This is a genomic window from Streptomyces sp. NPDC037013 (assembly GCF_055607265.1).
Genome location: NZ_JBVJRV010000005.1, coordinates 339,739 through 395,374, shown reverse-complemented (window position 1 = coordinate 395,374; position 55,636 = coordinate 339,739). Strand labels below are relative to the sequence as shown.

The following is a 55,636-nucleotide window of genomic DNA, read 5'->3' as shown; positions in this document are numbered from 1 at the left end:
GCTGGGCGACACCTCCTGGGACGTCGTCTCCGCCGAGATCAAGAAGACCGGCGGCAAGGCCGTCGCCGACGACCCGAAGCAGGTCCTCGGCGACCTGCAGAAGAAGGCGGAGTCGGCGGCGGCCGAGGCCAAGTAGCGCCCGGTCAGGCCCTCTTCACCACGCCACCTTCGTCCGCAAGGAGTCCTTGTGTCCCTGAAGGCCCCTCCGCCCCCGGCCGCCCCCGGCCGGGAGCGGGGCGGGCGCGCACCCAGGCCGGTGAGCCGCCGCAGCGGTCTGGCCCGGCTCGGCCCGCTGCCCTGGATAGCGCCCGTCATCCTGCTGATCCTCGCCGTGGTCGTCTGGCCCGTCGTCGAGCTGGTCCGCACCTCGTTCCTCAACATCTCCATCGCCGGCAAGGTGCGCGGCAGCGCCGGGACCGACAAGTTCAAGAAGCTCTTCGAGGAGAGCGACTTCGGGTCCGTCCTCCTGTGGACGGTGGTGTGGACGGTCGTCGTCGTCACCGCGACGATGCTGCTCTCGCTGGCCCTGGCCCAGCTGTTCAACCAGAAGTTCCCCGGCCGCCGCATCACCCGCTGGGCGCTCATCGCCCCCTGGGCCGCATCCGTCCTGATGACCGCGATCGGCTTCAAGTGGATGCTCAACCAGACCGCGGGCGTGCTCAACACGCTCATGCTCGACCTCGGTCTGATCGACCGCTCCAAGGACTGGCTCGGCAGGCCGGAGACCGCCTGGCCGTGGATGATGGCGGTCGCCGTCTTCGTCTCCCTGCCCTTCACCACGTACACGCTGCTCGCCGGCCTCCAGACCATCCCGCAGGACGTCTACGAGGCCTCCCGCATCGACGGGGCGGGCCACTGGCAGACCTACCGGCACATCACGCTCCCGATGCTGCGGCCCGCCTTCCTCGTCGGCGTGGTCATCAACCTCATCAACGTCTTCAACTCCTTCCCGATCATCTGGGCCATGACCCAGGGCGGACCGGGCTACGACACCTCCACGTCGATGGTGTTCATGTACAAGCTGAAGGAGACCGACATCGGTGAGTCCGCCGCCATGTCGGTCGTCAACTTCCTGATGGTCGTGGTGCTCGTGCTGATCTTCCTGAAGGTCAGCCGGTGGAACGAGGAGGACTGATGGCCACCGCGACGGCGACCCGCCCCGCGCCCCGGAAGGACGCCGGGCCGAAGAAGCCCGGCCGGCGCGCCTTCCGCCCCCGCACCCTGGTCATCACGGCCTGCGCCTGGCTGCTCGCCGCGGTCTTCCTCGCGCCGTACCTGGAGATGGTTGTCACCGCGCTCCGGCCCAAGGAGGAGCTGCGGGACCGCACGTACCTGCCCCAGAACCTGGACTGGGCCAACTTCGTGGACGTCTGGAAGGAGTCCGAGCTCGGCCAGAACCTCCAGGTGACGCTGCTCGTCGCGGGCGGCGCCACGCTCCTGGTCCTGCTCGTCTCGCTCCCGGCCGCCTACTACACGGCCCGCATGCGCTACCGCGGCCGCAAGCTGTTCCTGCTCCTGGTCCTGGTCACCCAGATGTTCCAGCCCACGGCCCTGCTGGTCGGTCTCTACCGGGAGTTCCACCAGCTGGACATGCTGAACTCGGTCTGGACCCTGATCCTCACCAACGCGGCGTTCAACCTCGCCTTCGCGGTGTGGATCCTGACCGCCTACATCAGCTCCATCCCGCCGGAGCTGGAGGAGGCCGCCATGGTGGACGGCACCAGCCGCTTCGGCGCCATGATCAAGGTGACCCTGCCGCTGGCGCTGCCCGGCGTGGTGACGGCGGTGATCTTCACCTTCATCACCTCGTGGAACGAGTTCGTGATGGGGCTGACCCTCACCACGGAGCCGGCCAAGCAGCCGCTGACGGTCGGCATCAACAACTTCATCGGCAACTACACCGTGCAGTGGAACTACCTCTTCGCCGCGTCGGTGGTCGCGATCGTGCCGGTCATCGTGCTCTTCGCCTTCATCGAACGGCATGTGGTGTCGGGGCTCACCGCGGGGTCGGTGAAGTAGCCGGACCACTCCGCGGAAGACGGCCGCCCCGGTGCCGGGGCGGCCGTTTCGCGCTGCCGGTCGAGGTGAGGTCGAGAGCGGTACCGATTTCCCTCAACGACTTGACTGCGGCATCTCCTTCAGCGGAGTTTGGAGTTCACAACTTGTACATGGCCCGGAGCGGTTTCCGAGGCCGGTGTCGCGGGTGGCCCTCGGGCGGCCCGAAAGAGGACAAAGGGTGAGAGTCAATGGAGACTCCGGGGTCGCAGTCGTCTCTGCACCGGGCCAATCTCGAACGGGTCGTCCGCGCCGTGCGGCTCGCCGGATCGCTCACGCAGGCGGAGATCGCGAGGACGACGGGTCTGTCGGCCGCGACGGTCTCCAACATCGTCCGGGAGCTGAAGGACGGCGGCACGGTCGAGGTCACGCCCACCTCCGCGGGCGGCAGGCGGGCCCGCAGCGTCTCCCTCAGCGGTGACGCGGGCATCGTCATCGGCGTCGACTTCGGCCACACCCACCTGCGCGTGGCGGTCGGCAACCTCGCCCATCAGGTGCTCGCCGAGGAGTCCGAGCCGCTGGACGTCGACGCGTCCGCCGCGCAGGGCTTCGACCGGGCCGAGCAGCTGGTCAGCCGGCTCATCGCGGCCACCGGAGTGGACCGTACGAAGATCGCCGGAGTGGGGCTCGGCGTGCCTGGCCCCATCGACGTGGAGTCCGGGACGCTCGGCTCGACCTCGATCCTGCCGGGCTGGACCGGCACCAAGCCCGCCGAGGAGCTCAGGGGCCGCCTCGACGTGCCCGTCCACGTCGACAACGACGCCAACCTCGGCGCGCTCGGCGAGCTGGTCTGGGGGAGCGGCCGGGGGGTCAAGGACCTCGCGTACATCAAGGTCGCCAGCGGTGTGGGTGCCGGGCTCGTGATCAGCGGGCGGATCTACCGGGGGCCGGGCGGCACCGCGGGCGAGATCGGGCACATCACGCTGGACGAGTCGGGCCCGGTCTGCCGCTGCGGCAACCGCGGCTGCCTGGAGACCTTCACCGCCGCCCGGTACGTCCTGCCGCTGCTGCAGTCCAGCCACGGCACCGATCTGACCATGGAGCGGGTCGTCGGCCTCGCGCGCGACGGCGACCCGGGGTGCCGGCGGGTGATCGCCGACGTCGGGCGGCACATCGGCAGCGGCGTCGCCAACCTGTGCAACCTCCTCAACCCCTCCCGGGTGGTGCTTGGCGGCGACCTCGCGGAGGCGGGTGAGCTGGTGCTCGGGCCGATCAGGGAGTCGGTCGGGCGGTACGCCATCCCGAGCGCCGCCCGCCGGCTGTCCGTGCTCCCCGGGGCGCTCGGCGGCCGCGCCGAGGTGCTCGGCGCGCTGGCCCTCGCGCTCAGCGAGATGGGGGATTCGACCCTTTTGGACGGAACCCTCCCTGCGGGCACACCTGCCTTCACTTAGATAACGCATGGCACCGTTGTCATCTCGTTAAGGATTTACTCCTTGACGCTGGTGTGGCGGCCGAGTTGACTTCGAGCCACCTCGGCCGCAACGACGCGGCCTCGTCAGGGAGGCACCCCACCATGAACGCAATGACGCGTCGCGTCGTCATAGGCACGGCCGCGGTTTCGATGGCACTCGCCATGACCGCGTGCGGCAAGGCCGGCGACGACGACAAGGGCAGCGGCGGCGACAACAAGACCATCGGTCTGCTGCTCCCCGAGAACAAGACCACGCGCTACGAGACCTTCGACCGCCCCATCATGGAGGCGAAGATCAAGGAACTCTGCTCGGACTGCAAGGTCAAGTACAACAACGCCGCACAGGACATCGAGACCCAGAAGAAGCAGTTCGACGCCCTCGTCACCCAGGGCATCAAGGTCATCATCCTGGACGCGGTCGACTACAAGTCGACCAAGTCGTGGGTGAAGCAGGCCGACAAGCAGGGCGTGAAGGTCGTCGCGTACGACCGCCTCGCCGAGGGCCCGCTCTCCGCGTACGTCAGCTACGACAACGAGAAGATCGGCCGCCTGCAGGGCGGGGCCATGGTCAAGGCCCTCGGCTCGAAGGCCAAGGACGCCAACGTCGTCATGATCAACGGCTCGCCGACCGACCCGAACGCGCCGTTCTTCAAGAAGGGCGCCCACTCGGTGCTCGACAAGAAGGTCAAGAAGATCGCGTACGAGCAGGACATCCCGGACTGGTCGCCGGACGAGGCGAGCCGCAAGATGTCCTCCGCGATCGACAAGCTCGGCAAGGACGGCATCCAGGGCGTCTACGCCGCCAACGACGGCATGGCGGGCGCCGCGATCACCGCCCTCAAGGGCCGTGGCATCAAGGTCCCGGTCGGCGGTCAGGACGCCGAACTGGCGGGCGTGCAGCGCCTGTTGAACGGCACCCAGGCCTACACGATCTACAAGCAGATCCGGCCGGAGGCGGAGACCACCGGCGAGATCGCGGTGCGCCTGCTCCAGGGCAAGGACATCGACGCGATCACCGACCGCAAGGTCGACTCGCTCAGCGGCGACTTCAAGGGCATCCCCGCCAAGCTGTACGACGCGCAGGCGATCACCAAGGATGAGGTCGCCGACACGATCGTCAAGGACAAGGTCTACAAGGTCAGCGAGATCTGCACGGCCGAGTACAAGAAGGCCTGCGACGCCGCGGGTATCAAGTAACTCCCGTATGCGGTAAGCCCGTTCGTACGAGATGAGCCCCGGGGGCGCGAGAGAGCGCTCCCGGGCGGACGTACGGCACGGGTTCCGGTACCGGTCCGGTGCCCCGCCCCGACAAACCGCCCCGCAAACGGGGGGCGGGCACCGGACTCGCCTTACGGAGCATTGCTCTCCTCAGTGAGTACTGCACTCCCTGGTGAGCAGCGCTCTCCTCAGAGAGCCCAGCTCGCTCTGGAGAGCACCGTTCACCTCGGTGAGCGTCGCTCTCGCGGCACTGTCCTTCTGCACCACCATCCCCGCCGGTCAGGCGGCGAAGGAGATGATTCACGTGTCCGCTACGCCCGTGCTGGCGTTGCGCGGGGTCTCCAAGCGGTTCGGCGCCGTCCAGGCGCTCACGGACGTAGACCTCGAAATCAACACCGGTGAGGTGGTCGCCCTCGTCGGCGACAACGGCGCCGGCAAGTCCACCCTCGTCAAGACGATCTCGGGTGTCCACCCGATCGACGACGGCACCATCGAGTGGGAGGGCAGGCCGGTCCGCATCGGCCGCCCGCACGACGCCCAGAACCTCGGCGTCGCCACCGTCTACCAGGACCTCGCCCTCTGCGACAACCTCGACGTCGTCGCCAACCTGTTCCTCGGCAGCGAGCTGCGGACCGCGACCGTCCTCGACGAGATCAAGATGGAGAAGCGGGCCAAGGAGCTGCTCGACACCCTCTCCATCCGCATCCCCAGCGTCCGCATCCCGGTCGCCGCCCTCTCCGGTGGCCAGCGCCAGGTCGTCGCCATCGCCCGCGCCCTGGTCGGCGACCCCAAGGTCGTCATCCTCGACGAGCCCACCGCGGCCCTCGGCGTCGAGCAGACCGCCCAGGTCCTCGACCTGGTGGAGCGGCTGCGCGAACGCGGCCACGGCGTGATCCTCATCAGCCACAACATGGCCGACGTGAAGGCCGTCGCGGACCGCGTCGCGGTGCTGCGGCTCGGCCGCAACAACGGCACCTTCTCCGTCGCCGACACCAGCAACGAAGAGATCATCGCCGCCATCACCGGCGCCACGGACAACGCCGTGACCCGCCGCAAGGCGCGCTCGGCCACGGTCACGAAGGAGGACGCGAAGTGAGCGACCTCACCAAGAACACGAAGCCCGCCGCCGACCCGGCCGATGCCCCCGGCACCGCGCCCGACACGTCCGCCGCGCCGGTCCCCGCCGTCGACCCGCGCCTGCTCGTCCGCGAGGAGGGCCTGGCCGGCTACTGGACCGAGTTCAAGCGGAAGATGCGCGGCGGCGAGCTCGGCTCGCTGCCCGTCGTCGTCGGCCTGATCCTCATCGCGATCATCTTCCAGCTGAAGAACGAGCACTTCCTGGACGCGAGCAGCCTCGCCAACATCGCGGTCTTCACCTCCGGCCTCGGCATCATGGCCGTCGGCATCGTCTTCGTCCTGCTGCTCGGCGAGATCGACCTCTCGGTCGGCTCGGTGGCGGGCATGGGAGCGGCCGTCTGGGCCGTGCTGAGCGTCACCCATGAGATGAACGACTGGCTCTCGGTCCTCATCGCCGTCCTGACCGGCCTGGTCATCGGCGCCCTGCACGGCTTCTTCTTCGCCAAGATCGGCGTGCCGGCCTTCGTGGTCACCCTCGCGGGCTTCCTCGGCTGGAGCGGCGTCCAGATCTGGCTGATGGGCGGCGAGGGCAGCATCAACACGCCCGAGGGCAGCGTCGTCGAGGACCTCACCGGGCACTTCTTCGCGGAGAAGGGCGCGGCCTACGGTCTCGCGGCCGTCGCGATCATCGGATACGCGGCCTCCCTGCTCCTCGACAGCCGCCGCCGCAAGAGCGCGGGCCTGCCCTCCCGGCCGGTCAGCGAGATCGTGCTGCGCACCGTCGTCGTCGCCGTCCTCGCCGGCGGCGCCGCCTACGAGCTGAACGAGCCGGTCGGCGCCCGCGGCCTGCCGCTGGCCCTGGTGCTCTTCCTCGCCGTCCTGGTGATCGCGGACTTCGTGGCGCGGCGCACCACCTTCGGCCGCCAGGTCTTCGCGGTCGGCGGCAACGCCGAGGCCGCCCGCCGCGCGGGCATCAACGTCGACCGGATCCGGATCACCGTCTTCGCGATCTCCGGCATGCTCGCCGCCTTCGGCGGCCTCTTCATCGCCAGCCTCTCGGGCGGCGCCACGAAGAGCCTCGGCGGCGGCAACACGCTGATGATGGTGATCGCCGCGGCGGTCATCGGCGGCACGAGCCTCTTCGGCGGCCGCGGCAAGGTGTGGTCCGCGCTGCTCGGCATGCTGGTCATCCAGTCCATCCAGCAGGGCCTGAACATGCTCGGCATGGCGAGCGAGATCCAGTTCATGATCACGGGTGCGGTGCTGCTCGCCGCGGTGGTCATCGACTCCGTCTCGCGGCGTACGCAGAAGTCCGCGGGCCGCGCCTAGACACTGCGCTGGTCGGGCGGTTTTCGGCCGCGCGCCCGGCGTGGCCGGTCGCGCAGTTCCCCGCGCCCCCTCAGGGGTGCGGGGCTTCTGCGTGTGACCGGTAAAACGGCTCCCGGACGCATACGTCAGTAGCGGAACATTAGACTCGGCAGACCCGGCAAAGCTCGAACCGCACATCTCAGCTCTACTGCAAGGAGGCACGGGTGCCGCTGCTGACCCGCATCACGGGACCGCGCGATCTTGACCGGCTCAGCCCCGAGGAGCTGAACCAGCTGGCCGGAGAGATCCGCGGCTTCCTCGTCGACGCAGTCTCCAAGACCGGCGGCCACCTCGGCCCCAACCTCGGCGTGGTTGAGCTCACCATCGCCCTGCACCGCGTCTTCGACTCCCCCAAGGACAAGGTCCTCTTCGACACCGGCCACCAGAGCTACGTGCACAAGCTGCTCACCGGCCGCCAGGACTTCGGCGGCCTGCGCTCCAAGGGCGGCCTCTCCGGCTACCCCTCGCGCGCCGAGTCCGACCACGACGTGATCGAGAACAGCCATGCCTCCACGGTCCTCGGCTGGGCCGACGGCCTCGCCAAGGCCAACGAGGTGCGCGGCAAGGACGACCACGTCGTCGCGGTCATCGGTGACGGCGCGCTCACGGGCGGCATGGCCTGGGAGGCGCTGAACAACATCGCGGCCGCCAAGGACCGCCCCCTGGTGATCGTCGTCAACGACAACGAACGTTCGTACGCCCCGACCATCGGCGGTCTCGCCAACCACCTCGCCACCCTGCGCACCACCGACGGCTACGAGCGGTTCCTGGCCCGCGGCAAGGACCTCCTGGAGCGCACGCCGGTCGTCGGCAGGCCGCTCTACGAGACGCTGCACGGCGCCAAGAAGGGGCTGAAGGACTTCATCGCCCCGCAGGGCATGTTCGAGGACCTCGGCCTGAAGTACGTCGGCCCGATCGACGGCCACGACATCGAGGCCCTGGAGTCCGCGCTGCAGCGCGCCAAGCGGTTCGGCGGCCCGGTCATCGTGCACTGCCTCACCGAGAAGGGCCGCGGCTACAAGCCCGCCGAGGACGACGAGGCCGACCACTTCCACGGCATCGGCCCGATCCACCCCGACACCGGCCTGCCCATCGCCGCCGGCGGCATGGACTGGACGTCCGTCTTCGGCGAGGAGATGGTCAAGCTCGGCCACGAGCGCGAGGACATCGTCGCCATCACGGCCGCCATGCTCCAGCCGGTCGGCCTGGAGAAGTTCGCCAAGGCGTTCCCCGACCGCGTCTACGACGTCGGCATCGCCGAGCAGCACGCGGCCGTCTCGGCGGCGGGCCTCGCCACCGGCGGCCTGCACCCGGTCTTCGCGGTCTACGCCACCTTCCTCAACCGCGCCTTCGACCAGCTCCTGATGGACGTGGCGCTGCACCGGTGCGGCGTCACCTTCGTCCTGGACCGGGCGGGCGTCACCGGCACGGACGGCGCCTCGCACAACGGCATGTGGGACATGTCGATCCTGCAGTGCGTGCCGACCCTGCGGATCGCCGCCCCGCGCGACGCCGATCAGGTCCGCCTGCAGCTGCGCGAGGCCGTCGAGGTCGACGACGCGCCGACCGTGGTGCGCTACTCCAAGGGCGCGGTCGGCCCGGCCGTCAAGGCCGTCGGCAAGGTCGGCGCCATGGACGTGCTGCGCAAGGCGGCCACCGCCGAGCCGGACGTGCTGCTCGTCTCCGTCGGCGCGCTCGCCCCGATGTGCCTGGAGATCGCCGACCTCCTGGACAAGCAGGGCATCACCACGACCGTCGTCGACCCGCGCTGGGTCAAGCCGGTCGACGAGGCCATGGCGCCGCTCGCCGAGAAGCACCGCGTCGTCGTCACCGTGGAGGACAACTCCCGTGCGGGCGGCGTCGGTTCGGCCATCGCGCAGGCTCTGCGCGACGCGGGCGTCGACGTGCCGCTGCGCGACTTCGGCATCCCGCCGCGCTTCCTCGACCACGCCTCCCGCAAGGAGATCCTGGCCGAGATCGGGCTGACCGCGCCGGACATCGCCCGGCAGGTCACGGGCCTGGTCGCCAAGCTCGACGGCCGGTTCGAGCGGACCGCGGCGAGCGCGGTGGACTCGGTGGAGCCCGCCCGCGACTGACGTCAACACGCACCGCCGACGGGCCGGTTTCAGCACCCTGTACGGGTGGTGGGACCGGCCCATTCGCGTGAATAGGCCCGCGCCGGAGCTTTCGGGGTACTCGCCCTCTCGATCATGTCGGGGACGACAAGCGTGGGAGGTACGCCCGTGAGCAGCAGTCTCTTCAGGACGAAGAGCGTCGAGCAGTCCATCAAGGACACCGAGGAACCGGAGCACGCGCTCAAGAAGTCGCTGTCCGCCCTCGACCTCACGGTCTTCGGCGTCGGTGTCATCATCGGCACCGGCATCTTCGTCCTCACCGGAAAGATCGCCAAGGAGACGGCGGGGCCCTCGGTGGCCCTCGCCTTCGTCGTCGCCGGACTCGTCTGCGCCCTCGCGGCGCTCTGCTACGCCGAGTTCGCCTCGACCGTGCCCGTCGCCGGCTCCGCGTACACCTTCTCGTACGCCTCGCTCGGCGAGTTCCCGGCGTGGATCATCGGCTGGGACCTGATCCTGGAGCTCGCGCTCGGCTGCGCGGTGGTCGCGGTCGGCTGGTCCGGGTACCTCCGCTCGCTCCTCGACACCGCGGGGATGCACCTGCCGAAGGCGCTGAGCGGCACGCACGAGGGAGACTTCGGCTTCGACCTGCTGGCCTGCGTGCTCGTGCTGATCCTGACCGCCATCCTGGTCGCCGGCATGAAGCTCTCCTCGCGGGTCACCAACGTCATCGTCGCCGTGAAGGTCACCGTGGTCGTCCTCGTCATCCTCGTGGGCGCCTTCTTCATCAGCGGCGCCAACTACGACCCGTTCATCCCGCCGAGCAAGCACGTCGAGGGCGGCGGCGGCATCACGGCGCCGCTGGTCCAGCTGATCTTCGGGTTCACCCCGGGGGACTTCGGCGTGATGGGCATCTTCACCGCGGCGGCCGTCGTCTTCTTCGCCTTCATCGGCTTCGACATCGTCGCGACCGCCGCGGAGGAGACCCGCAACCCGCAGCGCGACGTGCCCCGCGGCATCCTCGGCTCGCTGCTGATCTGCACGATCCTCTACGTCGCCGTCTCCGTGGTCGTCACCGGCATGCAGAAGTACACCGAGCTCTCCACGGACGCCCCGCTCGCCGACGCCTTCAAGGCCGTCGGGCACCCCTTCTGGGCGGGTCTGATCAGCTTCGGCGCGGCCGTCGGCCTCACCTCGGTCTGCATGATCCTGCTGCTCGGCCAGACCCGGGTGTTCTTCGCGATGAGCCGTGACGGACTGCTGCCGCTGACCTTCTCCAAGGTCCACCCCAAGTTCGGCACGCCGTACCGCTCGACGATCCTGCTGGGCGTCATCGTGGCGATCGTGGCGGGCTTCACCTCCATCGACGAACTGGCCGAACTGGTCAACATCGGCACGCTGTTCGCGTTCGTCGTGGTCGCCCTCGGCGTCATCCTGCTCCGCAGGCAGCGCCCCGACCTGCCGCGCGCCTTCCGCACCCCGCTGGTGCCGTTCGTGCCGATCCTGTCGGTGCTCGCCTCGCTCTGGCTGATGCTGAACCTGCCCGCGGAGACCTGGCTGCGATTCGGCGTCTGGATGGTCCTCGGCATCGTCATCTACTTCGCGTACGGGCGTTCGCACAGCCGTCTGCACGTCCGCGACCCGCACGCCGGCGACGCACGGTAGTCACCCGCCGTTCGGCAGGCATTCCGCTCCGGCCCCGTATGTCCCGATCCGTCGGGGGGTGCGGGGCCGGATAGCGTGCACCATATGCTCGCCCCGCCCTCCGCATCACCACGCTCCGTATCCGGCCTCCGGGTACCGGGCCCGCGCACGGAGCACGTCCCCGGCGAGGGCGCCGGGGACCCGTACTGGCTCCGGCTGCTGCCGCTGCTCGCCGCCCTGGCGTGCGTGACCCGGCTGCCCTCCTTCCGCGGGCCGCTGTGGAATCCGGACGAGGGCTATCTCGCCGTCCAGGCGCGGATGTTGGCGGTCGGCGGCACCCTCTACGAGACGGTCGTCGACCGCAAGCCGCCGCTGGTGCCCTGGCTGTACGCGGGCGCCTTCGCGCTCTTCGGCGACGACTCGCTCCTGCCGCTGCGGCTCCTCGCCGTCGCCGCGCAGCTCCTGACGGCGGTCTTCCTGGTCGCGCTGGCCCGGCGCCGCTGGGGGAACGCCGCGGGCCGCACCGCGGGCGTCCTGTACCTCCTGATCTCCGTCGGCCTCAACCCGCAGGACGCGCAGGCCGCCACCTTCGAGGTCTTCATGCTGCCGTGCACGGCAGCCGCCATGTGGTGCGCGGACCGCCGCGGCTGGGCCGGCGCGGGCGCCGCGGCGGCCTGTGCCTTCCTCGCCAAGCAGACCGGCGGGGCGGTGCTCCTCCCGGTCGCCTGGCTGCTGTGGCGCGCCGGGGCGCCCCGGCGGGGCGTGTGGTGCCTCGCCGCCGGTTTCGGCGCGCCCGTCCTGGCCGCGGCCGTGCTGACCACCCCCGCGGGCTTCCTGTTCTGGACGGTGACCGGATCCGGCGCCTACGCCTCCTTCACCGGCTCCGAACTCCACGTCCTCGTACGGGGGTTGGTGAACGCGGCGATCCTCGCCGCGGCCTGCGCCGGGATCATCCCGCCGGTCGTACGCGTCCTGCGCGTAGCCCGCACCGGCGCGGTGGACCTGTGGCTCTGGCTCGCCTCGTCGGTGGCCGCGGTCCTCCTCGGCTTCCACTTCTTCGGCCACTACTACCTCCAACTCATGCCGCCCATCGCCCTGTTGGGCGCGGCCGCGCTGCAGATCCTGCCGCGCGAACGGACCGTGCGCGCCGTCCTCGCCTCCGGGTGCGCGTGCGCGGCCTTCCTCGCCTGGGGGCTGCTCGCGCCCCGCCCCGACCTGGCGCACGCCACCCGCCTGGCGGAGACGGTCCGGGCGCACACCCGCCCGCAGGACCGGGTGCTGTTCTGGGGGATGCACCCGGAGGCGTACTGGCTGGCCGACCGCGCGCCCGCGAGCCGTTACCTCACGGCCGGCCTGCTCACCAACTACAGCGGCGGCAGGAACGGCCCGCAGGTGGGCGAGAAGTACGCGGTCGAGGGCGCCTGGCCGGTCTTCCGGGAGGAGCTGAGGCGGCACCCTCCCGCGGTCGTGGTGGACGACTCCCGGGGCAAGCCGTTCGCCCCGGAACGGGTGCCCTCGCTGCGCCGCATCCTCGCGGTCGGCTATGAACCGGTGCTGGAGGTGGGGGGAGCGGTGATGTACGTGCGGGTGGGCCGGTGAGGCGCGGCTCTTCCGGCGGCGGTCACCGCGAGCGGGTGTAGATCACCGCGTTCCCACCGGCGACGCGACGCAGCTTCTCCGCGCCCGCTCGGGTCAGCGTCGAAGGACCACCCGGCGTGCACGAGCGGGCCGGTCTGCCCACGGTCACCACCGAGCGGCTCAGCCGGACCCCGGAAGGCCCGACCGAGACCAGCCGGGCCCTGAACACGCAGTGGTACCCGGGCCCGTCCGCCGTCAGCGACATCACCGTGTCGCCCACCTCGCCCTGCGCGATCTCGAGGGTCCGCGTGTTGTCCCCGTCCTTGCCCGGCACGGTGCTCGTCCAGGTGCCCACGTACTGCTGGGGCAGTGTGCCCGCCGGGGGTTCCATTTTCACGAAGGTGTCCTCGTGGTACGTGAAGGCGCCGAAGGCGATGGCCAGGACGGCGGCCACCGTGGCGAGGACGAGGCCCCGGCGCGGCCGCCCCCGGGCGGCGGGCGCCTCCCGCGCCCCCAGCGAGACCAGCGGGCCCGCGGACGACGGCCCGCCGCCCGCCGCACCGTCCGCTGCCGCCTCCGCCGCCGGGTGGGCGGCACGGGCCGCCGCCGGACGGTGTGTGCGGACACCTATGACCGCCGCGGCGGCCCTGCGCGCCAATGGCAGTTCGGGGGCGGGGGAGGGCATGCGGGCGCGGCGGGAGCGCCGGTCGGCGCCGATCGTGGCGGCGGCGGCCCGTCGCAGCAGCGGAGGCCCGGTCATTCGGCTCCGCTCCGGTCCGTGAGCGACCGGCGCGGGGCGGGGGCCGGGTCGGCGTCACGGAGGATCCGGCGGGCCTGGGACGGTGGGGGCGGTGCCTGTTCCTCCGGAGGGCCGCCCGTCGGCGGCCGGGGTTCCGCCGGCGCGCCCGTCTCGCCGAGGATGACGTCCGCAAGGCGGGAGTTCTTGAGCTGGACGAGGACCATGGGGGCCGACGCCCCCGCCGCGAAGGTCGCGAAGCCGCCGCTGATCTGGCCCGATGAGCCCAGGAGCACGGCCACCCCGGCCCCCAGCACGGTGTGCACGGCCGCCGCGATGCTCTCGCCCGCCACGTCGTAGAAGGCTCCGAACGCGGGCGGCCCGCCGGCCCCGGACGGCTCACCGAGCCGGAACTCCCGGCGGCACGCGAGCCATTCGGTCATGCAGTCGTACGCGTGCGCGATCCCGCGTATCGCTCCGCCCGCCGCGCCGATCAGAAGCAGACTCGCACTGTCCACGTGTCCTCAGCCCATGCAGGGAGACAGACCATCGGTGCACCAGGCTACGGACCAGCCCACCACCTGAGAAGAGGGCCGAACGAGCCAGGGACGGTCATGGATCCCGCGCCCCGCGAGGCGGTCGGGTTCAGGGGCGTACGGTACGGGGGCCCGCGCACTCGGCTCCCAACTCGCCCACCCTGCGGCGCAGTTCCCGGTCGGCGGTGACCACGAGGCAGGGGCGCCCGGCGGCCGACGCGGCAACCTCCACGATGCGGTCGTCGCCCTCCGCGGGCGCGGAGTCGACGTGGACGCCTGGCACGGACTCGACGCCCCTGGCCGCCCCCTCGACGACGAGGACGATCTCCACCGGGCCCGGCAGACCGGGCAGCCCGTCGGTGGCGTACGGGACGAGGGAGTCCCGCAGCCGCTCGGCGGCACCGCGGCGGTCCTTCCACCATCCGTCGGGCACGGATCCGACGACGTTGGCGGCATCGACGACGACGAGAGTTCTCATGCGGCAAACGTAAACTAATAGGCAAAACGCTGTGCGTCCGTGATCGTGGAAAGGGTGGCGCCGAGTCATGCCGTCGAGGTCCACCAGCACCGGTGCCCCGGACACCGCCCGCTGGCTGCTGCGTGGCCGGGACGGCCGCCTCACCGCCTACGCCCGCGCCGATGGCGGCCTCCTGCGGTGGACCGAGACCGCGCCCGCCGGCCCCGGGTGGACCGGCCCCGACTTCTTCGAGGCGCCCGACCTGACGTACCTCACCCTCGCCCAGGGAGTCGACGGCTACGTGCACTTCCTGGGCCGCAGGGAGCGGCGGGACGCCACCGGCGAGGGCGGCGAGCCGGTCGTCGACATCGTGCACTCCATCCAGTACCAGTCGGGCCGGCCGCTCATGGACTGGCGCTCGCTCGGCAACCCGCACACCAAACGCGTCGACCGCGCCCCCTCCCTGGGCGCCCCCGCCGCGGCGGTGGACACGGCCGGCACCGTCCACGTCTTCGTGCGGGACGCGGTGGGCAGCGTCCGGATGCGCCGCGAGGGCAAGGGCGGCAAGTGGGAGGGGTGGAAGGACTTCAAGGTCCGCGACACCCTGGACGGCATCGCCGCCCTCGCCACGTCCACGGGCCGGGTCGAGGTCCTCGCCCCGGGCGACAAGGCCACCCTGCGCTGGGCCCAGGAGCGGCAGGGCGGCGAACTGCTGCGCGCCGACGACCTCCCGCCGGCCCCCGCCCCCGGCTCCGGCACGCTCCTGGAGAGCAGCCCCGACCGCCTCACCTACTACGCGGCCGACACGCTCGGCGACGGCGTCCTCGCCCACCGCCCGGACGGCGGCGTGACGGCCATGCCGCTCGGCGGCGCCCCCGGCACGGGCCCCACCGCGGCCGTCCGGGCCACCGTCGACGGCTACGACTGCACGGTCCTCGCCCACCGCACGGCCACCGGGCGCCCGGCCCTCGCCGCGTTCCCCACGGAGGACGAGGGGGCGGGCCTGTGGTGGGCCGAGACCGGCGAACCGTGCCTCGGCGCACCGGCGTTGGCGCTCGACGCCCGCGGCCGCATGGTGATGGCCGCCATCGGTCTCGACGGCACCCTGCGCCTCACCCGCCAGAAGGACGAGCCGGGCCTCGCGCTGGAGGCATGGGCCAGGGTGTGATCCCGCTCCGGATCCGGGGCGCGGTGAACGACGGCCGGGCCGTACGGGAGGGTCTCCCGTACGGCCCGGCCGTTGCGTTGCGAAGGGTTACGCGGGGACGCTCGCCACGCCCTGGGCGAGGAACCGCTTGCCGTTCACCCGCTCGCTGACGCCCTCACGGTCCAGGTACGGCGTGATGCCGCCCAGGTGGAAGGGCCAGCCCGCGCCGGTGATCAGGCACAGGTCGATGTCCTGGGCCTCGGCGACGACGCCCTCGTCGAGCATGAGCCCGATCTCCTGCGCCACCGCGTCGAGCACGCGGTCCCGCACCTGCTCCTCGGTCAGAACGGAGTCGCCCTGCTTCAGGAGCGCGGCGACCTCCGGGTCGAGCTCCGGCTTGCCGCTGTCGTACACGTAGAAGCCGCGCTTGCCGGCCTTGACGACGGCCGCGAGGTTCGGCGAGACGGTGAAGCGCTCCGGGAAGGCGCGGTTCAGGGTCTCGGAGACGTGCAGGCCGATGGCCGGGCCGACCAGCTCGAGGAGGACCAGCGGCGACATCGGCAGACCGAGCGGCTCGACGGCCTTCTCGGCGACGGCGACCGGGGTGCCCTCGTCGATGACGTTCTGGATCTCGCCCATGAAGCGGGTGAGGATGCGGTTCACGACGAACGCCGGGGCGTCCTTCACGAGCACCGCGGTCTTCTTCAGCTTCTTGGCGACACCGAAGGCCGTGGCCAGCGAGGCGTCGTCCGTCCGCTCGCCGCGCACGATCTCCAGGAGCGGCAGGATCGCGACCGGGTTGAAGAAGTGGAAGCCGACGACCCGCTCGGGGTGCTTCAGCTTCGACGCCATCTCCGAGACGGAGAGCGAGGAGGTGTTGGTGGCGAGGATCGCGTGCGCCGGGGCGACGGCCTCGACCTCGGCGAACACCTGCTGCTTGACGCCGATCTCCTCGAAGACGGCCTCGATGATGAAGTCGGCGTCGGAGAAGCCCTCGGCCTTGTCCAGGACGCCGGAGACGAGCGCCTTGAGACGGTTGGCCTTGTCCTGGTTGATACGGCCCTTGAGGAGGAGCTTGTCGATCTCCTCGTGGACGTAGCCGACTCCCTTGTCGACGCGCTCCTGGTCGATGTCGGTCAGCACGACCGGCACTTCGAGGCGGCGCAGGAAGAGCAGGGCGAGCTGCGAGGCCATCAGGCCGGCGCCGACGACGCCCACCTTGGTGACCGGGCGCGCCAGGTTCTTGTCCGGGGCGCCCGCGGGGCGCTTGGCGCGCTTCTGCACGAGGTTGAACGAGTAGATGCCCGCGCGCAGTTCACCGCCCATGATGAGGTCGGCGAGCGCCTTGTCCTCGGCGTCGAAGCCCTTCTGCAGGTCGCCGTCCTTGGCGGCCTCGATGATCTCCAGGGCGCGGTAGGCGGCCGGAGCGGCGCCGTGCACCTTGGAGTCGGCGATGGAGCGGCCGCGCGCGACGGCGGCGTCCCAGGCCTCGCCGCGGTCGATCTCGGGGCGCTCCACCGTGAGCGAGCCGTTGAGGACGGAGGCCGTCCAGATCAGCGACTGCTCCAGGAAGTCGGCGCCCTCGAAGATCGCGTCGGCGATGCCGAGCTCGAAGACCTGCACGCCCTTGAGCTGGCGGTTCTGGTTGAGCGAGTTCTCGATGATGACCGAGACCGCGCGGTCCGCGCCGATCAGGTTCGGCAGCAGCGCGCAGCCGCCCCAGCCCGGCACCAGACCGAGGAAGACCTCGGGCAGCGAGAAGGCGGGCAGCGCCTTGGAGACGGTGCGGTAGGAGCAGTGCAGACCGACCTCGACGCCACCGCCCATCGCGGCGCCGTTGTAGTACGCGAAGGTCGGCACGGCGAGGCCGGAGAGGCGCTTGAAGACCTCGTGGCCGCCCTTGCCGATGGCCAGCGCGTCCTCGTGGCGCTTGAGCAGCTCGACGCCCTTGAGGTCGGCGCCGACGGCGAAGATGAACGGCTTGCCGGTGACGCCGACGCCGACGATCGAGCCCTCGGCAGCTTCCTTCTCGACCTGGTCGATCGCGGCGTTGAGGTTGGCCAGCGAACCCGGGCCGAAGGTGGTCGGCTTGGTGTGGTCGAAGCCGTTGTCCAGCGTGATGAGCGCGAAGCGCCCGGCACCCTGGGGGAGGTCGAGGTGGCGCACGTGCGCCTGCGTGACGACCTCGTCGGGGAACAGCTCGGCCGCACCCTTCAGAAGCTCAGCGGTCGTGGTGCTCACTTGTCGCCTCCGGCGTCCTTGTGGTTCGGGTTCTCCCAGATGACCGTGGCGCCCATGCCGAAGCCGACGCACATGGTCGTGAGGCCGTAGCGGACCTCCGGCTGCTCCTCGAACTGCCGCGCCAGCTGCGTCATCAGGCGTACGCCGGAGGAGGCGAGCGGGTGGCCGAAGGCGATGGCGCCGCCGTACTGGTTGACGCGCGCGTCGTCGTCCGCGATGCCGTAGTGCTCGAGGAAGGCGAGCACCTGTACGGCGAAGGCCTCGTTGATCTCGAAGAGACCGATGTCGGAGATGGAGAGACCCGCCTTGGCGAGCGCCTTCTCCGTGGCCGGGATCGGGCCGTAGCCCATGACTTCCGGCTCGACGCCCGCGAAGGCGTACGAGACGAGGCGCATCTTGACCGGCAGCCCGTTCTCGCGGGCGAACTCCTCGGACGCGATGAGCGAGGCGGTGGCACCGTCGTTGAGACCGGCGGCGTTGCCCGCGGTGACGCGGCCGTGCGTACGGAACGGCGTCTTCAGGCCCGCGAGGCTCTCCAGGGTCGTCCCCGGGCGCATCGGCTCGTCGGCGGTGGCGAGGCCCCAACCGGTCTCGCCGGCCTCCTCGTTGGTGCGCCGCACGGAGATCGGCACGAGGTCGGCCTGGATCTTGCCGTCGGCGTACGCCTTGGCGGCCTTCTCCTGCGAGCGCACGGCGTACTCGTCGGCGCGCCGCTTGGTGATGCTCGGGTAGCGGTCGTGCAGGTTCTCGGCGGTCATGCCCATGAACAGGGCGGACTCGTCGACGAGCTTCTCGCTCACGAACCGCGGGTTCGGGTCGACGCCCTCGCCCATGGGGTGGCGGCCCATGTGCTCGACACCGCCGGCGACGGCGATGTCGTACGCGCCGAAGGCGACGCTGCCCGCGACCGAGGTCACGGCGGTCAGGGCGCCGGCGCACATGCGGTCGATCGAGTAACCGGGCACGGACTGCGGCAGCCCGGCGAGGATGCCGGCGGTGCGGCCGATCGTCAGGCCCTGGTCGCCGATCTGCGTGGTCGCCGCGATGGCGACCTCGTCGATCTTGGCGGGGTCGAGGTCCGGGTTGCGGCGCAGCAGCTCCCGGATGGCCTTCACGACGAGGTCATCGGCACGGGTCTCGTGGTAGATGCCCTTCGGGCCCGCCTTGCCGAACGGGGTGCGGACGCCGTCCACGAAGACGACGTCCCTGACGGTACGAGGCACGATGGCTCTCCTCCAGGGTGCGGTGCGCCACGCCTGCGGCGCGCTTTCCGAGTCCCACCCTACTTGTCGGTAACTATGCGGCCAAGAGCTGCCCCGGGTCGCCTCGGGGAGGCGAAGGTCACACTCTGTGGGGGCGGCCCTTGGGGGGTGCCTGGGGCGCCGGGAGCGGTGTTGTGTTTGCCCTGTGCCCAGGGGGGCGCTGTAGGGGCGCCGCCCGCTTCGCGGCGGATTTGCCTCCCACCCACCCACCCGTTTGCCCCGCACCGGATGGCTCGGTAGGGGCGCCGCCCGGCCGTTTGCCCTGCGCCGGGCGGTTCTGTAGGGGCGTCGCCTCCCCCACCAAACACGTCCACCCGCCCCCCTCCCCGCAGCGCGGGGTGTCAGGGCGGGTGGGTGTCGTTCGGTGCTCGGGTCAGGTCAGGGCCGTTACCAGGGCCGGGGTCACGTGGGTGATCTGCCAGTGGCGGGCGCCGTGGGCGGCCAGGGCTGAGGCCACCGTCTCCTCGGTCACCTGGGCCGGAGGCTCCCAGCAGACGCGGCGGACCGTGTCCGGAGTGATCAGGTTCTCCTGCGGCATGTTCAGCCGCTCGGCGAGTGCCGAGACCGCCGCCCGGGCCGCGGAGAGCCGCGCCGCGGCGGCCGGGTCGCGGTCGGCCCAGGAGCGCGGCGGCGGCGGACCGGTCACGGTCTGCCCCGGCTGCGGCAGCTCCGCGTCCGGCAGCGCCTTGGCGCGGTCGACGGCGGCCTGCCACTGCTCCAGCTGACGCCGCCCCATGCGGTGCCCGAAGCCGGGGAGACCGGCGAGCGCGTGCACGTTGGGCGGGAGGGCCAGCGCCGCCTCGACGATCGCGCTGTCGCTGAGCACCTTGCCGGGCGAGACGTCGCGCCGCTGGGCGATCCGGTCGCGCGCGGTCCACAGCTCCCGTACGACCGCCATCTGACGGCGCCTGCGCACCTTGTGCATGCCGGAGGTGCGGCGCCAGGGGTCCTTGCGGGGCGGCGCGGGCGGCGCGGAGGCGATGGCGTCGAACTCCTCGCGGGCCCACTCCAGCTTCCCCTGGCGGTCGAGCTCCTTCTCCAGGGCGTCGCGCAGGTCGACGAGGAGTTCGACGTCGAGCGCCGCGTACCGCAGCCAGGGCTCGGGGAGCGGCCGGGTCGACCAGTCGACGGCGGAGTGACCCTTCTCCAGTACGTACCCGAGCACGCTCTCGACCATCGCGCCGAGCCCCACCCGCGGGAACCCCGCGAGCCGGCCCGCGAGCTCGGTGTCGAAGAGCCTTGAGGGGACCATGCCTATCTCGCGCAGACACGGCAGGTCCTGCGTGGCGGCGTGCAGGACCCACTCGGTGTCGCCGAGGGCCTCGCCGAGGGCGGACAGGTCGGGGCAGGCGACGGGGTCGACGAGGGCCGTGCCCGCGCCTTCGCGGCGGAGCTGGACGAGATACGCGCGCTGGCCGTACCGGTAGCCGGAGGCGCGCTCGGCGTCCACGGCGACGGGGCCGGTGCCCGCGGCGAAGGCGGCCACGGTCGCGGCGAGGGACTCCTCGTCGGCGATCACCGGCGGAATGCCGTCACGCGGCTCGAGGAGGGGGATCGGCAGCCCTTCCGTGGCGAGGCCGTCGTCGTCCGGAGGGCCGCCTCCGGTGGTTCGCAGTGAGCTGTCTGCTGCGGTCTCTTGGGCGTCGGTCACCTGTCAAGGGTATCCGTGTATGGACAGCGCCCGTCGACGGAACGTTCCGTCGACGGGCGCGCGGGGGGTGTAAATGAGTCAGTGGATGATTCCGGTTCGCAGCGCGACCGCCACCATCCCGGCCCGGTCACCCGTGCCGAGCTTGCGCGCGATCCGGGCGAGGTGGCTCTTGACGGTCAGGGCGGACAGGCCCATCGAGACGCCGATGGCCTTGTTGGACTGGCCCTCCGCGACCAGCCGCAGGACCTCGACCTCACGGCCGGACAGTTCACGGTAGCCGCCGGGGTGGCTGGGGGCGCCCGGCGGGCGGCGGTGCATGCGGGCGGCGGCCGAGCCGATCGGAGCGGCGCCGGGACGGGTGGGGAGTCCGACGTTCGTGCGGGTGCCGGTGACGACGTAGCCCTTGACGCCGCCCGCGAGGGCGTTGCGCACGGCACCGATGTCGTCGGCGGCGGAGAGGGCGAGGCCGTTGGGCCAGCCCGCGGCACGGGTTTCGGAGAGGAGCGTCAGGCCGGAGCCGTCGGGGAGATGGACGTCTGCGACGCAGATGTCCCGGGGGTTGCCGATGCGGGGACGAGCCTCCGCGATCGACGAGGCCTCGATGACGTCGCGCACACCGAGCGCCCACAGGTGGCGGGTGACGGTGGAACGGACGCGGGGGTCGGCCACGACGACCATGGCGGTCGGCTTGTTCGGGCGGTAGGCGACCAGGCTTGCGGGCTGCTCGAGGAGAACGGACACCAGGCCTCCTGGGTGGGGGGACGGGAGGGACCGGCTCGGGGATGAAGCCGGGACGAACCGTGCTTTCAAGGTCACAAACCTCTTCGGCACCAATCGCATCCGCCTTTAGGGAATGATCACGATTTGGTGAGAGAGAATTGGGGCAATTCGGACACGCGCTCGATCATCCGAAGATCAAACCGAACACGCCCCCTTCCGGGTGACCCCCACTCGTACAAACCCGTTCAGGGGGAGAGCGGGCCGCGCCGCTGCGGGAGCGAGACCACGGACCCGTCCCCGCTCCCCGCGGGCGGCAGCCCCGCGATCTGACAGAGCAGGTCGCACCAGGCCGCCAGATGCGCACCGGTGTCCGGCACCCCGCCCGGCCCCTCCCGGGGCGTCCACGAGGCCCTGATCTCGATCTGCGAGGCGGGCGGCCGCTCCGAGAGCCCCCCGAAGTAGTGCGACCCCGCCCGGGTCACCGTGCCGCTCGCCTCGCCCGCGGCGAGCCCCCGCGCCTGAAGCGCCCCGGTCAGCCACGACCAGCACACCTCCGGCAGCAGCGGATCCGCCGCCATCTCCGGTTCGAGCTCCGCGCGGACGAGCGTGACGAGGCGGAAGGTGCCCTGCCAGGCGTCGTGTCCGGACGGATCGTGGAGCAGCACGAGCCGCCCGTCCGCGAGGTCCTCCTCGCCGTCGACGACCGCCGCCTCCAACGCGTACGCGTGCGGCGCGAGCCGCTGCGGCGGCCGCGTCGGATCGATCTCGATCTCCGGCCGCAGCCGTGCCCCCCGCAGCGCCTCGACCGCCGCGCGGAAGGGCAGCGGAGCCGAATCCGCCACCTTCCCCTCCGAACTCTCCATCTCGCCAGCGCCGTCCGACCGTTGTCCCTGAGCCGCAGCCATGCGGGGAAGGTTAAGGGGAACGGCGCCTTCGCGCAGGGAGAGACACCCGTGAGGTCGTTCCCGGTCGACGTGCGAGACTTTCCGCGTGAGTGCCAATGACAGCCGAGGCCCCGAGGGCCGGCAGAACGCAGCGACGTACGACTCCCCGTTCATGAAGGCGTGCAGGCGCGAGGCCGTGCCGCACACGCCGGTCTGGTTCATGCGGCAGGCGGGGCGCTCACTTCCCGAGTACCGCAAGGTGCGCGAGGGCACGGCGATGCTGGAATCCTGCATGCGGCCCGAGCTCGTCACCGAGATCACCCTGCAGCCGGTCCGCCGCCACCACGTCGACGCCGCGATCTACTTCAGCGACATCGTCGTCCCGCTCAAGGCGATCGGCATCGACCTCGACATCAAGCCGGGCGTCGGGCCCGTCGTCGAGAACCCCATCCGCACCCGCGCCGACCTCGCCCGGCTGCGCGACCTCACGCCCGACGACGTCCACTACGTCACCGAGGCGATCGGGATGCTGACCGCCGAGCTCGGTGCCACGCCGCTCATCGGTTTCGCCGGCGCCCCCTTCACCCTCGCGAGCTACCTCGTCGAGGGCGGCCCGAGCCGCAACCACGAGCACACCAAGGCGCTCATGTACGGCGACCCGCAGCTCTGGGCCGACCTGCTCGACCGCCTCGCGGAGATCACCGGTGCCTTCCTGAAGGTGCAGATCGAGGCGGGCGCGAGCGCCGTGCAGCTCTTCGACTCGTGGGTGGGCGCCCTGTCGCCCGCCGACTACCGCCGCTCGGTGATGCCCGCCTCGGCCAAGGTCTTCGACGCGGTCGCCGGGTACGGCGTGCCCCGCATCCACTTCGGCGTCGGCACGGGCGAGCTGCTCGGCCTGATGGGCGAGGCCGGCGCCGACGTGGTGGGCGTCGACTGGCGGGTGCCGCTGGACGAGGCCGCGCGCCGTGTCGGGCCCGGCAAGGCGCTGCAGGGCAACATCGACCCGGCGGTCCTCTTCTCCACGCCCGAGGCCGTCGAGGCCAAGGCCGACGAGGTGCTCGCGGCGGCGAAGGGCCTGGAGGGGCACGTCTTCAACCTCGGGCACGGCGTCCTGCCGACGACGGACCCGGACGCGCTGACCCGCCTCGTGGAGTACGTGCACACGCGCACCGCGGTCTGAACGGCAGGTGTCCGCGCGACACCTGTCTGAACGGAAGCTGTCCAAAAGATGTCTGAAAAGGGTCCCTGCCGCCTCGGGCAGGGGCCCTTTCCCGTACGGACGACGTCCCCCTGCCGGCTCGCCCCGTACCGGCTCAGTGCCGGTCGGCCCGCACCGCCGCCACCGTCTTGCGCGCCGCCACCAGGACCGGGTCCCACACCGGCGAGAACGGCGGCGCGTACCCCAGGTCGAGGGCGGTCATCTGCTCCACCGTCATCTGCGCGGTGAGTGCGACGGCCGCGACGTCGACGCGTTTGCCCGCGCCCTCGCGGCCGACGATCTGCACCCCGAGGAGCCGCCCGGTGCGCCGCTCGGCGAGCATCTTCACCGTCATCACGGCCGCCCCCGGGTAGTAACCGGCCCGGCTCGTCGACTCGACGGTCGCCGTCACGAACCGCAGCCCGGCGGCGTGCGCGTCCTTCTCGCGCAGGCCGGTGCGGGCGATCTCCAGGTCGCAGACCTTGCTGACCGCCGTGCCGACGACGCCGGGGAACGTCGCGTAACCCCCGCCCGCGTTCGAGCCGATGACCTGGCCGTGCTTGTTGGCGTGCGTGCCGAGCGCGATGTGCCGCTCGCGCCCCGACACCAGGTCGAGGACCTCCACGCAGTCCCCGCCCGCCCAGATCTCCTCGTATCCGCGCACCCGCATCGCCAGGTCGGTCAGGAGCCCGCCGTGCTCGCCGAGCGGCAGGCCCGCCTCGCGGGCGAGGCCGGTCTCGGGGCGCACGCCGAGGCCGAGCACCACCACGTCCGCCGGGTACTCGGCGTCCTCCGTGGCGACCGCCCTGACCCGCCCGTCGTCACCCGTGAGGATCTTGGTGACCTCGGCGTCATTCACCATCGTGATGCCCATGCCCGTCATCGCGTCGTGCACCAGGCACCCCATGTCCGGGTCGAGCGTCGACATCGGCTCCTTGCCGCGGTTGACGACCGTCACCTCGTAACCGCGGTTGATCAGTGCCTCGGCCATCTCGACGCCGATGTAGCCCGCGCCGATCACGACGGCCCTGCGGCCGCGTGTCCCGGCCAGCGTGTCGAGCAGGGCCTGGCCGTCGCCGAGGGTCTGCACGCCGTGCACGCCCTGGGCGTCGATGCCGGGCAGCGGCGGGCGGACGGGCCGGGCGCCGGTGGCGATGACGAGCTTGTCGTACGAGGTCCAGTACTCCTCGTCGGCGTCGAGGTCCCGGGCGAGGACGCGGCGGCCGGGGACGTCGAGCCGGACCACCTCCGTGCGCATCCGCAGGTCGATCGCGCGCTCGCGGTGCTCTTCGGGCGTGCGCGCGACGAGGGCGTCCCGCTCCGTCACGTCGCCGCCCACCCAGTAGGGGATGCCGCAGGCGGAGTACGAGGTGAAGTGGCCGCGCTCGAAGGCCACGATCTCCAGTTCCCCCGGGCCCTTGAGCCTGCGCGCCTGCGACGCGGCCGACATCCCGGCCGCGTCGCCCCCGATGACCACCAGTCGTTCTCGTGAGCTGCTCATGCGGACACGCTACGGCGCGCGCGCCGCGGCGCGGAGGGGCGTGAGTCCGCCCGCAGCCTTGCCGCAGTCCTCCCTACGCCTCCTCGTCCGGCCCGCGCTCCGCGCCGTGCGGCAGCCGGGGCCTGACCACCCGCAGCCAGAGCGCGAACAGCAGCGCCGCCACGGCCGCGAACGGCAGCACCGCGGCGAGCGCGATCGCGACCCAGCGCACCATCGTGACGAACGCGTCCCAGCCCCCCGAGAGCGCGTCCACGAACGACGGGTCGTCGTCCTCGGCCACCGCCGCCGGTCCGCTCTCGGTGAGCGAGAGCGTGATCGTCGCCATGCTCGTGCGGTCCTTCAGGGAGGCCCGCTGGGCGAGCAGCGCCTCCAGGTCGGCCTGCCGGGTGCTCAACTCCCCTTCCAGGGCGACCACGTCGCTCAGCTTCGTCGCCTCGTCCATGAGCTTCCGCACCCGTGCCACGCTGGCGCGCTGCGACTTGACGCGGCTCCCCACGTCGACGACCCGGTCGGTGACGTCCTGCGCCCTCGCCTCGCGGTCGATCAGCCTGCCGGCCCCTTCGAGCGAGCGGAGGACGTCCTCGTACCTGTCCTGGGGGACGCGCAGCACGACGCGGGAGCGTTCGCGCCCGTCGTCGTCGCGTGAGGTGTCCTCGTTCCCCACGATGCCTCCGGCGTCCTCGGCGGCCGCGCGGGCGTCGTCGAGCGCCTTGGGGACGTCCTTGACGCGGACGGTGAGGCGCGCGGTGCGGATGATGTGCGTGGCCGTCGCCCCGGGCGGCCGCTTCTTGTCGGTGCCGGTGGAGGCGGGCCCGTCGGCGCGGCTGCCGGTGGCGTCCTTGTCGGCGGCCGGCCCCGCCGCGCCCTTCTCGGCCCGGCCGGCTGCCTTGCCGCCGCCGGCGCTGTCGTCGTCACCGCTCCCGCTGCACCCGGTGACGGCGAGCGCCACCGCGAGCAGCGTGCCCGCGAGGGCCCGGCCCGTACGGTGCCGGGTGGCGCGGTGCGAGGTTCTGCTGGACGTGTACATCGGCTTACCCCCGAGGGACGTGATGACTGATGCTCCTTCGACGTCCGGGAGGGGCAGGACGGTGGTTGCCGACCGGTCCCGATGCGGTCACGGTAGGGACTCGCCGGTCTGAGAGAGTGGGTGCATGCGCGCAACGGACACACGTACGGGGACCGGCCACACCGTCGTCATCGGAGGCGGGATCGCCGGACTGGCCGCCGCGCACCGGCTGCTCGCCACCGCGCCGGAGCGGCGGGTGACGGTCCTCGAGGCCGCCGGGCGGCTCGGCGGCAAGCTGCACGCCGACGAGATCGCCGGGGTCCGCGTCGACCTCGGCGCCGAGTCGATGCTCGCCCGCCGCCCCGAAGCCGTCGCCCTCGCCCGCGAGGTGGGCCTCGCCGACCGGCTGCAGCCGCCCGCCACCGCGACGGCCGCGATCTGGACGCGCGGGGCCCTGCGCCCCATGCCCAAGGGGCATGTGATGGGCGTGCCCGGCGACGCGTCCGCGCTGGCCGGCGTCCTCTCCGACGAGGGCCTGCGCCGCATCGGGCGCGACCGTGAACTGCCGCCCACCGAGGTCGGCGACGACGTGGCCGTCGGCGAGTACGTCGCCGCGCGCCTCGGCCGTGAGGTCGTCGACCGTCTCGTGGAACCGCTGCTCGGCGGGGTGTACGCCGGGGACGCGTACCGCATCTCGATGCGCTCGGCCGTACCCCAGCTCTTCGAGGCGGCCCGCACCCACACCTCCCTCACCGAGGGCGTCCGCGAGATCCAGGCGCGCGCGGCGCGCAACCAGCAGACCGGACCCGTCTTCATGGGCATCGAGGGCGGCGTCGGGCGGCTGCCGCTCGCCGTCGCGGACGCGGTGCGCGCGCGGGGCGGCGAGATCCGCACGGGGACGCCGGTCGGCGAGCTGCGGCGCACCCCGCACGGCTGGCAGGTCACCACCGGGGCGGAGACCATCGACGCCGACTCCGTGATCGTCGCCGTGCCCGCCTACGCCGCCGCCGCGCTGCTCGGCACCGAGGCACCCGCCGCGGCGGCCGAGCTCGCCACCGTCGAGTACGCCTCCATGGCCCTGATGACCCTCGCCTACCGCCGCAGCGAGACCGACCTCCCCGAAGGCAGCGGTTTCCTCGTGCCGCCCGTCGACGGGCACACCATCAAGGCCGCCACCTTCGCGTCCCGCAAGTGGGGCTGGATCGCCGGGGAAGACCCCGACCTGCTGGTGGTGCGCACGTCGGTGGGGCGGTACGGCGAGACGGAGATCCTCGGCCGCGACGACGCCGAACTCGTCGAGCTCTCCCGGCGCGACCTGCGCGCGGCCACCGGCGTGACCGCCGCGCCCGTCGCCACCCGCGTCACGCGCTGGCACGACGGCCTGCCGCAGTACCCCGTCGGCCACCACGCGCGCGTGGCCCGCGTCCGCGAGCACGTGGGCAAGCTGCCCGGTCTCGCGGTGTGCGGAGCGGCGTACGACGGTGTCGGCATCCCCGCCTGCGTCGCGAGCGCCAACGCCGCCGTCGACCAGCTGGCCGGGGATCTCACCGGTGTGCAGGAGCTCACCCGCAACCCGGTGCAGAGCCTGCACGGCGGCGGAGGAGAATAGCCGCATGAGTGACGACGCCACCACCGATGCCCTCGGCAAGACCCCGAACGCCGGCAAGAAGGCCAAGGACCTCAACGAGGTCATCCGCTACACGCTCTGGTCGGTCTTCAAACTGCGCGACGTGCTGCCCGAGGACCGCGCGGGCTACGCGGAAGAGGTCCAGGACCTCTTCGACCAGCTCGCCGCGAAGGACATCACCATCCGCGGCACCTACGACGTCTCCGGCCTGCGCGCCGACGCCGACGTCATGATCTGGTGGCACGCGGAGACCGCCGACGAGCTCCAGGAGGCCTACAACCTCTTCCGCCGCACCAGGCTGGGCCGGGCCCTGGAGCCGGTCTGGTCGAACATGGCGCTGCACCGCCCCGCCGAGTTCAACAAGTCGCACATCCCGGCGTTCCTCGCCGACGAGACGCCGCGCAACTACGTCAGCGTCTACCCCTTCGTGCGCTCCTACGACTGGTACCTGCTGCCCGACGAGGACCGCCGCCGCATGCTCGCCGACCACGGCAAGATGGCCCGCGGCTACCCCGACGTGCGCGCCAACACGGTCGCCTCGTTCTCCCTCGGCGACTACGAGTGGCTCCTCGCCTTCGAGGCCGACGAGCTGTACCGCATCGTCGACCTCATGCGGCACCTGCGCGCCTCCGAGGCCCGCATGCACGTCCGCGAAGAGGTGCCGTTCTACACCGGCCGCCGCAAGTCCGTCGCGGACCTGGTCGCGGGCCTCGCCTAGCGCTCCCTGGGCAGCCGGGCGGCCCGCACCCCGGAGGTGGGGGAGGGCTCCTTGTGCGGGGCGCACGCCGCGCGCCGCACAGGGAGCCGGCCCTCCAGGAGATACGCGTCGAGGTGCCCGTTGACGCACCGGTTGGGGCCGCCGCCGATGCCGTGGGTGCCCGCGTCCCGCTCGGTCACCAGGACCGAACCGGCCAGCCTGCGGTTGAGCTCCCTGGCCCCCTCGTACGGCGTCGCGGCGTCGCGTTCGGCGGCCAGGATCAGCGTCGGGGGCAGCGCGCCCTCGGCGGTGCGCACGTCGACGGGCTCCTGCCGGGGCGCCTTCCAGTAGGCGCACGGCAGGTTCATCCAGGCGTTGTCCCAGGTCTCGAAGGGCGCCGTGCGCGCGAGCTCGGTGTTGTCGCGGTCCCAGGTCCCGAAGTCGGTGGGCCAGGACGCGTCGTTGCACTCGACGGCCGTGTAGACGGCGTTGCCGTTCTCCTCCTCCGCGGCCGCCCTTTGCTGCGGCGAGGCCTGCTCGACCAGCGGCTTCGGGTTGCCCTTCAGATAGGCGGAGAGGGCCGCGGCGCGCATCGGCCAGTAGTCGTCGTAGTACCCGGCCTTGAGGTAGGCGGACTGCAGCTGGCCGGGCCCGACCTTGCCGCCCGCGGGCTTGTGGGACAGCTCGGCGCGGACCCGCTCGTAGCTGCGCAGCACCGCGTCGGGCGTGGTGCCCAGGTGGTACGTCTTGTCGTGCTTGGCCACCCAGGTGCGGAAGTCCGCCCACCGCCGCTCGAAGGCGAGGGACTGTTCGAGGTTGTTGCCGTACCAGATCTGCGAGGGGTCGGGGTTGACCGCCGAGTCGAAGACCATGCGGCGCACGTGCGAGGGGAAGAGCGTCGCGTAGACGGCCCCGAAGTACGTGCCGTACGACGCGCCCATGAACGTCAGCTTCTTCTCGCCGAGCGCGGCCCGCAGCACGTCCAGGTCACGCGCGTTGTTCAGCGACGTGTAGTGGCGCAGGCCGGGGTTGCGGGACGCGCAGCCGTGCGCGTACGCCTTCGCCTGCGCGGCGCGCCTGCGCTTGTACGCGTCGTCGGGGTGGACCGGCGCCTGTGTGGGGGCCTTGAGGAACGTCTTCGGGTCCTGGCAGGAGAGCGGCGCCGAGCGGCCGACGCCGCGCGGGGCGTAGCCCACCAGGTCGTACGCGGCCGCGATGCGCTTCCACTCGGGCAGGACGCCCACCAGCGGGAAGTAGGTGCCGGAGGCGCCGGGGCCACCGGGGTTGAAGACCAGGGAGCCCTGCCGGGCGACGTTCTTGCCCGCTGCCCTCTGGGTGGCCTTCGCGCGGCTGACGACCAGTCGGATCTGTCTGCCGTCGGGCCGGGCGTAGTCGAGGGGGACGGCGACCGTGCCGCACCGCAGGGACGGGGGCAGGCCCTCGGCCTTGGCGCAGGTGCCCCAGTGGATCCCGGCGGCCTCGGCGCGCTGGACCGCGACGGCGGTGCCCCGGGTCTCGGGGGAGGGCGGGGTGCCGCTCGCGGTTCCCGCGGGGGCGGCGACGAGGGCGGTCAGGACCAGTGATCCGGCGGTTCCGTAGCGGGCGGCTGCTGCTCTCATCGCGGTTGTCTACCCCTTTTGTCCGGCCGTGCGTTCCGGGAGATGTTCGGCAAAAGGGATGATTCGTGTGGTTATCCTCGAAGTAAAGCACCGGCCCGCCGGTGTCGGCTTCAATGACCCCGTTGCGCCGCATCCCGCTGCGGCCGGTGCGAGAAGGCCGCCCGCAGCCCCGGGTCGGCGCTCGCGCGGACTCCGCGCACCGCCACCGCGGTGAGCCCGTCGCCGCGCGCCGGCAGGGCGCCGAGCAGCCGTTGGCCCGCGGGTGACGCCCAGCGCGTGTACGGGTGGACCTCGACACGCGCGATGATCAGGCAGCCCGCGCAGACGAGGAGCGGGAGCACGAACCAGACGGCGACCGGCATCCGGCCCGCGTCCGCCGCTTCCTGACCCGGCATCAGCACCGCGAGGACGCCGAGGGCGATGACCGCCACGGTCGCGGCCCGCACTTGGCGCACCGCGGCTGCGACACCGGCTCCGGCGCCCTCGGGCACGGCGAGACCGGCCGTGACGAGCCGGTCCGCGAGGGCCCGCACCGGATCGGCGGCGGCCGCGCCCCGCCGTATCTTCGCTATCGGCGACTGCCCGGCGGGGCCGATGGCGCCGAGCACCGAACGCTCCATGTCGTCGCGGCCCACGGGGTCGACGACGGTCGCCCAGCCGGTGTGCGCGATCAGCAGGCGCCGTGCCCCGGCCATCGCGACGAGCGTCACGTCGGCGACGCGGGACGGCCCGCCGGAGAGGAACGCCATCTCGTACAGGGTGAGTTCGTGGCCGCGGGCCGCGGACTTCTCCTGGGTGGCGGCGCGGCTCGCGGCGAGGCAGAGCCGGCCGCAGGACAGGCCTGCCGCGGCCCAGGCGAGGAGGAAGAGAGGGACCCAGAACATGGCGGTGTTCTATGCGAAGGCGCCGCATTGCGCCACGGCTTATTCACCATGCGGACAACGGGTGACGGGTAGGTAACGTTCCGTTTCATGGCGCGTCCCGCTCGTGCGGGTTCGGGCGGGAGGCCGCCGGGGGCAGCGGGAAGGTCGGTGACGGGGTGACCGGGGCGGGGGAGTCCGCGGGGCCCGGTGGTGGCGGTGGGCCGGTGGCCGGCGGCGTGGGGCCGGAGGTCGCCGCGTCCCTGGCCAGGGCGTCGAAGTCGACGAGGCCGGTGCTCTCCAGGACCTTGATGTGGTCGAGGACCGTGGTGTTCGCGTCGTCGGCCAGGGCGCGCACCAGTGAGTTGCGGGTGTTCGCGCGCACCTCGGCCACCAGCGAGAAGACCGTGCCGTGGGCGCGGCGCAGGATGTTGGCGAACGTCTCGTCGTACGCCTCGCCGTGGGCGCCGTTCAGCTCCGCCAGCCAGCCGCGCTGCCGGTCGTTCGGCCGGCTGGGCAGTTCGAGGCCGAGCCGGGCCGCGACCTCGCGTACGCGCGCGTCGAGGAACGTGTGGCCCTCGACGAGGTGTCCGCCCGCCACGCGCACTGCCTCGGTGGTGCCGCGCTGCTCGGCCTGCTGTCCGGCGGGCAGCTCCCACAGGCCGGCCAGGCGCACCTTGGTGACGAAGTCCCGGTCCAGGGCCGAGAGCGGCCCGAAGTCGGTGGCCACGACCCCGGCTTCGAGCCGGGCGAGTCCGGTGCCGGAGCGGTCCTCGTAGGACCAGAGGGGGAAGATCAGTGCGGCCAGGGTCGCGACGAGGCCCGTGAGGATGAGGCCGGTGCCGTTGGTGGTTCGGGATCGCATGGTGCCTCCTGTTGCGGCACCGCACGTTAGTGCGCGTCGGGAGGGGCGCGGTCCGATACGGCCGTGAGTACGTCAACTGCCCTATAAGCGGCGACAGTTGAGGATGGTCACGCACGCCCGCAGGGAGAGGAGGGCGGGCTGCTCAACTTGACCCGCCGCCTCCGCACGACGACCCGCCGCCCCCGCATGAAGAGCCACCGCCCCCGCACGAAGAACCACCGCCACACGACGAGCCACCCCCGCACGACGACCCGCCGCCACAAGAACCGCCCCCGCCACAAGAACCGCCCCCACCGCAGGAGCCGCCCCCACCGCCCGAGCAGGAGAACCCGCCGCCGCCCGACCCGCACCAGACGGGCGTCCCGCCGCCCGTGTTCCGCGAGGCGGGGTCCTGATACGGGACAGGGCTAGGGCCCATCGGCGTCACCGGAGCCGCCGCCCCGGACCGCGAGCGGGCGGCGGCGGCCAGGTGGAAGCGCAGCTCCGGGTGGGCCGCCGAGATCCCGCGGGTCGCCACCAGATGGGCCGCGCCGGTGAGATGGCGTGCCGAGGCGACGTACTCGCGCAGGGCGTACCGCCCGGCGATGGTCAGCTGCCTCGCCGTCACCGAGAGGCAGATCAGGCCGCTCCCGACGCCGAAGACGGCGGCGGGCAGCAGCGCCAGGATGTCGACGAGCGGTGTGTCGGGACCGCCCGGCCGCCCGTACGTGCCGCCGTGCTGCCACAGCGTCAGCATGCCGGCCACCACGAACCCGATGACGGTCAGGAAGACCTGTGCCCCGGCCCAGACCTGCCACTTGCGCTGCCGTCCCGGCCGTACGACGAGACCGCGGCGCGCGAGCGCGTCGCCCGTCTCCTGCACCGGCGCGCTGCGCATCACGGCCGTCCGCAGCAGGTGCAGCGCGCCGTTGGGCGCCGTGCCGTGGGCGTCGATGACCGCCTGCTCGCCGGCGTTCCTGGCGACCGGCCGGGCGATGCCGACGATGCCGGGCCCGGCGACGACCAGCCGGCCGTCCTCGTGCAGGCCCGCGATGAGCGCGTCGGCGGCGCGGGCGGGCCCGCCGGAGAGGAACGCGGCCTCCAGGGTGCCCCGGACGAACACGCCGTGCTCGGCGTCGAGGGGCGGTCTGCCCCGGTACGGGGACCAGGTCCTGCGGGCCGCCGCCACCCCTCTGATCAGCTCGGCGGCTGCGAGGCAGACGGCGACCGTGTACACCATGCCCGCGACGCTCATGGCTCACCGCCCGAGCAGGACGCGGCGGGTGGCGTGCAGGAGCCGGGTGGCGGACCCCCGCGGCCGGGGCGCCGGACCCGACCGGTCCAGCCACCAGTCGCTCAACCGCCGCCGGGCGTCCGCGTCCTCGGGCCGCCCGGCGAGCAGCAGGTGCTCGGCGAAGTTCAGCGCGTCGTGCCGGTAGCCGCCGGTCATGGGGCGGGAGCGGGCGTACGCGAGGAAGTCCGCGCGGTACGCGGCGCCCAGGATCCCGGGGAGTTCCGGCGCCACCTTCGCGACGACGTCGGCCCGTTTGGCGGCCAGGGCGTGGCTCTGCACCCGCAGCCGCGCGTGGTCGAAGCCCTCGGGCGCCGGGGTGCCCGCGACGAGCGCGGAGAGCAGGGCGGCCTGGGCGAGCGCGGTGCGCTGCCGGGCGGCGGGTGCGGCGGGCGGCACCTCGCGCCGGGCGTCCGCGGCCTGCGCGGGCAGCTCGCCCGAGGTCCGCACGGTCGCCCGGATGGCCGCCAACTCGCCCTCCAGCTCGGCTGGTTCGGGAAAGTTCTCGTCCCGCTCCAGGAGGACGCCGGGCGGGGACACGCGGGACGCGAGATCGGCGAGGATCGCGAGGACGGGCTCGGGCACGGGGTGCGCGTGGCTGTCGTGCCAGACGCCGTCCCGCTCGAAACCGCCCGCCACGTGGACGTACGCGATGGCCTCGACCGGCAGTTCGGCCAGGGCCTTGGCCGGGTCCTCGCCGCGGTTGACGTGGTTCGTGTGGAGGTTGGCGACGTCGATGAGGAGCCGGACGCCGGTGCGCTCGACGAGCTCGTACAGGAACTGCCCCTCCGTCATCTCCTCGCCGGGCCAGGAGACGAGCGCCGCGATGTTCTCCACGGCGAGCGGCACCGGCAGCGCGTCCTGCGCGATGCGGACGTTCTCGCAGAGGACGTCGAGCGCGTCGCGGGTGCGCGGCACCGGCAGCAGGTGACCCGCCTCCAGCGGCTGCGTGGCGGTGAGCGGGCCGCCCGCGCGCACGAAAGCGATGTGCTCGGTGACCAGCGGCGAGCCGAGGGCCCGCGCCCGCTCGGCGAGCGCCGTCAGGCGCCCCTCGTCGGGGCGGTCCGCGCCGCCGAGACCCAGCGAGACGCCGTGCGGCACGACGGTCACCCCGCGCTCGCGCAGCCGCAGCAGCGACGGGGGCAGGTGCCCCGGGCAGACGTTCTCCGCCACGGCCTCGACCCAGTCGATGCCGGGCATCGCCTCGACGGCCTCCGCGATCTCGGGCCGCCAGCCGATGCCGACCCCCAGCCGCTCCTGTGCACCCATGGTGCTCCCCCTTCGTCCCCCGGGCCCCCGAAACCCCGGCCCTCCGCTCCAGGACCATCACCGGGCCGGGGGTCACCGAACCCTCGAAGGAGACGTTCAGAGCTACATTTGAGGTTCCGGCCGGTCGGTGTTGACCTGGCCGGGCGGCGCGGGCGAGGGGCGGGACGTGGTCGACACGTCGCCGCTCGGCCCGGCCGGCGACGGTGCGGGGGGAGTGGCGCCAGAGGGCGGCGGCGGGCCGGTGGGGCTGGCCGTCGCGGTCGACGCGGAGCCTTCGGCGATCCCGTCGAAGTCGACGCGTCCGGTGGACTCCAGCATCGTGATGTGGTCCAGGACGGTCTGGTTGGCGTCCGTGGCGAGCTGGCGGACGAGCGAGTTGCGGGTGCTGTCGCGGACCTGCGCGATCACGGCGAAGACCTTGCCGTGCGAGGCGCGCAGCAGGTTGGCGAACTTGCGCTGGTACGTCTCGCCGCTCGCCGCGGTCAGCTCGTCGAGCCAGCCCTGCTGCTGCTCGGTGGGCTGGTTGGGCAGTTCGACGCCGAGCTGCGCGGCGACCGAACGGACCCGCTTGTCGAGGTCGGTGTGGCCGACGATGAGATGGTCCCCGGCCTCCTTGACGGCTTCGGTCGGCGCGCGTTCGACGGCCTGCTGGCCCGCGGGTATCTCCCACAGGCCGGCGAGCCGCACCTTCACTATCAGGTCCCGGTCAGCGGCGGAGAGCGGGCCCCACCGGGTGGCGACGGACCCCGCGGCCAGGTTGGCGGGCCCGGTCCCGGAGCGGTCGGCGTAGGACCACACGGGAAACGCGATCGCCCCCAGCGTGGCGACGAGGGCCGCGATGATCAGAGCCGTGCCGTTGACGCGCCGCAAGGTGCCTCCCGTGGTGCTCCCGTGTCTCCGGTGGTACCGGGGAGTACGGAAGATACGGGCGAGGTGTTCAACCGCGCGAGATGCCGGGGGTGACGAGGGGTGAGGGGCGTGCGGGGGAGCGGCCGAGGAGGGCGAGGGTCTCGTCCAGGGGCGAGGCGCCGTCCGGTACGGGGAGGACGGGGGCGAACGCGGCGCCGGGGCCCCGGAGTCCGGGATCCGCGGGGACGCGCCGGGCGACCGCGAGCGCGGCCGAGACGACGTCGTCGGGGAAGGCGACGGGCACGTCGAGCGTGACCGCGACGTCCCACGCGTGCACCACGTAGTCGACGAGGTGGAACCCGACGGCGACGCGGCCGGGGAAGGTGCCGCCGATCTCGGGCAGCACGAAGTACCGCTCACGGGCGGCCACTTGCTGTCCGGACCGGCCGCTGTCGCCGTGTACGCCGTCCACGCCGGCGGCGTATTCGGCGTACTCGGCGAAGGCCGACAGGAGATGGCGCACGGACTCCTCGTAGCGCGTGAGGGGGTCGCGGCCGAGGTCCTGCTCGATCCAGTACGTCCGGTCGGCACCCGCGCCGCGCGCGGCCGCCGCGAAGCCGTGGTGCTGGGCGGTCATATGGGTCACGAGGCGGCGCAGGTCCCAGCCGGCGCACGGGGTGGGGCGTGTCCAGTCCGCCGCGTCACGGGCGGCGGTCAGGACGTCGAGGGAGGTCTGGACGGCGATGCGGTCGACGGCGACGAGGTCGGTCACGGCGTACCTGCTTTCCGGGCGGTGCCATGGAGGGGATGGTGGGCGGGCCGCGAGGCCGGGTCCGCGAGGAGGGCGGCGGCCGCCGCCCACGTGCTGTCCGCGTCGAAGCGGTCGGCCGTCCACGTCGTCGCGCGCATGGTGCCGCGCCCCTGGTGCGCGCGGACGGTGCGCAGGTGGTCGGCGCGCCGGACGAAGGCCCGCAGCGCGCCGTCGTCCGCCCAGACGGAGACGGACCCCGACCGCTTGCGCAGGAGGTCCGCCCACAGCCACATGCCGATCGCGCCGGGCATCCCCGGCCAGCCGCGGCGCAGCCGGAGTCCCGCAGTGGCGATGGGGAGCGTCTGGGCGTGGTGCGAGGCGGTGAACTCGGTGAGGCTCACCAGGACAGGGCCCGGGGGGTGTGGTGCGGGCCCGGGTTTCCAGCGCGTACGGATGGTCGCCATGGTCCGAGCATAAATCTAAACGAACGATCGTGCGGATACTTTTCCGCGCCCGTGCCACCTGTTTCCGGGAACGGGACGGGGCGGGGGTGTCAGGAGAGGTGGGGGACGAGGGAGGAGTCCCTCGCCGCCAGACGCAGGCGCGCCGTGATGGCGGTGCCCGCGCGGCGGTACGCGTCCGCCGTGCCGTGGAGGACCGAGTGCGCGTTGGCCGTCGCCAGGAAGGAGATGAGCTCGAACGCGAGTTGGGGGACATCCGTGTCGGCCCGCAGGTCGCCGGCGTCCATGGCCTCCCCGAGGAAGTGCTCCACCTGCGAGGTCCAGCCGCGGTCGGCGTCGACCAGCGCGTCGTGCACCGCGCCCTCGCGGGCGTCGTACTCCGCCATCGCCTCGTAGAAGAAACAGCCGCCGGGGAAGACGCGCCGCTCCGAGTACTCCAGCCAGTTCGCGCAGAGCCGCCCGACCCGCGCGAGGCCGGGGGGCTCCTCGCGGGCCGGCTCCACCACCGCGTCGAGGAAGATGCGCCCGGCGGCCCTGACAGTCGCCAGCTGCAGCTCTTCCTTCGACCCGAAGAGGGCGAACACGCCGCTCTTGCTGAGGTTCAGCTCGCCGGCGATCCGCCCGATGGAGAGGGCGTCGAGCCCCTCGACGGAGGCGATGTCGACGGTGCGGCGCAGGATGAGGCGGCGGGTCTGGTTGCCGCGCTCCACCCGGCCGTCGAGTCGCCCGCCGGCCCGGGCGGCGCCGTCGCTCGCGGTCGCCCCCGGCGCGTTCTGTTCTGCTCTCACCGTCCGCACCCTAGTACTTCCGCGGTCGGGTTCCACCGGGTGCCGGGCGCGGGACCGCAGCTCACGGCGGTCATTCCACCTGACGCAATGATCCCGTGCCGAAGTTGCCATTGTCGCAACACCTGGGGCCTCCACAGGATGAGGGACGTACCGAACAGACACGACCATCGGAAGGCACCCTTCATGTCCCATCAGGAGTCCGCACCGCCCGTCACCGCGTTCATGCTCATCAAGACCATGCCCGAATGGCTGGCCATGACCCCGGAAGAGCGGGTGAACGCCTTCGCCACCGAGGTCGTCCCCGCCGTCGAGGCCGGGACCATCGGAGTCCGCTCGCGCTTCTACGACACGGAGTTCTACTCCACCCGCGTCACCGACGTCTGGGTCTGGGAGGCCGACGACCACACCGCCTACCAGCGGCTCGTCGACGTACTGCGCGAAACCCCGTTCTGGGACCGCTACTTCGAGGTCGTCGACCTCCTCGTCGGCACCGAGAACGGCTACGCCCGCACCTACGGCGTCGACGCCGTCACCACCATCAGCACCTGACGCGCCGCCGGGGAGCGCGCCCCGGCGGCGGCACCGCCACGGCTTACGGCCGCGGCCCGTCCGGCAGCGCCCCGACGCGGTCGACGCCTTCGACCGCGACCGTCTCACCCGGCGCGATCTCCGTGAAGCCGGCGTCACGGACGACCGGATTGCCGCCCGCCGTCACCCCCCGCCAGCGGGCGGCGTCGGCGGTCCGCACGGAGAGCGGGAAACCCGCGTCCCGCCAGGCCGCGCGCTCCTCGTCCGGCAGCTCCCACCAGGCCAGGTGGGCGCCGTGACCGGCCTGCGCCATCGCCTTGCCCGCCGTCATCGTGACGTGCGGATTCATCCAGAGCACGGGGTGCGTCGGATCGGCCCCGGCCGGCGGCTCGGGGTCGTCGAGCTCGGTGCCGGAGACCTGGAGCCTGGCCAGCTCCTTGGGCCAGCCGTCCAGCGGGACGGGCGGGAAGACACGGACCTCCGCCGCCTTGCCGGTGACGGTGATGCCGGGCAGCGCCTCGGCCCTGCGCCACTCGGCGCCCCTGGCCCGGCGCACCACCTTGCGGATGCGGGCGTCCTGCCAGTCCCGCACCGCCTGCGCCCACTCGCCGTCCCCGAGCGAACGCTCGTCGCTCAGCATCACCAGGACGGCACGGGCCGCGGTCTCCAGGGCGTCCGTGCGGGCCGGCGGAGCGGCGCGTTCGATGCGGGCGACGAGGGGCAGCACGAACTGCGGGGCCTCGTCGCGTGAGGGGATCTCATGGCGGAACGGGCTGTCCTCGCCGTCCGGCACGTCGTGGTCGGTCGTCTGCTCGCTGCTCACGCCCGCCAGTCTGCCAGCCGCCGGGCCCGGAGCCAGGCCGGGCCCCGGCCCGCGGGCGCGTGCGCGAGGATGACCCGCATGGAACGTGATCTCGCGGTGCGGCTCGACGGGGTCGGCCGGCGCTACCGCATGGGCGGCCCCTGGGTGCTGCGCGGAGTCGACCTCGGCATACGGGCGGGCACCCTGACCCGGATCGATGGCGCCAACGGCACCGGGAAATCAACCCTGTTGAGGCTCCTCGCCCGCATCGACGCGCCCTCCGAGGGGCGGGTGGCGGGCCGGCCGCGCACGGCGTACGTCCCCGAACGGTTCCCGGCCGCACTGCCGTTCACGGCGCTCGGCTACCTCACGCACATGGGCCGCGTCCACGGGCTCGCGCGCGGCGAGGCCCGGCGGCGCGCGGCCCACTGGCTGGAGCGCTTCGGCGCCGGCGGATACGCGCGTACGCCGCTGTCGGAACTGTCCAAGGGCAGCAGCCAGAAGGTCGCCGTGGCGCAGGCGCTGCTGGCCGACCCCGGCCTCCTCGTCCTCGACGAGGCATGGACGGGCCTGGACGCCCCGGCCCGCGCGGAACTCGACGGCGCGGTCGCCGACCGTACGGCCGCCGGCGGTTCGGTGGTCTTCGTCGACCACGACCCGGGCCGCCTGGCGGGGGCGGCGGACGAGACGTACACCGTGGCGGGCTCGGCGCTGAACCGCCGTACGCCGCGGGAGGACCCGGAGCCGTGGCGGGGCCCGACGGTCCTCGTCGAGGCCCGGGGGCCGCACGGCGCCGAACTCCCCGCCCCGGTGGCGGCGTTGGCGCTGGCCGCGTCCGCCGCGGGCCCCGGACCCGACGCCGGCCTCACCCGCCTCACCGTCCCGCGCCCCCACTCGGACCTGGTCCTGAAGGAGCTCCTGACGGCGCGGCCGCCGTGGCACGTGGTGACGGTGGGACGGGTGCCCGAGCCCGGTCGCGGGGCGCAGGCGCCGGACGGGGAGACGCCGTGACGCGTGCCCTGCTGCGCTACCAGACCGCCCTGCTCCTGCGCTCCCAACGGTGGCTGCCCCCCGTCATCCTCTACGCGGTCTTCCTCGGCATCGGCGTCCAGGGCGGCCAGCCCATCCTGGACTCGCTCGCCTACGCCGCCGGGGGACTGCTGCCCGTGACGGCCTGGCTGACCCGGATCTGTGTCACCAACGAGCCGCCCGCCGCCCGCAGTTGCTCCGCGGCGGCCGCGGGACCCGGGCGGGCCCACCTCGCCTCGCTGCTCGCCGCGCTCCTGACGGCCTGTGCGCTCGGCGCCGGTGCGGTCCTCGTTGTGACGGCCATCAGCGACGCGGCGAGCACCGACTCCCGGGTGCCGGTGCCGCGGTTCCCCGCGGGCGCCGCCGGGCTGACGGCGATGCTGGTCAGCGCGTTGCTCGGCACGGCGCTCGGAGCGCTCGCCAGCTGGCCGCTGCTGCGCTCGGCGGGGCGGGCCGTCCCCACGGCGCTGCTCGGCGCGCTGCTCCTGCTCGTCACCACGGGGTCCCCGGCGAAGTCGGTGCTCACGGATCTGACCACGGGGTCGCGCGAGGGCACGGTGCCCGTGCCGGTGGGGGCACCGGTCGGGGCGCTGGCGCTCGCGGCCGCCGCGTTCGGGGTGGCGTGCGCGCTCAGCTCGCGGCGCGGCTGACCGGCCGGCCCCTGGCGCGGGCGCCGCGCCTCACCCCGAGCAGGCGGAGCGCTCGGCCTCCCGCCACGCGCACACCGGGCAGAGCGTGACGCCCTTGTGGGACGCCGGGTACTCGGTGGGCTCGCGGCACAGCACGCACTCGGCGAGGGGCTCGCCGGTCGCGGCGGGGGCCGGTGCCGAGGGGGCCGGTGTGGTCGCGCAGGGGTCGTCGTCCGCCATGTGGGTCAGCCTAGGGCGTGTCCGCGAAGTCGTGTCGTTCGCCGGAAGGGCGTGGCCCGCGGTGTCTGGGCCTGCGGCGTCTGGTACGTGTGATCGCAAGGCGGAGGGTCGCCCTCGTACCGGGCGTACTCGGGCGGGCCCGACAACGCGGCGAGCGTGCGTGCCAGGTGTCGCGGGTCAGACGCGACCTTGCGGACACGCCCTAGCCCCGCGCCCCCGCCGTCCTGATCTGCTCCGAGACCCGGACGAACCGATACCCGTGCTTGCGCAGCTCCGGCACGATCGTCCGCAGCGCCCGCTCCGTCGCCGGGGCCGCGCTGCGCGTGCAGTGCATGACGACGACCGAGCCGGGCCGCACCCCGTCGAGCACCTGCCGGGCCACCGCCCCGGAGTCCTTCGCGAACGCGTCCCCGCTGACCACGTCCCACTGCACGGCGGTGACGCCGCCGGGGGCCAGGGCGCGCAGGGCCTGCCGGTCGTAACAGCCGCCCGGGAAGCGGAAGTACGGCACCGGCCGGTCGACGCCGACCGCGCGGAACGCGGCGAAGGCGCGCTCCATGTCGGCGCGCATCCGGGCCCCGGGCACGGCAGGCAGGCCGTAGCAGTCGCCGGTGAAGGCGTGGTGGCTGTAGGAGTGGTTGGCGACCTCGAAGAGCGGGTCGCGTCCGATGTCCTTGGCCTGCGCCGGGTACTCCTCCGCCCACCGGCCCGTCATGAAGAAGGTGGCGGGCACCTTCAGCCGCCGCAACGTGGCGACCAGCGCCGGGTTGTCGAACCGCTCCCCGGCCGCCGCCCGCGCCCCCTGGTCCGCCGTCATGTCGGCGTCGAAGGTGAGGGCGACGGTGCGGCCCTGCTTCCGGGACCCGTGCGTGAACACGGGGGTGAGGCCGGAGGGGCCGGGCGCGAGGGTGGGCGGGGCGGACGGGGAGGGGGCGGCGGTCGCCGGGGGCCGGCCCGTATTACTGGGCGTCGCGGTGCCGCCGGCGCACCCGGCGAGGGCGGCGGTCAGGGTGCCGGCGGCGCAGAGCGCGGCGCATCTCCGTACGAGAGTGATCACCCGGCGACGATATATACCGTTATGAGGTAAATCGTATGAAGGGTGGAGGTGCCTCGCCGTGCCGCCACCCGTCCGGCGCCGGAGCCGTGGCCGTACCGCCCGCGGCGCCGGTCACTCGCGCGGGACCCGCCGCCCCGTCCTCACACCCACCCCTCCAGCGATGCCATGAACGCGTCGAAGTCATCGCGGTGGATGGTGTGCCCGGCGCCCCGGACCGTACGGACCTCGAACCCGCGCCGCGCCAGCTCCTCCTTCAGCGCTTCGTCGATGACGGGGCTGGGGTCCGCGACCTGCACCAGCGAGGGCGCGACGGGCGCGGCCGGGGTGCGGTCGGCGGCGCCCGCGCCGGACAGCGAGAGCGCGGTGTCCGGGTCCCAGACGGCCAGCGTGGCCACCTCGATGTCGACGTCGGCCGCCTCCCAGCGCGGATTGAACTTGGCTATCACCTCGCCCGACACCCACCGGAACTCCACCAGCGCCGCGGGGTCGATCGCGCCCTCGGTGCCGAGCGTCCACGCCGGGTCGGAGTAGACGGCCCGCGCGGGCGCGAGCCGCTCGACCGCGAGGGCCAGCGCGAGACCGCCGAGCGAGTGCCCGACGGCGAGTTCGGCGCCGGCCGGCAGGGTCTCCACCAGGTCGTCCGCGAAGATCTCCGCGCCGTACTCGCCGCGCCCGCTCGCGCCGTGTCCGCGCAGGTCGACCCCGATGACGCGGTAGCCCCGGTCGGCGAGAGCGGGCCCCACGCGCCGCCAGGTGCGGTGGTCCGACATGATCCCGTGGACCAGCAGGGCGACGCGGTCGCCGGTTCCCCACTCGCGGGTGTACAGCTTCATCGTGGTGCCTTTCTCCCGTGCGTCACGCCCCGGCGCGGGCGGCCGGGCGGCATCTCACGATCTTGTACGGGGGGTGGTGGCGGAGGTTCGGCAGGGGGGCGTTTGCCCGGCGGCGTCGGATGTGACAGGTTTCCCGGCATGAACATGGGCATGGTCCTCGGCTGATCGCCGCTCGCGCGCGGCGACGCGGCCCCCGCATGCCCTCTCACCGGTCCTGACGTCCCAGCGGGCCGGTCACCGGTACGCACCTGCCGTTTCGGCATGTCGCGGGGTCCTCCGCGTCGCGGCGCTCTTCGTGTCCCAGCACCCGCGATCACGAGGAGTCCTTGATGCCCCGCATCGAGTGGACCGAGAACACCCACCTCGCCGACGCGCCCGTCCAGTACGTGCGTTGGCACTCCGAGAGCGGCGCCCCGCCGCCCCGCCGGGTCGTCGTGGCCGACGACCGGACCCCGGCGGCCACCGCCCACCGCCTCGCCTGCGAGGGCACCGCGCTGCTCTGGCGCGGCGACTTCCACGGCGCCCGGCAGCTGCTGAACGCCGTCGGCCGCCGCGTCGACCGGAAGACGCCCGCGCCGGACGCCACCACCGCACGCTCCTTCCACCTGCACCGCAGGGCGCGCGGCCACCGCGCCCGCGTCCTCGGCATGCTGCTCGTGCGCCTGGACGGCGAGCACCGGCTCGACCTGCGCAGGGCGCCCGACGTGCGCGCGGCCTGCCGCGAGGCGTACGGGCCGCCCGACGGGCCGCTGGTGGTCTCGCTGCGCGAACTCCTCGGCGTGATCGGCGCCCACGAGTGGCGCGCCAAGGGAGTACGGGTGCCCGCCCTCGGGGCCACGATCCATCCGCACTACGGGGTCTTCTCGCCGGTCAGGGGCGAGTACGTCGACCTGGTGGCGCGGGCCCCGCTGCCCGCCGCGCCGCGGGGCGGGACCCGGCCGCGTACGGCGTTCGACGTGGGCACCGGAACCGGAGTGCTCGCGGCCCTCCTCGCCCGCCGCGGGATAGACCGGGTGGTGGCCACCGACGTCAACCCGCGTGCCGTCGCCTGCGCGCGCGACAACGTCGAACGGCTCGGCCTCGCGGGCCGCGTGGACGTCGTGGCCGCCGACCTCTTCCCGCCGGAGGGCCGGGCCGCGCTCGCGGTCTGCAACCCGCCCTGGCTGCCCGCCCGCCCGACCTCCGCCGTCGAGCAGGGCGTGTACGACCCGGGAAGTACCGTGCTCCACGGCTTCCTGAACGGGCTCGCGGAGCGGCTGGAACCCGCGGGCGAGGGCTGGCTCGTCCTCTCCGACCTGGCCGAGCTCCTGGAACTGCGGTCACGGGCAGAGCTGTTGGCCGCCTTCGACGCGGCGGGGCTGCGCGTCGTGGACCGCCTCGACACCGCCCCGCGCCACCGGCGCGCGACGGACGCCGACGACCCGCTGCACGCGGCCCGCGCGGCCGAGGTGACGTCGCTGTGGCGGCTGGCGCCCCGGTGAGACGGCCCGGCACCCCGGGCCCCCGCCCACCCCGCGCGCACGTCGCGCTCACGTCCGGCTCACGTGCCCCGGCCGCACCGCCCGCCGACGCACTCCGGACATGCCCGGTATACCCCATCACCTGGCCGTTCATTGGCTGTTGATCGCGCGCGGCGATCCTCCGCAGGTCCGTGTCCGGCACGGATCAACGGAAACGACCGGAGGTACACACATGAAGGTTGTCCGCTCCCTCAAGAAGAAGATCACCGGCGAGAAGAGCCTCAAGGCCTACGCCTGGTACCACTGGTACTAGGCCGGCGAGCCGGTCCACCGCGCGCATCCCGCGCGGATGCGCATCCCCGTAGGGACGTAACGCGCCGTCGAGGCCCGCGCCCGGTGAGTCCTGCACAGGCCGCCGGGCCCGGGCCTCCCGCTTCTGGAGACTCCCGATGTCCATATCCGCCCCCGCCGGACTCGCGCGGACCACCGTCTTCACGCCACGACTCGACGCCCTGCTGCGCGACCACCGCGGCCAGGACGTGTTCCGCCTGGACGCCGACACCGTCGGTGTCGCAGGGCCCGCCCTGACCGACCGCATCCTCGCCGCGCGACCGGCCACCGAGCGCGAACGCCCCACCTTCAAACCGCTCCACGGGCGCTCCATCCCGCGCACCGAGGCGGCCGCCGTCATGCAGGCCATCGGCCGCGACGTACGGGCCGCGCTGAAGAAGCCCGTGCCGGGCCGCCCCGACCTCTCCGGACCGTGGCCGCACGTCGGCCACGTCTACCTGCGCGACCTGATCCTCGGCGCCGACCCCTACCGGCTGCGCATCCTCATGGACCGCACCCTGGAGCTGACGCCCAAGCTGACCTGGACGGTCATCGCCACCGGCGCCGCCCTGCCCGGCAGGCTCCGCCCCGGCGCGCCCGTCACCAGCATCGCGGGCCTCACCGCCGACGCCACGACCTACAGCGACCGCCGCTACGCCATGGGCCTGTACCGGCGGGCCGCCGCCCCGGTCTGCTTCACCGTCTCCACGCTCGTCGCCAACGCGTACTGGCTCGGGGCGCCCTTCGCCGAGGGCACGCCGAACGAGCACATCCTGTACGAGTCCATGCGGCTGCTGCCGCCCTCCTGGAACATCCTGCGGAACGCGTCCCCCGAGTACCCCGCCCTCGACGACCGGATCGGCGCGGGCGACGACGTCCTGCTGCTGCCGCTGCTCAGCCACCGCGACCCCGCGCTCTGGGAGGAGCCCGACGCGTTCCGCCCCGAGCGGTGGGAGACCCTCGACCCCGACGACCACCCCGGCTACCTCCCCTTCGGCCACGCCTCCGAGCGCTGCTGGGGCCGGCACATGGTGATGCCGCTCGCCGGGATGCTCCTGGACATCCTGCGCGCCGAGGGCGCGCGGGTCGACCCGCGGCAGACCACCGCGAAGGTGCCGCTGGCGGGGCTGCTCGGCGTCGACAAGGTACGGCTCGTGCGCACCCGCTAGCGAGCTGGTCCCGCGCGGCGGAACAGGGCCGTCCAGAGGAAGGGCTCGCCGAAGAGCCCGGAGCCGGGTGGCTCGTCGCGCATGCGGCGCATCTCGACCTCGGTCAGGTCGGCGAAGATCGCGCGCAGCGACCGGTCCGAGTAGGCGAGGCCGCCGTGCAGCCGGCCCTGCCGGTAGAAGTCCGCGTCGGACAGCTCGGACCCCATGCCGGACGCGCCCGCCGCGAAGCAGGTGAGGCCGTAGTGCCCGCCGGGCGCCAGGGCACGGTCGAGCAGTGCGAGATAGCCGACGCGGCGGTGCGGCGGCAGGTGGTGGAAGCAGCCCGAGTCGTAGATCAGGTCGTACGGTCCCACCGGCCCGGTCCCGGTGTCCGCGAAGGCGTCGCCGAGGTGGAAGCGCACGTCGGCGCCCGCCTCGCGGGCCCGGTCCGCCGCCCACGCGAGAGCGGCCGGCGACAGGTCGACGGCGTCCACCTCGAAGCCGAGGGCGGCGAGGTGGAGGGCGTTGCGGCCAGGACCGCACCCCAGGTCGAGGGCGCGGCCCGGCGTGATCAGGCCCCGCTCCACATAGGAGACGAGGTTTTCGTCGGGCTCGGCAACGAAGAACGGCACCGGCTTGGAGCGGTCGGCGTAGAAGCCGTCCCACCACGCCGCCCCGTCGGCCGACCAGCGGTCGGCCCCCGCCTCGAACAGGCCGTCCAGCAGCTCCATCACATCGTCGGTCGTGCGGATGTAGCGGTCCATCAACTCCCCTTTCCCGGACGGCGATTGTAGGTCCGGGAAGGGGCGAAGGCCCAGGTCAGAGGCGGTTCGCCGGGGCCCGCGGGAAGGGGTGGGCGCGCCGCTGCGCGCCCCGTGCGAGGCCGGCCGGCCCGGTGGGCGACCTCGGCCCCAAGAGGCGCCGAAGGGCCCGCCACGGCCCGCCGGAGGGGGATTCCGGGCCGCGCCGACGTGTCTTTTCGTTCACGCGACGTATCCCCAGAAGTAATCGCGGCTGGTTGTATGTCCCAGCGCCCGGCCGGAGCAGCCGTCCCACCGGCCCGAGAGGCGCCAACCACCCACTTGGACCCCAGGAGTTGTCGTGTCGCACTCGTCGCACCCGGCGCCGCGCAGGACCCGCGCGGCCGCGATCGCCTCGGTGCTCGCCGCCGCCACGCTCACCGCCACCGCCCCCTCCGCGACCGCCGCCGACGCGGCCGCGGCACCCGCCCCGCTCAAGGTGCTCACGTACAACACGTTCCTGTTCAGCAAGACGCTCTACCCCAACTGGGGCCAGGACCACCGCGCCCGGGCGATACCCGCCGCGGACTTCTTCCGGGGCCAGGACGTCGTCGTGCTGCAGGAGGCGTTCGACAACGCCTCGTCCGACGCGCTGAAGGCGAACGCCGCGGCCGCCTACCCGTACCAGACGCCCGTGATGGGGCGCGGCACGAGCGGCTGGGACGCCACCGGCGGCGCCTACTCCTCGGTGACCCCGGAGGACGGCGGCGTGACGGTCCTGAGCAAGTGGCCGGTCCTGCGCAAGGAGCAGTACGTCTACAAGGACGCGTGCGGCTCCGACGCGTACTCCAACAAGGGGTTCGTCTACGCCGTGCTCGACGTCAACGGCGCCCGGGTCCACGTCGTGGGCACGCACACCCAGTCGACCGACCCCGGCTGCGGCAGCGGCGAGGCAGCGACCACCCGCGCCGCCCAGTTCAAGGAGGTGGACGCCTTCCTTGACGCCAAGAAGATCCCGGCGGACGAACAGGTCATCGTGGCGGGGGACTTCAACGTCGACTCGCGCGGCGCCGAGTACGCCTCGATGCTCGCCGCCGCCGACCTGGTCCCCGCCGACGCCCGCACCGGCCACCCGTACTCCTTCGACACGCGGGAGAACTCGATCGCCGCCGAGCGCTACCCCGACGACCCTCGCGAGGACCTCGACCACATCCTCCACCGCAGGGGTCACGCCCGCCCCGCGACCTGGACCGACCACGTCGTCAAGGAGCGGAGCGCGCCGTGGACCGTCTCCAGCTGGGGCAAGGAGTACACGTACACGAACCTGTCGGACCACTACCCGGTGACGGCGTACTGACGCCGGAGCGCGCCGCGGGCGGCGGCCTCAGCGGCCCGTCGTCTCCTGGAGCCGCCTGCGGCACTCCGCCACGTCGAAGTCGGCCTTCGGATACCGCGGGTCCAGCTCGCGCAGGTGTTCCAGGAGGAGCCTGCTGACGGCCCAGTTGCGGTACCACTTGCGGTCGGCGGGGATCACGTACCAGGGCGCCGCCGGGGTCGAGCACCGCTCCAGGGCGATCTCGTACGCCTCGCGGTAGGCGGGCCACCGCGCGCGGTCGTCGATGTCGCCGGGGCTGAACTTCCAGTGTTTGTCCGGGTTGTCGAGGCGCTCGAGGAGACGGCGGCGCTGCTGGTCGTACGAGATGTGGAGGAAGCATTTGACGAGGGTGACGCCGTCGTCGGCGAGGGACTGCTCGAAACGGTTGATCTCGTCATAGCGGGCGGCCAGCCGGTCGCGGGGCGCCAGTTCGCGGACGCGGGCGATGAGGACGTCCTCGTAGTGCGAGCGGTCGAAGATGCCGATCTCGCCGGGGAGCGGCAGGGCCTTCATGACGCGCCAGAGGAAGGGGTGGTTCAGCTCCTCGGGCGTCGGGGTCCGGAACGCCCTGATGCGGCAGCCCGAGGGGTTGAAGAGCCCGATGACGTGCTTGACGGTGCCGCCCTTGCCGCTGGTGTCCATGCCCTGGAGCACCAGCAGCACCCGGCGCCGGTCGCCCTTGGTGCCGGCGGCGTAGAGGCGCTCCTGGAGGCCGGCGAGGTCTTCGCCCATCCGGGCGGTGGCCGCGAGCCCCGCGCGCTTGCCGGCGGGGCCCGCGGGGGTCGCGTCGGGGGCGATGGAGGTGAGGTCCACCGGTCCGCCCCCGGGGACGCGCAGCAGCTCGGAGAGGCGGGGCGGGTCGGCGTCCGTGCTCTTGCCGCCCTTCTTGCCCCGCTTCTTCGCGCCGTCGGCTTTCTTCTCTTTCCCGGCCACCGCGCACCCCTTCCCTTCGTCTGACTCGATCGTGCGCCGAAGGGCGACGGGCCGCTACCTGTGCCAGGGGCCCGTCACCGCGAACGTGGTGCCGGGCGTGTAGCAGTTCACGTACATCGTGTCGTGGTCCGGTGAGAACGTGACGCCCGCGAACTCGCCCCACTCGGGCTCCTCGGGGGTGCCGATGTTCTGCCGGCCGCGGGCCATCGCGTAGACCTCGCCGCCCCGGGTCAGGCCGAACACGTACTGGGCGCCTCCGCCGTCCTCGCACACCATGAGGCCGCCGGTCGGCGCGAGGCAGATGTTGTCGGGGGACTCGCCCGGCAGCTGGATGTCGGTGCCGGGGCCGAAGACGATCACGAGGGTGAGGCGGCGCCTGGCCGGGTCGTACCGCCAGATCTGGCCGAAGTGGTCGGCCGCGGAGCCGTCCTTGCTGCGTGCGAAGGACGACACGAAGTAGACGGACGAGCCGCCCCAGTAGCAGCCCTCCAGCTTCTGGGCGTGGGTGATGCCCTTCTTGCCGAAGTCCTGGAAGCGGATGGGGGTCTGGGCGGCGAGCGGGTCCGGTACGTCGACCCACTCGATGCCGTCGAAGCGCGTGCCCGTCTCCTGCACCGAGGAGAGGTCGGCCACGCCGGGCACCCGCATCGCCTGCAGCCGGCCGCCCGCGCGCAGCGAACCGTGGCCGCCCTCCGGCTTCTCGGGCAGGAAGCGGTAGAAGAGGCCGAAGGGCTTGTCGAAGGCGTCCTCGGTCTCGTAGACGACGCCGCGGTGCGGGTCGATTGCGATCGCCTCGTGCTGGAAGCGGCCCATCGCGGTCAGCGGCACCGCGCCGGTGCGGCGCGGGTCCACCGGGTCGACCTCGAAGATGAAGCCGTGGTCCTTGGTATAGCCGTTGGTGCCGGCCTTGTCCTCGGTCTCCTCGCAGGTGAGCCAGGTGCCCCAAGGCGTGGGCCCGCCCGCGCAGTTGACGGCGGTGCCGGCGATGGCGACCCGCTCGCCCACGACATTGTTGTGCCGGTCGAGCGCGAGCGCCGTACAGCCGCCCTTGCCCATCGGGTCGTACGTGATCCCCTTGACGATCGGCACCGGGATGCGGCCGGTGACGCGGTTCTCGTGGTTGCGCACGAGGTTCACGCCGCCGTTCCTGCCGCGGAAGGCGGCCATGCCGTCGTGGTTGCTCGGCACCTTCCCCTCGCCGGAGCGGAGGTCGTCGCCCTCGCGCGAAAGGACCTTGTAGCGGAAGCCTCTGGGCAGGTCGAGCAGGCCCTTGGGGTCGGGGACGAGGGGGCCGTAACCGGCCTTCCCGTGCGCGGCGGCGGTGCCCGCGAAGAGTTCCGACAGAGTGCCGGTGAAGGCGATCCCCGCGCCCAGCGCACCGGTGCGGGCGAGAACCTGACGTCGAGTGGCAGACATGATGGGCAACCTCCTGCTGGCGGACAGGAATGTGACCGGATGTGTGTACCACGCGCCTTGGTGCACGGGAACCACGCGCGTAGCTTCCGTTTCGCGCGCCGCCGTGCGGCCCCCGCCGGGGCGGCGTCACTCGCCGACGAGCCCCTTGGCGTCCCGCGCGAGCGCCGTGAGCCGCGAGATGGCGCGGAAGTACTTCTTCCGGTACCCGCCGTTCAACATGTCCTCGCTGAACAGCCGGTCGAAGGGCACGCCGGAGGCGAGTACCGGTACCTCCCGGTCGTACAACCGGTCGGCGAGCACCACAAGGCGCAGCGCGGTCGACTGGTCGGGCACCGGCGTCACATCGGTCAGGCAGACGGCGCCGAGGCCGTCGGTGAGCGCGCCGTACCGGCTCGGGTGGACCTTGGACAGGTGGGCGAGCAGATGCGGGAAGTCGTCGAGCGAGGCGCCGTCGGTGGCGTACGCCGCCTTGGTGACCTGCTCCTCCGAGTACGGGGCGGGGGCCTCGGGCAGGCCGCGGTGGCGGTAGTCCTCGCCGTCGATCCGCACCGCCCTGAAGTGGGCGGAAAGACCCTGGATCTCGCGCAGGAAGTCGGTCGCCGCGAACCGGCCCTCGCCGAGCTTGCCCGGCAGTGTGTTCGAGGTCGCGGCGAGCGCCACGCCCTGGTCGACGAGCTTGCGGAGCAGGGACGACACGAGCACCGTGTCGCCCGGGTCGTCGAGCTCGAATTCGTCGATGCAGAGCAGCCGGTGGTCACCGAGGGTGCGCACGGTCTGCTGGAAGCCGAGGGCGCCGACGAGGTTCGTGAGCTCGACGAAGGTGCCGAACGCCTTCTGCTGCGGCGCGGCCGGCGCCGCGTGCCACAGGGAGGCGAGCAGGTGGGTCTTGCCGACGCCGTACCCGCCGTCGAGGTAGATGCCGCGCGGGCCCGCGGGGGCGGCGGCCTTCCTCTGGAACCACCGCTTCTTGCCCGCCCCGGAGGCGTGCGCCCCGCCGAGCCCCGCCGCGAAACCGCTCAGGATCCGGACCGCCTCGGCCTGGCTCGGCTGGTTCGGGTCCGGGATGTACGTGTCGAAGCGCACCGCGTCGAAGCGCGGCGGCGGCACCATCTCGGCCACCAGGCGGTCGGCGGGGACGTGGGGCTCGCGGGCGCACAGGGACAGCGGAGCCACTTCGGCCATGCGGCTGTGCCCGGAGGCTGGGGTGGAGGACGACACGGTTCCCCAGCTTAAGGGGCGTGCGAGACTGCGGATATGCGACGCCTGTTCCCTGTGACCGACCAGACAGCCGACGTCACCGACCGGCCCCCCCGCCGGACGGCCGAGAGCGCCGACGGGGAGTGGGGCCTCGACGAGCTGGCGGAGGCCTATGCCTACCCGGCGGGGGAGACGACCTGGCTGCGCGCCAACATGGTCTCCACCCTCGACGGCGCGGCCCACCACGAGGGGCGCTCCCACCCGATCTCCGGCACCACCGACATGCGGATCTTCGGCACCCTGCGGGCCCTCGCCGATGTCGTGATCGTCGGCGCCGAGACCGTCCGGAAGGAGGGGTACCGTCCGGCCAAGGCGCGTGCCTCCTTCGAGCACCACCGGGCGGCGGCCGGGCAGGCCCCGGCGCCCGCCATCGCGGTCGTCAGTGCCAGTCTCGACCTGGACTTCTCGCTTCCGCTCTTCACGGCGCCCCTGACGCCCACCCTCGTGCTGACCGGCGCCGCGGCGCCGGCCGACCGGATCGACGCCGCCGAGAAGGCGGGCGCCGTGGTGGTGCTCGCCGGTGAGGGCGCCACCGTGGAGCCGGAGCGGATCGCGCCCGCGCTGGCGGACCGGGGGCTGACCCGGCTGCTGACGGAGGGCGGGCCGCGCCTCCTCGGCCAGCTCGTGGCCGCCGGGGCGCTGGACGAGCTCTGTCTGACGGTGTCGCCCATGCTCACCGCGGGTGACGCCCAGCGGATCGCGGGCGGCTCCGCGCTGGCGGTGCCGGAACGATTCGTACTGACGTCCGTACTGGAGGAGGCCGGGTTCCTCTTCACCCGCTACCGTCGTACCTGACATTCGGCGGAATCAGCCGTTCCGTTTGGCTTCGGCTGGGCACACTAGATCTCGCAGTCCCCGTGCGGTAACGGGGCAGGATGGTTTCCGCAAGGGCCTCAGGACGGCCCACGGATGAGAAGGGCGCCTGGCGTGTTCACAAGCGTATTGATGATCGAGAAGGCCCTGACGTCCGCCGACGTTGAGTTCGTCACCACGTTGCACGGGGACGAGCCCGTCGCCTTCCACGTGCTGCTCCAGCCGCGGGGCGACCAGGCGGACCGTCTGCTGCGGGCCATCGACGACGTCGCCCTCGGCGAACTCGACGAGGCGGCGCGCGAGGGCGAGACCCCGGAGGGGCAGGAGGCGACACACCTCGGCGAGCAGGCGCTGCAGGTCTCCCTGACGGCGCTGCGGGCGGCGGGGTGCGCGGCCCAGGGGCGGCTCATCGAGGACCATCCGCTGGACGCCCTGAAGACGCTGGTCGACGAGGCCGACGCCGACGAGGTGATCGTCCTGACCGACCCGCACTACGTGGAGGAGTTCTTCCACCGGGACTGGGCCTCGCGGGCGCGCCACAAGGTGGGCGTGCCGGTCCTCAAGCTCTTCTCGCACAGCGCGGCCGACGAGGGGTAGAGGCTCCGGCGGGGTGGCCCGGCGGCCGCTCCCCGCGGAGGCAATAGGCTGGGGCCTGCCCAGACGCCGTACGGCCCGACACGCGCCGTACGCCGTGACACCCGCACCACCAGGGGAGACACACGCATGGCACCCGGCCTGCCCCAGTCCATGGCCGCCATGGACCGACCGCACTTCATCGGCATCGGCGGCGCCGGGATGTCGGGCATCGCCAAGATCCTGGCCCAGCGCGGCGCCAAGGTCGCGGGCAGCGACGCCCGGGAGTCCGCCACCGCCGAGGCGCTGCGCGCGCTCGGCGCCACGGTCCACATCGGACACGACGCCGCCCACCTCGCCTCCGACGCCACCTGCGTCGTCGTCTCCTCCGCGATCCGCGCCGACAACCCCGAGCTGGCCCGCGCCACCGAGCTCGGCATCCCCGTGGTGCACCGCTCGGACGCCCTGGCCGCCCTGATGGCGGGCCTGCGCCCGATCGCCGTCGCGGGCACGCACGGCAAGACCACGACGACGTCGATGCTCGCCGTCACCCTCTCCACCCTCGGCCTCGACCCGTCGTACGCGATCGGCGGCGACCTGGACGCGCCCGGCACCAACGCGCTGCACGGCGAGGGCGACATCTTCGTCGCCGAGGCCGATGAAAGCGACCGCAGCTTCCACAAGTACGCGCCCGAGGTCGCCATCGTCCTCAACGTGGAGCTCGACCACCACGCCAACTACGCCTCGATGGACGAGATCTACGAGTCCTTCGAGACCTTCGCCGGCAAGATCGTCCCCGGCGGCACGCTGGTCATCTCGGCGGACCAGCCGGGCGCGGTGGAGCTGACCAGGCGCGTCCGGGACCTCGGAGAGCTCAAGGTCGTCACCTACGGCGAGTCGGACACCGCGGACCTGCGCATCCACAAGATCACCGCGCGCGGTCTGACCAGCGAGGTCACGGTCGTCCTGGACGGCAAGTTCCTCACCTTCCAGGTCTCGGTGCCCGGCAGGCACTACGCGAACAACGCCGTCGCGGCCCTCGCGGCGGGCATCGCGCTCGGCATCCCGTCCCGGAACCTGGCCGCCGCCCTCAAGTCGTACACGGGCGTCAAGCGCCGCCTCCAGCTCAAGGGCGAGGCGGCGGGCGTCCAGGTGATCGACTCCTACGCCCACCACCCGACGGAGATGACGGCGGACCTGGAGGCGATGCGCTCCGCCGCGGGCGACTCCCGCATCCTCGTCCTCTTCCAGCCGCACCTCTTCTCGCGCACCCAGGAGCTGGGCACGGAGATGGGCCAGGCCCTCGCCCTCGCCGACTCCTCCGTGGTCCTCGACATCTATCCGGCCCGCGAGGACCCGATCCCCGGCGTCACCAGCGCCCTGATCATCGACGCGGCCCGCGCGGCCGGCGCCGAGGTCACCGCCGCCCACGACAAGGCGGAGGCGGTCCGCGCGATCGCGGGAATGGCCCGGCCCGGCGATCTCGTTCTCACCATGGGAGCGGGCGACGTCACGGACCTCGGCCCGCAGATCCTGGCCGAGTTGTCGAAGTAAGCCGATTCGTCGAGTTAAGGGGATGTCACCCATGTCGTACGACGTCGAGAAGCCGGACGAGCAGTGGCGCGCGGAGCTGACCCCCTCGGAGTACGCGGTGCTGCGCCAGGCCGGCACGGAACCCGCCTTCGTCGGTGAGTACACGGACACCAAGACGAAGGGCGTCTACTCCTGTCGCGCGTGCGGCGCGGAGCTGTTCACCTCGCGGGAGAAGTTCGAGTCGCACTGCGGCTGGCCGAGCTTCTACGACCCCAAGGACTCCGACGCCGTCGAGCTGGTGCAGGACACTTCCCACGGCATGGTGCGGACCGAGGTGCGCTGCGCGCGCTGCGGCTCGCACCTCGGTCACGTGTTCGAGGGCGAGGGGTATCCGACCCCGACCGACCAGCGGTACTGCATCAACAGCATCTCGCTGCGGCTTGCGGCGGACGAGAGCTGAGTCCGGGGCGCCGGGCGGCCTGCGTGCCGCCCGGCGCCGCCGTTGCGCTAGAAGGTCAGCTTCCAGCTGTTGATGTACCCCGTGTCCTGGGCCGCCACGTCCTGGACGCGGAGCTTCCAGGCCCCGTTGGCCGGCTCACTTGACGCGTCGACGGTGTACGTCGCGATGACGTTGTCCGCCGAGTCGTTGCCGCTGGAGTTCTTCAGGCGGTACGCCGTCCCGTCGGGCGCCAGCAGGTCGACCACCACGTCGCCGCGCCAGGTGTGCCGGATGTCGACGTCCACCTTGAGGGTGGCGGGGGCGTTGCCGGTGCGGCCGGTCACGTTCACCGTCGAGGTCACCGCGGCGCCGTTGTCCGGGATGGCGACGTCCGTGGTGTTCTCGTACACGTCACCGGGCGGGACGGTGCCGCCCGCGCCGAGGGTCCAGATCGCGTACGCGATGGCGTCGCTGTTGCGGTCGAGGGCGGTGTCGTTGATGTTCGACGAGGTGTCGCAGGACGAGTGGTAGCAGCGGTCGAAGGCCTGGCCCGCCGTGCCGCCCCACTTCTGGGCCTGCGCACTGGACTTGGTGCGCTCGGCGCCGGAGAACAGGCCGCCGACCGGGATGCCCGCGCTGTCGAACGGGGCGTGGTCGGAGCGGCCGTCGCCCTCGGTCTCGATCTCCGTGGGGACGTTCAGGCCGGCGTAGTAGTCCTTGAACGTCTTCTCGATGGTGGGGTCGTCGTCGTAGACGAAGTAACCCGGGTTCGGGGAGGCGATCATGTCGAAGTTCAGATAGCCGCTGATCTTCGAACGGTCGGTCGTCGGCAGGTTGTTGACGTAGTACCGCGACCCGACCATGCCCAGCTCCTCGGCGCCCCACCAGGCGAACCGCAGGTGCTTGGCCGGCTTGAGCTGCGCGCGGGAGACGGCGAGCGCGGTCTCCAGGATGCCCGCCGAACCCGAGCCGTTGTCGTTGATGCCGGGGCCCGCCGAGACGCTGTCGAGGTGCGCGCCCGACATCAGGACCTGGCTCTCGTCACCGCCCGGCCAGTCGGCTATCAGGTTGTAGCCGGTGGCGCCGCTGGAGGTGAACTGCTGGACGCGGGTGGTGAATCCGGCCGAGTCCAGCTTGCCCTTCACATAGTCGATGGAGGCCTTGTAACCGGGGCGTCCGTGGGCGCGGTTGCCACCGTTGGCCGAGGCTATGGACTGGAGCTGGGAGAGGTGTGCCTTGACGTTGGCGAGGGGGATGTCGGGGGCCGCGAGCGTGGGCGAAGGCGCTGCGGCCGAGGGGACGGCGGTGGCGAGCAGGCCGCCGATGGCCAGGGTGGCCGCACCGGCGGCCGCCCGTCTGAAGAGCTTCATGTGGGGCTCCGTATTCCGAACAGCGTGAGGGACGGAACGTGCGAGGCGTCCTGCGACGCGGGTGTCGCAGGACGCCGGTTGGAGCTGTGCGTCGCCTGATATTGAGGGTGCGCCGAACCGCCGTCAAGAGCGGAAACCGGTCACAATCCGGGGAGTTGGGTTCGTATAGCGGACAGGCGGGCGGCGGCCCGCCGGGGCCGGAGTGCGGTCAGAAGAAGACCCCGCACCTCAGCAGCACATTCGCGTACGGCCGGGCCTCGCCGGTGCGGACCACCAGACGGGCCGCCGCCGACCGGCGCTTGACCTCGTCGTG

Annotated in this window: 54 protein-coding genes (2 of these 54 running past the window's edge); 25 read left to right on the top strand and 29 right to left on the bottom strand. The window is 72.7% G+C overall.

Going from position 1 to position 55,636, the window contains the following annotated elements; translation table 11 throughout:
• From ACZ7DY_RS20790 to ACZ7DY_RS20745, 10 genes are all read left to right on the top strand, one after another.
• A protein-coding gene (locus ACZ7DY_RS20790; protein WP_471137349.1) for an extracellular solute-binding protein crosses the window boundary here: on the top strand, positions 1-136 show its 3' end. It extends 1,127 nt beyond the left edge of the window; the window shows 136 of its 1,263 coding nt (coding positions 1,128-1,263); the start codon falls outside the window, past its left edge; its stop codon occupies positions 134-136.
• A 51-nt stretch (positions 137-187) separates the two neighbouring features.
• The gene (locus tag ACZ7DY_RS20785; protein WP_471137347.1) at positions 188-1,135 is read left to right on the top strand and encodes a carbohydrate ABC transporter permease; all 948 of its coding nucleotides are present in this window, start codon (positions 188-190) and stop codon (positions 1,133-1,135) included.
• Entirely contained in the window at positions 1,135-2,019 is an 885-nt protein-coding gene (locus ACZ7DY_RS20780; RefSeq protein WP_471137345.1) for a carbohydrate ABC transporter permease, read from the top strand. Before ACZ7DY_RS20785 ends, ACZ7DY_RS20780 begins: the two co-directional genes overlap by 1 nt.
• Before the next feature lie 227 nt (positions 2,020-2,246).
• Entirely contained in the window at positions 2,247-3,446 is a 1,200-nt protein-coding gene (locus ACZ7DY_RS20775) for an ROK family transcriptional regulator (RefSeq protein ID WP_471137343.1), read from the top strand.
• 122 nt (positions 3,447-3,568) lie between these two features.
• The gene (locus tag ACZ7DY_RS20770; protein WP_471137341.1) at positions 3,569-4,663 is read left to right on the top strand and encodes a substrate-binding domain-containing protein; all 1,095 of its coding nucleotides are present in this window, start codon (positions 3,569-3,571) and stop codon (positions 4,661-4,663) included.
• 316 nt (positions 4,664-4,979) lie between these two features.
• On the top strand, positions 4,980-5,780 hold the full coding sequence (locus tag ACZ7DY_RS20765) for an ATP-binding cassette domain-containing protein (protein WP_471137717.1): 801 nt from the start codon (positions 4,980-4,982) through the stop codon (positions 5,778-5,780).
• A complete protein-coding gene (locus tag ACZ7DY_RS20760; RefSeq protein WP_471137339.1) occupies positions 5,777-7,090 on the top strand; it encodes a sugar ABC transporter permease in 1,314 nt (437 codons plus the stop codon). Before ACZ7DY_RS20765 ends, ACZ7DY_RS20760 begins: the two co-directional genes overlap by 4 nt.
• Positions 7,091-7,293: 203 nt before the next feature.
• On the top strand, positions 7,294-9,225 hold the full coding sequence (dxs, locus tag ACZ7DY_RS20755; RefSeq protein WP_471137337.1) for a 1-deoxy-D-xylulose-5-phosphate synthase: 1,932 nt from the start codon (positions 7,294-7,296) through the stop codon (positions 9,223-9,225).
• A 114-nt stretch (positions 9,226-9,339) separates the two neighbouring features.
• Positions 9,340-10,866, top strand: coding sequence for an amino acid permease (locus tag ACZ7DY_RS20750; RefSeq protein ID WP_471137335.1), 1,527 nt, complete (start codon positions 9,340-9,342; stop codon positions 10,864-10,866).
• Between the two features lie 84 nt (positions 10,867-10,950).
• Positions 10,951-12,444 carry an ArnT family glycosyltransferase gene (locus tag ACZ7DY_RS20745; RefSeq protein ID WP_471137333.1) on the top strand — a complete coding sequence of 498 codons (1,494 nt, stop codon included), beginning with the start codon at positions 10,951-10,953 and terminating at the stop codon, positions 12,442-12,444.
• A gap of 22 nt (positions 12,445-12,466) precedes the next feature.
• Here the strand turns inward: ACZ7DY_RS20745 and ACZ7DY_RS20740 are convergent, their stop codons facing one another.
• The 3 genes from ACZ7DY_RS20740 to ACZ7DY_RS20730 form a co-directional block, all read right to left on the bottom strand.
• Positions 12,467-13,183, bottom strand: a complete 717-nt coding sequence (locus tag ACZ7DY_RS20740) for a hypothetical protein (protein ID WP_471137331.1) — start codon at positions 13,181-13,183, stop codon at positions 12,467-12,469.
• Complete coding sequence (locus ACZ7DY_RS20735; RefSeq protein ID WP_471137329.1) at positions 13,180-13,677, bottom strand: hypothetical protein; 498 nt, start codon at positions 13,675-13,677, stop codon at positions 13,180-13,182. The genes ACZ7DY_RS20740 and ACZ7DY_RS20735 overlap by 4 nt, the downstream gene beginning before the upstream one ends.
• Before the next feature lie 127 nt (positions 13,678-13,804).
• A complete protein-coding gene (locus ACZ7DY_RS20730) occupies positions 13,805-14,173 on the bottom strand; it encodes an NTP pyrophosphohydrolase (RefSeq protein ID WP_471137327.1) in 369 nt (122 codons plus the stop codon).
• Positions 14,174-14,240: 67 nt separating this feature from the next.
• Here ACZ7DY_RS20730 and ACZ7DY_RS20725 point away from each other — a divergent pair, with 67 nt between their 5' ends.
• A complete protein-coding gene (locus ACZ7DY_RS20725) occupies positions 14,241-15,320 on the top strand; it encodes a PLL family lectin (protein ID WP_471137325.1) in 1,080 nt (359 codons plus the stop codon).
• Positions 15,321-15,407: 87 nt separating this feature from the next.
• On the opposite strand, the gene ACZ7DY_RS20720 is transcribed toward ACZ7DY_RS20725, so the two are convergent.
• From ACZ7DY_RS20720 to ACZ7DY_RS20700, 5 genes are all read right to left on the bottom strand, one after another.
• Positions 15,408-17,540: a 3-hydroxyacyl-CoA dehydrogenase NAD-binding domain-containing protein gene (locus tag ACZ7DY_RS20720; RefSeq protein WP_471137323.1), complete on the bottom strand. Its 2,133-nt coding sequence runs from the start codon at positions 17,538-17,540 to the stop codon at positions 15,408-15,410.
• On the bottom strand, positions 17,537-18,763 hold the full coding sequence (locus tag ACZ7DY_RS20715) for a thiolase family protein (RefSeq protein ID WP_471137321.1): 1,227 nt from the start codon (positions 18,761-18,763) through the stop codon (positions 17,537-17,539). The genes ACZ7DY_RS20720 and ACZ7DY_RS20715 overlap by 4 nt, the downstream gene beginning before the upstream one ends.
• Before the next feature lie 412 nt (positions 18,764-19,175).
• Complete coding sequence (locus tag ACZ7DY_RS20710) at positions 19,176-20,453, bottom strand: HRDC domain-containing protein (RefSeq protein WP_471137319.1); 1,278 nt, start codon at positions 20,451-20,453, stop codon at positions 19,176-19,178.
• Positions 20,454-20,531: 78 nt separating this feature from the next.
• Positions 20,532-21,194 carry a response regulator transcription factor gene (locus ACZ7DY_RS20705; RefSeq protein WP_030687574.1) on the bottom strand — a complete coding sequence of 221 codons (663 nt, stop codon included), beginning with the start codon at positions 21,192-21,194 and terminating at the stop codon, positions 20,532-20,534.
• A gap of 224 nt (positions 21,195-21,418) precedes the next feature.
• Positions 21,419-22,078 carry a DUF3000 domain-containing protein gene (locus ACZ7DY_RS20700; protein ID WP_471137317.1) on the bottom strand — a complete coding sequence of 220 codons (660 nt, stop codon included), beginning with the start codon at positions 22,076-22,078 and terminating at the stop codon, positions 21,419-21,421.
• A gap of 85 nt (positions 22,079-22,163) precedes the next feature.
• On the opposite strand from ACZ7DY_RS20700, the gene hemE reads away from it, so the two are divergent.
• Positions 22,164-23,237 (top strand): uroporphyrinogen decarboxylase, encoded by a 1,074-nt coding sequence (gene hemE, locus ACZ7DY_RS20695; protein ID WP_471137315.1) that lies wholly within the window; start codon positions 22,164-22,166, stop codon positions 23,235-23,237.
• Positions 23,238-23,370: 133 nt separating this feature from the next.
• On the opposite strand, the gene ACZ7DY_RS20690 is transcribed toward hemE, so the two are convergent.
• Both ACZ7DY_RS20690 and ACZ7DY_RS20685 read right to left on the bottom strand, forming a co-directional pair.
• Positions 23,371-24,756: an FAD-dependent oxidoreductase gene (locus tag ACZ7DY_RS20690; RefSeq protein ID WP_471137313.1), complete on the bottom strand. Its 1,386-nt coding sequence runs from the start codon at positions 24,754-24,756 to the stop codon at positions 23,371-23,373.
• Between the two features lie 73 nt (positions 24,757-24,829).
• Positions 24,830-25,783, bottom strand: a complete 954-nt coding sequence (locus tag ACZ7DY_RS20685) for a DUF4349 domain-containing protein (RefSeq protein WP_471137311.1) — start codon at positions 25,781-25,783, stop codon at positions 24,830-24,832.
• A gap of 124 nt (positions 25,784-25,907) precedes the next feature.
• Here ACZ7DY_RS20685 and hemG point away from each other — a divergent pair, with 124 nt between their 5' ends.
• Positions 25,908-27,371 carry a protoporphyrinogen oxidase gene (hemG, locus tag ACZ7DY_RS20680; RefSeq protein WP_471137309.1) on the top strand — a complete coding sequence of 488 codons (1,464 nt, stop codon included), beginning with the start codon at positions 25,908-25,910 and terminating at the stop codon, positions 27,369-27,371.
• Positions 27,372-27,375: 4 nt separating this feature from the next.
• Positions 27,376-28,107 carry a hydrogen peroxide-dependent heme synthase gene (hemQ, locus tag ACZ7DY_RS20675; RefSeq protein ID WP_471137307.1) on the top strand — a complete coding sequence of 244 codons (732 nt, stop codon included), beginning with the start codon at positions 27,376-27,378 and terminating at the stop codon, positions 28,105-28,107.
• Here the strand turns inward: hemQ and ACZ7DY_RS20670 are convergent.
• The 9 genes from ACZ7DY_RS20670 to ACZ7DY_RS20630 all read right to left on the bottom strand — a co-directional run bounded on the left by ACZ7DY_RS20670 (position 28,104) and on the right by ACZ7DY_RS20630 (position 36,818).
• Positions 28,104-29,705, bottom strand: a complete 1,602-nt coding sequence (locus tag ACZ7DY_RS20670) for an alpha/beta hydrolase (RefSeq protein WP_471137305.1) — start codon at positions 29,703-29,705, stop codon at positions 28,104-28,106. The two genes, hemQ and ACZ7DY_RS20670, sit on opposite strands and share 4 nt — an antisense overlap.
• Before the next feature lie 110 nt (positions 29,706-29,815).
• Positions 29,816-30,589, bottom strand: coding sequence for a TIGR04222 domain-containing membrane protein (locus ACZ7DY_RS20665; RefSeq protein WP_471137303.1), 774 nt, complete (start codon positions 30,587-30,589; stop codon positions 29,816-29,818).
• 85 nt (positions 30,590-30,674) lie between these two features.
• Positions 30,675-31,430 carry a DUF4142 domain-containing protein gene (locus ACZ7DY_RS20660; protein WP_471137301.1) on the bottom strand — a complete coding sequence of 252 codons (756 nt, stop codon included), beginning with the start codon at positions 31,428-31,430 and terminating at the stop codon, positions 30,675-30,677.
• Between the two features lie 142 nt (positions 31,431-31,572).
• Positions 31,573-32,649 (bottom strand): TIGR04222 domain-containing membrane protein, encoded by a 1,077-nt coding sequence (locus ACZ7DY_RS20655; protein ID WP_471137299.1) that lies wholly within the window; start codon positions 32,647-32,649, stop codon positions 31,573-31,575.
• Positions 32,650-32,667: 18 nt separating this feature from the next.
• Entirely contained in the window at positions 32,668-33,969 is a 1,302-nt protein-coding gene (locus ACZ7DY_RS20650) for an MbnB/TglH/ChrH family RiPP precursor modification enzyme (RefSeq protein WP_471137297.1), read from the bottom strand.
• Positions 33,970-34,071: 102 nt separating this feature from the next.
• Positions 34,072-34,839: a DUF4142 domain-containing protein gene (locus ACZ7DY_RS20645; RefSeq protein WP_471137295.1), complete on the bottom strand. Its 768-nt coding sequence runs from the start codon at positions 34,837-34,839 to the stop codon at positions 34,072-34,074.
• A 67-nt stretch (positions 34,840-34,906) separates the two neighbouring features.
• Entirely contained in the window at positions 34,907-35,590 is a 684-nt protein-coding gene (locus tag ACZ7DY_RS20640; protein WP_471137293.1) for a TIGR03086 family metal-binding protein, read from the bottom strand.
• A complete protein-coding gene (locus ACZ7DY_RS20635) occupies positions 35,587-36,033 on the bottom strand; it encodes a hypothetical protein (protein ID WP_471137292.1) in 447 nt (148 codons plus the stop codon). Before ACZ7DY_RS20635 ends, ACZ7DY_RS20640 begins: the two co-directional genes overlap by 4 nt.
• Positions 36,034-36,122: 89 nt before the next feature.
• Positions 36,123-36,818: a TetR/AcrR family transcriptional regulator gene (locus ACZ7DY_RS20630; protein WP_471137290.1), complete on the bottom strand. Its 696-nt coding sequence runs from the start codon at positions 36,816-36,818 to the stop codon at positions 36,123-36,125.
• A gap of 183 nt (positions 36,819-37,001) precedes the next feature.
• Here ACZ7DY_RS20630 and ACZ7DY_RS20625 point away from each other — a divergent pair, with 183 nt between their 5' ends.
• Entirely contained in the window at positions 37,002-37,367 is a 366-nt protein-coding gene (locus ACZ7DY_RS20625; protein WP_471137288.1) for a darcynin family protein, read from the top strand.
• Between the two features lie 43 nt (positions 37,368-37,410).
• On the opposite strand, the gene ACZ7DY_RS20620 is transcribed toward ACZ7DY_RS20625, so the two are convergent.
• Positions 37,411-38,169, bottom strand: coding sequence for a peptidyl-tRNA hydrolase (locus ACZ7DY_RS20620; protein WP_471137286.1), 759 nt, complete (start codon positions 38,167-38,169; stop codon positions 37,411-37,413).
• Positions 38,170-38,247: 78 nt separating this feature from the next.
• Between ACZ7DY_RS20620 and ACZ7DY_RS20615 the strand changes: the two genes are divergently transcribed.
• Positions 38,248-39,159 carry an ABC transporter ATP-binding protein gene (locus tag ACZ7DY_RS20615; RefSeq protein WP_471137284.1) on the top strand — a complete coding sequence of 304 codons (912 nt, stop codon included), beginning with the start codon at positions 38,248-38,250 and terminating at the stop codon, positions 39,157-39,159.
• Positions 39,156-39,827 carry an ABC transporter gene (locus tag ACZ7DY_RS20610; protein ID WP_471137282.1) on the top strand — a complete coding sequence of 224 codons (672 nt, stop codon included), beginning with the start codon at positions 39,156-39,158 and terminating at the stop codon, positions 39,825-39,827. The genes ACZ7DY_RS20615 and ACZ7DY_RS20610 overlap by 4 nt, the downstream gene beginning before the upstream one ends.
• Before the next feature lie 30 nt (positions 39,828-39,857).
• Here the strand turns inward: ACZ7DY_RS20610 and ACZ7DY_RS20605 are convergent, their stop codons facing one another.
• The 3 genes from ACZ7DY_RS20605 to ACZ7DY_RS20595 form a co-directional block, all read right to left on the bottom strand.
• Positions 39,858-40,046, bottom strand: a complete 189-nt coding sequence (locus ACZ7DY_RS20605; RefSeq protein ID WP_471137280.1) for a hypothetical protein — start codon at positions 40,044-40,046, stop codon at positions 39,858-39,860.
• A gap of 202 nt (positions 40,047-40,248) precedes the next feature.
• Complete coding sequence (locus ACZ7DY_RS20600) at positions 40,249-41,103, bottom strand: polysaccharide deacetylase family protein (RefSeq protein ID WP_471137278.1); 855 nt, start codon at positions 41,101-41,103, stop codon at positions 40,249-40,251.
• A 140-nt stretch (positions 41,104-41,243) separates the two neighbouring features.
• Positions 41,244-41,936, bottom strand: a complete 693-nt coding sequence (locus ACZ7DY_RS20595; protein WP_471137276.1) for an alpha/beta fold hydrolase — start codon at positions 41,934-41,936, stop codon at positions 41,244-41,246.
• A 329-nt stretch (positions 41,937-42,265) separates the two neighbouring features.
• On the opposite strand from ACZ7DY_RS20595, the gene ACZ7DY_RS20590 reads away from it, so the two are divergent.
• The 3 genes from ACZ7DY_RS20590 to ACZ7DY_RS20580 all read left to right on the top strand — a co-directional run bounded on the left by ACZ7DY_RS20590 (position 42,266) and on the right by ACZ7DY_RS20580 (position 44,895).
• Entirely contained in the window at positions 42,266-43,417 is a 1,152-nt protein-coding gene (locus tag ACZ7DY_RS20590) for a methyltransferase (protein ID WP_471137274.1), read from the top strand.
• Between the two features lie 100 nt (positions 43,418-43,517).
• Positions 43,518-43,709 (top strand): tryptorubin family RiPP precursor, encoded by a 192-nt coding sequence (locus tag ACZ7DY_RS20585; RefSeq protein ID WP_471137272.1) that lies wholly within the window; start codon positions 43,518-43,520, stop codon positions 43,707-43,709.
• Between the two features lie 136 nt (positions 43,710-43,845).
• Positions 43,846-44,895: a cytochrome P450 gene (locus ACZ7DY_RS20580; protein WP_471137270.1), complete on the top strand. Its 1,050-nt coding sequence runs from the start codon at positions 43,846-43,848 to the stop codon at positions 44,893-44,895.
• On the opposite strand, the gene ACZ7DY_RS20575 is transcribed toward ACZ7DY_RS20580, so the two are convergent.
• Positions 44,892-45,638: a class I SAM-dependent methyltransferase gene (locus ACZ7DY_RS20575; protein ID WP_471137268.1), complete on the bottom strand. Its 747-nt coding sequence runs from the start codon at positions 45,636-45,638 to the stop codon at positions 44,892-44,894. The genes ACZ7DY_RS20580 and ACZ7DY_RS20575 overlap by 4 nt on opposite strands.
• A 337-nt stretch (positions 45,639-45,975) precedes the next feature.
• Between ACZ7DY_RS20575 and sph the strand changes: the two genes are divergently transcribed.
• A complete protein-coding gene (sph, locus tag ACZ7DY_RS20570; protein ID WP_471137266.1) occupies positions 45,976-46,971 on the top strand; it encodes a sphingomyelin phosphodiesterase in 996 nt (331 codons plus the stop codon).
• A 27-nt stretch (positions 46,972-46,998) separates the two neighbouring features.
• Here the strand turns inward: sph and ACZ7DY_RS20565 are convergent, their stop codons facing one another.
• From ACZ7DY_RS20565 to zapE, 3 genes are all read right to left on the bottom strand, one after another.
• Positions 46,999-47,922: a PPK2 family polyphosphate kinase gene (locus ACZ7DY_RS20565; RefSeq protein WP_471137265.1), complete on the bottom strand. Its 924-nt coding sequence runs from the start codon at positions 47,920-47,922 to the stop codon at positions 46,999-47,001.
• Positions 47,923-47,976: 54 nt separating this feature from the next.
• A complete protein-coding gene (locus ACZ7DY_RS20560; RefSeq protein WP_471137263.1) occupies positions 47,977-49,338 on the bottom strand; it encodes an alkaline phosphatase PhoX in 1,362 nt (453 codons plus the stop codon).
• Positions 49,339-49,464: 126 nt separating this feature from the next.
• On the bottom strand, positions 49,465-50,556 hold the full coding sequence (zapE, locus tag ACZ7DY_RS20555; protein ID WP_471137261.1) for a cell division protein ZapE: 1,092 nt from the start codon (positions 50,554-50,556) through the stop codon (positions 49,465-49,467).
• A gap of 36 nt (positions 50,557-50,592) precedes the next feature.
• Here zapE and ACZ7DY_RS20550 point away from each other — a divergent pair, with 36 nt between their 5' ends.
• From ACZ7DY_RS20550 to msrB, 4 genes are all read left to right on the top strand, one after another.
• Complete coding sequence (locus ACZ7DY_RS20550; protein ID WP_471137260.1) at positions 50,593-51,390, top strand: pyrimidine reductase family protein; 798 nt, start codon at positions 50,593-50,595, stop codon at positions 51,388-51,390.
• Positions 51,391-51,522: 132 nt separating this feature from the next.
• Positions 51,523-52,005, top strand: a complete 483-nt coding sequence (locus ACZ7DY_RS20545) for an indole-3-glycerol phosphate synthase (RefSeq protein WP_471137258.1) — start codon at positions 51,523-51,525, stop codon at positions 52,003-52,005.
• A 126-nt stretch (positions 52,006-52,131) separates the two neighbouring features.
• Positions 52,132-53,535 (top strand): UDP-N-acetylmuramate--L-alanine ligase, encoded by a 1,404-nt coding sequence (gene murC / locus ACZ7DY_RS20540; protein ID WP_471137256.1) that lies wholly within the window; start codon positions 52,132-52,134, stop codon positions 53,533-53,535.
• Positions 53,536-53,566: 31 nt separating this feature from the next.
• Positions 53,567-53,974: a peptide-methionine (R)-S-oxide reductase MsrB gene (gene msrB / locus ACZ7DY_RS20535; RefSeq protein WP_471137254.1), complete on the top strand. Its 408-nt coding sequence runs from the start codon at positions 53,567-53,569 to the stop codon at positions 53,972-53,974.
• 47 nt (positions 53,975-54,021) lie between these two features.
• On the opposite strand, the gene ACZ7DY_RS20530 is transcribed toward msrB, so the two are convergent.
• Together ACZ7DY_RS20530 and rbsD are read right to left on the bottom strand one after the other, a co-directional pair.
• Positions 54,022-55,323, bottom strand: a complete 1,302-nt coding sequence (locus ACZ7DY_RS20530) for a M28 family metallopeptidase (protein ID WP_471137252.1) — start codon at positions 55,321-55,323, stop codon at positions 54,022-54,024.
• A 208-nt stretch (positions 55,324-55,531) separates the two neighbouring features.
• Positions 55,532-55,636, bottom strand: partial view of a D-ribose pyranase gene (gene rbsD, locus ACZ7DY_RS20525; RefSeq protein ID WP_471137251.1) — the end only. 285 nt of this gene lie beyond the right edge of the window; 105 of the gene's 390 nt are visible here — the last part of the coding sequence; its start codon lies off the right edge, out of view — the gene reads right to left on this strand; it ends in the stop codon at positions 55,532-55,534.

Bases quoted from the DNA above. Each gene is read 5' to 3' on its own strand.
- ACZ7DY_RS20780 (WP_471137345.1), top strand. From the start codon at position 1,135: ATGGCCACCGCGACGGCGACCCGCCCCGCGCCCCGGAAGGACGCCGGG.
- ACZ7DY_RS20775 (WP_471137343.1), top strand. From the start codon at position 2,247: ATGGAGACTCCGGGGTCGCAGTCGTCTCTGCACCGGGCCAATCTCGAA.
- ACZ7DY_RS20770 (WP_471137341.1), top strand. From the start codon at position 3,569: ATGAACGCAATGACGCGTCGCGTCGTCATAGGCACGGCCGCGGTTTCG.
- ACZ7DY_RS20765 (WP_471137717.1), top strand. From the start codon at position 4,980: ATGATTCACGTGTCCGCTACGCCCGTGCTGGCGTTGCGCGGGGTCTCC.
- ACZ7DY_RS20750 (WP_471137335.1), top strand. From the start codon at position 9,340: ATGTCGGGGACGACAAGCGTGGGAGGTACGCCCGTGAGCAGCAGTCTC.
- ACZ7DY_RS20745 (WP_471137333.1), top strand. From the start codon at position 10,951: ATGCTCGCCCCGCCCTCCGCATCACCACGCTCCGTATCCGGCCTCCGG.
- ACZ7DY_RS20740 (WP_471137331.1), bottom strand. From the start codon at position 13,183: ATGACCGGGCCTCCGCTGCTGCGACGGGCCGCCGCCGCCACGATCGGC.
- ACZ7DY_RS20730 (WP_471137327.1), bottom strand. From the start codon at position 14,173: ATGAGAACTCTCGTCGTCGTCGATGCCGCCAACGTCGTCGGATCCGTG.
- ACZ7DY_RS20725 (WP_471137325.1), top strand. From the start codon at position 14,241: ATGCCGTCGAGGTCCACCAGCACCGGTGCCCCGGACACCGCCCGCTGG.
- ACZ7DY_RS20700 (WP_471137317.1), bottom strand. From the start codon at position 22,078: ATGGCTGCGGCTCAGGGACAACGGTCGGACGGCGCTGGCGAGATGGAG.
- ACZ7DY_RS20690 (WP_471137313.1), bottom strand. From the start codon at position 24,756: ATGAGCAGCTCACGAGAACGACTGGTGGTCATCGGGGGCGACGCGGCC.
- ACZ7DY_RS20685 (WP_471137311.1), bottom strand. From the start codon at position 25,783: ATGTACACGTCCAGCAGAACCTCGCACCGCGCCACCCGGCACCGTACG.
- hemG (WP_471137309.1), top strand. From the start codon at position 25,908: ATGCGCGCAACGGACACACGTACGGGGACCGGCCACACCGTCGTCATC.
- hemQ (WP_471137307.1), top strand. From the start codon at position 27,376: ATGAGTGACGACGCCACCACCGATGCCCTCGGCAAGACCCCGAACGCC.
- ACZ7DY_RS20670 (WP_471137305.1), bottom strand. From the start codon at position 29,705: ATGAGAGCAGCAGCCGCCCGCTACGGAACCGCCGGATCACTGGTCCTG.
- ACZ7DY_RS20665 (WP_471137303.1), bottom strand. From the start codon at position 30,589: ATGTTCTGGGTCCCTCTCTTCCTCCTCGCCTGGGCCGCGGCAGGCCTG.
- ACZ7DY_RS20660 (WP_471137301.1), bottom strand. From the start codon at position 31,430: ATGCGATCCCGAACCACCAACGGCACCGGCCTCATCCTCACGGGCCTC.
- ACZ7DY_RS20655 (WP_471137299.1), bottom strand. From the start codon at position 32,649: ATGGTGTACACGGTCGCCGTCTGCCTCGCAGCCGCCGAGCTGATCAGA.
- ACZ7DY_RS20650 (WP_471137297.1), bottom strand. From the start codon at position 33,969: ATGGGTGCACAGGAGCGGCTGGGGGTCGGCATCGGCTGGCGGCCCGAG.
- ACZ7DY_RS20635 (WP_471137292.1), bottom strand. From the start codon at position 36,033: ATGGCGACCATCCGTACGCGCTGGAAACCCGGGCCCGCACCACACCCC.
- ACZ7DY_RS20625 (WP_471137288.1), top strand. From the start codon at position 37,002: ATGTCCCATCAGGAGTCCGCACCGCCCGTCACCGCGTTCATGCTCATC.
- ACZ7DY_RS20615 (WP_471137284.1), top strand. From the start codon at position 38,248: ATGGAACGTGATCTCGCGGTGCGGCTCGACGGGGTCGGCCGGCGCTAC.
- ACZ7DY_RS20605 (WP_471137280.1), bottom strand. From the start codon at position 40,046: ATGGCGGACGACGACCCCTGCGCGACCACACCGGCCCCCTCGGCACCG.
- ACZ7DY_RS20595 (WP_471137276.1), bottom strand. From the start codon at position 41,936: ATGAAGCTGTACACCCGCGAGTGGGGAACCGGCGACCGCGTCGCCCTG.
- ACZ7DY_RS20590 (WP_471137274.1), top strand. From the start codon at position 42,266: ATGCCCCGCATCGAGTGGACCGAGAACACCCACCTCGCCGACGCGCCC.
- ACZ7DY_RS20585 (WP_471137272.1), top strand. From the start codon at position 43,518: ATGCCCGGTATACCCCATCACCTGGCCGTTCATTGGCTGTTGATCGCG.
- ACZ7DY_RS20580 (WP_471137270.1), top strand. From the start codon at position 43,846: ATGTCCATATCCGCCCCCGCCGGACTCGCGCGGACCACCGTCTTCACG.
- ACZ7DY_RS20575 (WP_471137268.1), bottom strand. From the start codon at position 45,638: ATGGACCGCTACATCCGCACGACCGACGATGTGATGGAGCTGCTGGAC.
- ACZ7DY_RS20560 (WP_471137263.1), bottom strand. From the start codon at position 49,338: ATGTCTGCCACTCGACGTCAGGTTCTCGCCCGCACCGGTGCGCTGGGC.
- ACZ7DY_RS20550 (WP_471137260.1), top strand. From the start codon at position 50,593: ATGCGACGCCTGTTCCCTGTGACCGACCAGACAGCCGACGTCACCGAC.
- murC (WP_471137256.1), top strand. From the start codon at position 52,132: ATGGCACCCGGCCTGCCCCAGTCCATGGCCGCCATGGACCGACCGCAC.
- msrB (WP_471137254.1), top strand. From the start codon at position 53,567: ATGTCGTACGACGTCGAGAAGCCGGACGAGCAGTGGCGCGCGGAGCTG.
- ACZ7DY_RS20530 (WP_471137252.1), bottom strand. From the start codon at position 55,323: ATGAAGCTCTTCAGACGGGCGGCCGCCGGTGCGGCCACCCTGGCCATC.